Origin of the sequence: Clostridium sp. AM42-4 (genome assembly GCF_003480105.1) — a bacterium.
In the GTDB taxonomy this organism is placed as follows: domain Bacteria; phylum Bacillota; class Clostridia; order Lachnospirales; family Lachnospiraceae; genus Brotaphodocola.
This window is the reverse complement of the sequence record NZ_QUIK01000005.1, coordinates 1-57,671: the sequence shown is the minus strand read 5'-3', so window position 1 is coordinate 57,671 and position 57,671 is coordinate 1. Positions and strand designations below refer to the sequence as shown.

At 43.0% G+C, this 57,671-nt stretch carries 47 protein-coding genes and 2 pseudogenes (1 of these 49 running past the window's edge); 48 read left to right on the top strand and 1 reads right to left on the bottom strand.

Annotated features, from left to right (window positions below; translation table 11 throughout):
- Positions 1 to 82: the 3' portion of a sporulation integral membrane protein YtvI gene (gene ytvI, locus DW922_RS05325; protein WP_118726030.1), read on the top strand. Its footprint begins 1,031 nt before the window's first position; only the last 82 of its 1,113 coding nucleotides appear in the window; the start codon falls outside the window, past its left edge; its stop codon occupies positions 80 to 82.
- Between the two features lie 83 nt (positions 83 to 165).
- Here ytvI and DW922_RS05320 read toward each other — a convergent pair whose 3' ends face one another.
- Positions 166 to 1,338 carry a DUF4349 domain-containing protein gene (locus DW922_RS05320; protein ID WP_118726029.1) on the bottom strand — a complete coding sequence of 391 codons (1,173 nt, stop codon included), beginning with the start codon at positions 1,336 to 1,338 and terminating at the stop codon, positions 166 to 168.
- 700 nt (positions 1,339 to 2,038) lie between these two features.
- Here DW922_RS05320 and guaA point away from each other — a divergent pair.
- The 47 genes and pseudogenes from guaA (at position 2,039) to DW922_RS05080 (ending at position 57,527) form a co-directional block, all read left to right on the top strand.
- The gene (gene guaA / locus DW922_RS05315; RefSeq protein WP_118543702.1) at positions 2,039 to 3,583 is read left to right on the top strand and encodes a glutamine-hydrolyzing GMP synthase; all 1,545 of its coding nucleotides are present in this window, start codon (positions 2,039 to 2,041) and stop codon (positions 3,581 to 3,583) included.
- A 426-nt stretch (positions 3,584 to 4,009) separates the two neighbouring features.
- The gene (locus DW922_RS05310) at positions 4,010 to 4,237 is read left to right on the top strand and encodes a hypothetical protein (RefSeq protein ID WP_008705329.1); all 228 of its coding nucleotides are present in this window, start codon (positions 4,010 to 4,012) and stop codon (positions 4,235 to 4,237) included.
- Positions 4,230 to 4,448 (top strand): hypothetical protein, encoded by a 219-nt coding sequence (locus DW922_RS05305; protein WP_008393122.1) that lies wholly within the window; start codon positions 4,230 to 4,232, stop codon positions 4,446 to 4,448. Before DW922_RS05310 ends, DW922_RS05305 begins: the two co-directional genes overlap by 8 nt.
- Positions 4,445 to 4,642, top strand: coding sequence for a hypothetical protein (locus tag DW922_RS05300; protein WP_024853999.1), 198 nt, complete (start codon positions 4,445 to 4,447; stop codon positions 4,640 to 4,642). The genes DW922_RS05305 and DW922_RS05300 overlap by 4 nt, the downstream gene beginning before the upstream one ends.
- Positions 4,643 to 4,644: 2 nt before the next feature.
- Positions 4,645 to 5,724 (top strand): site-specific integrase, encoded by a 1,080-nt coding sequence (locus tag DW922_RS05295; RefSeq protein ID WP_024854000.1) that lies wholly within the window; start codon positions 4,645 to 4,647, stop codon positions 5,722 to 5,724.
- Between the two features lie 3 nt (positions 5,725 to 5,727).
- Complete coding sequence (locus tag DW922_RS05290; protein WP_044925303.1) at positions 5,728 to 6,120, top strand: hypothetical protein; 393 nt, start codon at positions 5,728 to 5,730, stop codon at positions 6,118 to 6,120.
- Positions 6,092 to 6,898 (top strand): ParA family protein, encoded by an 807-nt coding sequence (locus tag DW922_RS05285; RefSeq protein WP_026650281.1) that lies wholly within the window; start codon positions 6,092 to 6,094, stop codon positions 6,896 to 6,898. Before DW922_RS05290 ends, DW922_RS05285 begins: the two co-directional genes overlap by 29 nt.
- Positions 6,888 to 7,754 carry a ParB/RepB/Spo0J family partition protein gene (locus tag DW922_RS05280; RefSeq protein WP_026650282.1) on the top strand — a complete coding sequence of 289 codons (867 nt, stop codon included), beginning with the start codon at positions 6,888 to 6,890 and terminating at the stop codon, positions 7,752 to 7,754. Before DW922_RS05285 ends, DW922_RS05280 begins: the two co-directional genes overlap by 11 nt.
- A 24-nt stretch (positions 7,755 to 7,778) precedes the next feature.
- Positions 7,779 to 8,873 (top strand): DUF6017 domain-containing protein, encoded by a 1,095-nt coding sequence (locus DW922_RS05275; RefSeq protein ID WP_028087787.1) that lies wholly within the window; start codon positions 7,779 to 7,781, stop codon positions 8,871 to 8,873.
- A gap of 105 nt (positions 8,874 to 8,978) precedes the next feature.
- Complete coding sequence (locus DW922_RS05270; RefSeq protein ID WP_028087788.1) at positions 8,979 to 9,284, top strand: hypothetical protein; 306 nt, start codon at positions 8,979 to 8,981, stop codon at positions 9,282 to 9,284.
- Positions 9,285 to 9,329: 45 nt separating this feature from the next.
- Complete coding sequence (locus DW922_RS05265; RefSeq protein WP_118726028.1) at positions 9,330 to 9,887, top strand: hypothetical protein; 558 nt, start codon at positions 9,330 to 9,332, stop codon at positions 9,885 to 9,887.
- A gap of 24 nt (positions 9,888 to 9,911) precedes the next feature.
- Positions 9,912 to 10,436 (top strand): flavodoxin family protein, encoded by a 525-nt coding sequence (locus tag DW922_RS05260; protein ID WP_008119059.1) that lies wholly within the window; start codon positions 9,912 to 9,914, stop codon positions 10,434 to 10,436.
- 75 nt (positions 10,437 to 10,511) lie between these two features.
- A complete protein-coding gene (locus tag DW922_RS05255) occupies positions 10,512 to 10,721 on the top strand; it encodes a DUF6219 family protein (protein ID WP_009300563.1) in 210 nt (69 codons plus the stop codon).
- A 619-nt stretch (positions 10,722 to 11,340) separates the two neighbouring features.
- The gene (locus DW922_RS05250; protein WP_049946959.1) at positions 11,341 to 11,751 is read left to right on the top strand and encodes a single-stranded DNA-binding protein; all 411 of its coding nucleotides are present in this window, start codon (positions 11,341 to 11,343) and stop codon (positions 11,749 to 11,751) included.
- A gap of 13 nt (positions 11,752 to 11,764) precedes the next feature.
- On the top strand, positions 11,765 to 12,214 hold the full coding sequence (locus DW922_RS05245) for a hypothetical protein (protein WP_118726027.1): 450 nt from the start codon (positions 11,765 to 11,767) through the stop codon (positions 12,212 to 12,214).
- On the top strand, positions 12,195 to 12,935 hold the full coding sequence (locus tag DW922_RS05240) for a phage antirepressor KilAC domain-containing protein (protein ID WP_118726117.1): 741 nt from the start codon (positions 12,195 to 12,197) through the stop codon (positions 12,933 to 12,935). The genes DW922_RS05245 and DW922_RS05240 overlap by 20 nt, the downstream gene beginning before the upstream one ends.
- A gap of 70 nt (positions 12,936 to 13,005) precedes the next feature.
- Entirely contained in the window at positions 13,006 to 13,497 is a 492-nt protein-coding gene (locus tag DW922_RS05235) for a PcfB family protein (protein ID WP_026650181.1), read from the top strand.
- Between the two features lie 23 nt (positions 13,498 to 13,520).
- Positions 13,521 to 15,380 carry a VirD4-like conjugal transfer protein, CD1115 family gene (locus DW922_RS05230; protein WP_222891062.1) on the top strand — a complete coding sequence of 620 codons (1,860 nt, stop codon included), beginning with the start codon at positions 13,521 to 13,523 and terminating at the stop codon, positions 15,378 to 15,380.
- A gap of 121 nt (positions 15,381 to 15,501) precedes the next feature.
- Positions 15,502 to 15,630 (top strand): annotated as a pseudogene (locus DW922_RS05225) (Maff2 family protein); the annotation flags it as partial.
- Positions 15,631 to 16,225: 595 nt separating this feature from the next.
- Complete coding sequence (locus tag DW922_RS05215; RefSeq protein ID WP_002569239.1) at positions 16,226 to 16,714, top strand: hypothetical protein; 489 nt, start codon at positions 16,226 to 16,228, stop codon at positions 16,712 to 16,714.
- Between the two features lie 627 nt (positions 16,715 to 17,341).
- Positions 17,342 to 17,737 carry a plasmid mobilization relaxosome protein MobC gene (locus DW922_RS05205; protein WP_002594236.1) on the top strand — a complete coding sequence of 132 codons (396 nt, stop codon included), beginning with the start codon at positions 17,342 to 17,344 and terminating at the stop codon, positions 17,735 to 17,737.
- Positions 17,709 to 19,334 carry a relaxase/mobilization nuclease domain-containing protein gene (locus DW922_RS05200; RefSeq protein WP_002594235.1) on the top strand — a complete coding sequence of 542 codons (1,626 nt, stop codon included), beginning with the start codon at positions 17,709 to 17,711 and terminating at the stop codon, positions 19,332 to 19,334. The genes DW922_RS05205 and DW922_RS05200 overlap by 29 nt, the downstream gene beginning before the upstream one ends.
- Entirely contained in the window at positions 19,324 to 19,710 is a 387-nt protein-coding gene (locus DW922_RS05195; RefSeq protein ID WP_002594234.1) for a cysteine-rich VLP domain-containing protein, read from the top strand. Before DW922_RS05200 ends, DW922_RS05195 begins: the two co-directional genes overlap by 11 nt.
- A gap of 130 nt (positions 19,711 to 19,840) precedes the next feature.
- Positions 19,841 to 20,581, top strand: a complete 741-nt coding sequence (locus tag DW922_RS05190) for a replication initiator protein A (RefSeq protein WP_002594233.1) — start codon at positions 19,841 to 19,843, stop codon at positions 20,579 to 20,581.
- Positions 20,578 to 21,432, top strand: a complete 855-nt coding sequence (locus tag DW922_RS05185) for an ATP-binding protein (protein WP_002594232.1) — start codon at positions 20,578 to 20,580, stop codon at positions 21,430 to 21,432. The genes DW922_RS05190 and DW922_RS05185 overlap by 4 nt, the downstream gene beginning before the upstream one ends.
- The gene (locus tag DW922_RS05180; protein WP_002594231.1) at positions 21,429 to 21,623 is read left to right on the top strand and encodes a transposon-encoded TnpW family protein; all 195 of its coding nucleotides are present in this window, start codon (positions 21,429 to 21,431) and stop codon (positions 21,621 to 21,623) included. The genes DW922_RS05185 and DW922_RS05180 overlap by 4 nt, the downstream gene beginning before the upstream one ends.
- Positions 21,624 to 21,750: 127 nt before the next feature.
- Positions 21,751 to 23,376, top strand: coding sequence for a recombinase family protein (locus tag DW922_RS05175; RefSeq protein WP_002594230.1), 1,626 nt, complete (start codon positions 21,751 to 21,753; stop codon positions 23,374 to 23,376).
- A gap of 85 nt (positions 23,377 to 23,461) precedes the next feature.
- A pseudogene (locus DW922_RS18390) lies at positions 23,462 to 23,557 on the top strand (Maff2 family protein); the annotation flags it as partial.
- 12 nt (positions 23,558 to 23,569) lie between these two features.
- Positions 23,570 to 24,439, top strand: coding sequence for a VirB6/TrbL-like conjugal transfer protein, CD1112 family (locus DW922_RS05165; protein WP_005344182.1), 870 nt, complete (start codon positions 23,570 to 23,572; stop codon positions 24,437 to 24,439).
- 22 nt (positions 24,440 to 24,461) lie between these two features.
- Positions 24,462 to 24,926 carry a PrgI family protein gene (locus DW922_RS05160; protein ID WP_044956137.1) on the top strand — a complete coding sequence of 155 codons (465 nt, stop codon included), beginning with the start codon at positions 24,462 to 24,464 and terminating at the stop codon, positions 24,924 to 24,926.
- Positions 24,808 to 27,264 (top strand): VirB4-like conjugal transfer ATPase, CD1110 family, encoded by a 2,457-nt coding sequence (locus DW922_RS05155; protein WP_195715009.1) that lies wholly within the window; start codon positions 24,808 to 24,810, stop codon positions 27,262 to 27,264. The genes DW922_RS05160 and DW922_RS05155 overlap by 119 nt, the downstream gene beginning before the upstream one ends.
- 16 nt (positions 27,265 to 27,280) lie before the next feature.
- Positions 27,281 to 27,391, top strand: a complete 111-nt coding sequence (locus tag DW922_RS05150; RefSeq protein ID WP_008688066.1) for a hypothetical protein — start codon at positions 27,281 to 27,283, stop codon at positions 27,389 to 27,391.
- Positions 27,392 to 27,439: 48 nt separating this feature from the next.
- Positions 27,440 to 30,211, top strand: coding sequence for a peptidoglycan DD-metalloendopeptidase family protein (locus tag DW922_RS05145; RefSeq protein ID WP_347521540.1), 2,772 nt, complete (start codon positions 27,440 to 27,442; stop codon positions 30,209 to 30,211).
- A gap of 40 nt (positions 30,212 to 30,251) precedes the next feature.
- Positions 30,252 to 30,545 carry a DUF4315 family protein gene (locus DW922_RS05140; RefSeq protein ID WP_028086445.1) on the top strand — a complete coding sequence of 98 codons (294 nt, stop codon included), beginning with the start codon at positions 30,252 to 30,254 and terminating at the stop codon, positions 30,543 to 30,545.
- A complete protein-coding gene (locus DW922_RS05135; RefSeq protein WP_028086446.1) occupies positions 30,508 to 31,935 on the top strand; it encodes a CD1107 family mobile element protein in 1,428 nt (475 codons plus the stop codon). Before DW922_RS05140 ends, DW922_RS05135 begins: the two co-directional genes overlap by 38 nt.
- Entirely contained in the window at positions 31,936 to 34,008 is a 2,073-nt protein-coding gene (locus DW922_RS05130; protein ID WP_055195143.1) for a DNA topoisomerase 3, read from the top strand.
- A gap of 68 nt (positions 34,009 to 34,076) precedes the next feature.
- Positions 34,077 to 40,373 carry a SpaA isopeptide-forming pilin-related protein gene (locus DW922_RS05125; RefSeq protein WP_073106996.1) on the top strand — a complete coding sequence of 2,099 codons (6,297 nt, stop codon included), beginning with the start codon at positions 34,077 to 34,079 and terminating at the stop codon, positions 40,371 to 40,373.
- 72 nt (positions 40,374 to 40,445) lie between these two features.
- Entirely contained in the window at positions 40,446 to 40,586 is a 141-nt protein-coding gene (locus tag DW922_RS17570; RefSeq protein ID WP_164651566.1) for a hypothetical protein, read from the top strand.
- A 6-nt stretch (positions 40,587 to 40,592) separates the two neighbouring features.
- The gene (locus DW922_RS05120) at positions 40,593 to 41,693 is read left to right on the top strand and encodes a DUF5688 family protein (RefSeq protein ID WP_026648906.1); all 1,101 of its coding nucleotides are present in this window, start codon (positions 40,593 to 40,595) and stop codon (positions 41,691 to 41,693) included.
- Positions 41,694 to 41,766: 73 nt separating this feature from the next.
- Positions 41,767 to 42,075 carry a hypothetical protein gene (locus DW922_RS05115; protein ID WP_026648905.1) on the top strand — a complete coding sequence of 103 codons (309 nt, stop codon included), beginning with the start codon at positions 41,767 to 41,769 and terminating at the stop codon, positions 42,073 to 42,075.
- A 3-nt stretch (positions 42,076 to 42,078) separates the two neighbouring features.
- The gene (locus tag DW922_RS05110) at positions 42,079 to 49,410 is read left to right on the top strand and encodes a DEAD/DEAH box helicase family protein (protein ID WP_118440695.1); all 7,332 of its coding nucleotides are present in this window, start codon (positions 42,079 to 42,081) and stop codon (positions 49,408 to 49,410) included.
- A gap of 81 nt (positions 49,411 to 49,491) precedes the next feature.
- Complete coding sequence (locus DW922_RS05105) at positions 49,492 to 52,242, top strand: YodL domain-containing protein (protein WP_114002931.1); 2,751 nt, start codon at positions 49,492 to 49,494, stop codon at positions 52,240 to 52,242.
- 300 nt (positions 52,243 to 52,542) lie between these two features.
- Entirely contained in the window at positions 52,543 to 52,758 is a 216-nt protein-coding gene (locus DW922_RS05100) for a helix-turn-helix transcriptional regulator (RefSeq protein WP_028086451.1), read from the top strand.
- Between the two features lie 24 nt (positions 52,759 to 52,782).
- The gene (locus DW922_RS05095; RefSeq protein ID WP_114002932.1) at positions 52,783 to 54,516 is read left to right on the top strand and encodes a class I SAM-dependent DNA methyltransferase; all 1,734 of its coding nucleotides are present in this window, start codon (positions 52,783 to 52,785) and stop codon (positions 54,514 to 54,516) included.
- Positions 54,513 to 55,010: a restriction endonuclease subunit S gene (locus tag DW922_RS05090; RefSeq protein WP_114002933.1), complete on the top strand. Its 498-nt coding sequence runs from the start codon at positions 54,513 to 54,515 to the stop codon at positions 55,008 to 55,010. Before DW922_RS05095 ends, DW922_RS05090 begins: the two co-directional genes overlap by 4 nt.
- A 47-nt stretch (positions 55,011 to 55,057) precedes the next feature.
- Positions 55,058 to 57,172 carry a hypothetical protein gene (locus DW922_RS05085; RefSeq protein WP_243032062.1) on the top strand — a complete coding sequence of 705 codons (2,115 nt, stop codon included), beginning with the start codon at positions 55,058 to 55,060 and terminating at the stop codon, positions 57,170 to 57,172.
- Positions 57,153 to 57,527: a TnpV protein gene (locus tag DW922_RS05080; protein ID WP_001129922.1), complete on the top strand. Its 375-nt coding sequence runs from the start codon at positions 57,153 to 57,155 to the stop codon at positions 57,525 to 57,527. The genes DW922_RS05085 and DW922_RS05080 overlap by 20 nt, the downstream gene beginning before the upstream one ends.
- Positions 57,528 to 57,671 lie beyond the last annotated feature (144 nt).

Here is a 57,671-nt window from a genome sequence, read left to right as displayed (position 1 = left end):
TCTCTATGAATATGGTGCGTTCGACCGGATGATCGAAAGTGCGAAGGAGCTGGCAGAAGAAGTGAGGAAAGTGCGCAAGTAACAATATCGTACAGTAAACACAAATGGGCCGGAAGGTTCCGTCCCCGCCGAATGGCGGGGACGAAACCTTTCGGCCCTCGTTCGTTACTGTGTGATATTGTTATTGGATGGGGATGAGTCTTCTTTGGTACTGATGTCTGATTCGCTGTTGTTTTTTGCTTTATTAGTTGGATTTAGCGTGTTTTTGCGCAGCTTCCGTTTCCTCCATATTTTCCGCAGAATCCATACGATGACCAGAATCAGAACGGCCAGTACGATCAGGATCGGGAGATTGGATACAAACCATACGAGCAGGTCTACGGATGCGGTCTGTAACTGGTTCAGGCTGTGTGCAAATCCTTTCTGGATGCGGACCGGAATGGTGTCCGGGTCGGTGGCGGTGAGTACCTGAACCTCCTGTATGGAGAGGTAAACCGTGCTGTATACAACCTGGTTGTCGAGAGTTCGCAGCTGGGACTCCAGGGATTCAAGCTGATAGCGTACTTCGGACAGGCGGGATTCCAGTGCAATCACGGCATCTACGGAGTCTGCTTTTTCTAAAAGAGCCCAAAGACGGTCCTGTTCTACCTGCAAAGTCTTTTTCCGGCTTGTTATGTCGGTGTATTGCAGGGTGACATCCTGGACATTTTCATTCTTATAGGTGATATTTCCCTGTGTGGATACTTCGGAAAGAAATGCATCGAGCTGGTCTGCCGGAATCCGGATCGTCATGTTAGAAGAACGCCGGGACTGATTGCCGGACCAGGTTAAGCTGTTGCCGGAAACATCCGATTGCTCAATATAGCCGCCGAAAGAAGCAACGGCATCGGATACAGACTGCAGGAGCGTATCAAATTCGCGTGTTTCCAGATCCAGATTGACGTTGCGGATCAGTTTGCGTTCGGTAGGATCCTGGGCTGCTGCTGCATTTTGCGGAAGCTCTGTGCTTTCGGATCCATTTGAAAAAGTGTCTGAATCTGCCACGTATGCCCCTGCGTCGACCGCAGCTTCCTCCACGGAATCACCTGCATCATTGGAACGGAAAGATGCGGCTTCAGATTTGGAAAAGGCTGCAGGCATGCCAGCTCCGCCGGAAAATCCGCTGTTTGCTGCCACGTCGTAGGATGCGGCGGCTGTTTCTGTAAGATATGAGGCATTAGAAGCACTTCGCGATGCAGAACCACAGGCGGTCAGACTGCTGGAAAGCAGGGAAAGGAAAAGGGCAGCAGTAAGAAGTTTATGTTTTGCCTCACCTGTTTTGAATGGATATTTTTTCATGATCACGTCCTCCTCTCTTTGCTTTCATTATCCCATATTCTGGAAATAAAACAAGGCGTTCCAGAGAATCTTAAGTGCTTGGAAAGTGAATTGTAAGGAAAAATTGCTAGTGAATATTGCACAAACAACAATAATGGATTTTTTTCGAATCTACTTGTATAGTACAATGATTTTAGGTATAATAGCGTAAGATATACCATGATAAGGCAAGTATGCGCCTGCCTTATCACAATAAAATTAGGAGAGATTATTAAGTAATAAAACGTGTTTATGAAAGTGAACCGCTGTGTTCAAAGATACTCAAAATCCAGAGTATTCGTTTGTGCTGACGTAAAAGCAGTCGGAAACGTCGAGAAGTAGCCAATGCAGGTTGAAACAGTCTTGCTAATTATAGGATAGAACCTTGATGGTGACGTTTGGACAAAGGTATAAATCTACGAAAACCAAGTAGTAAAACAAAAATATTAAGAAAGGAAAAGCTATTTAGATGAATCTGCACTGAATCATAAGAAAATTTGCAGATATGTACCGATGGCTTAGTCGGGAATTTACGACTGTGGAGTGTACAAGAATTTGTGAGTAGATATGTTATCAAACAGTCAAAAACATACACGTTGAAGCAGTAACTATAAATCGTGAGATTATAGCGAATCATCTAGCATATACGTATTTGTATGTGTTTTTAGTAGCAGGAAGACTCGTGAACAGAGAGAAGATTATTGTAATCGACTTTGGCGGTCAGTACAATCAGCTGGTTGCCCGCCGTGTACGTGAGTGCAATGTTTATTGTGAGATCTATTCTTACAAGACCGATATTGAAAAGATTAAAGAAATGAATCCGAAGGGTATCATCTTAACCGGAGGCCCAAACAGTGTCTATGAAGAGGGCGCAGCAACCTGCAGCAAAGAGCTGTTTGAACTTGGCGTTCCGGTACTGGGATTGTGCTACGGCGCTCAGTTAATGAGCCATGTATTAGGCGGTCATGTCTGCAAGGCTCCTGTCCGTGAGTATGGAAAAATCGAAGTAACCGTGGACAAGTCCAGCAAGCTGTTCGGTAATGTATCCGAGAAGACCATCTGCTGGATGAGCCACAACGACTACATTGAGAAAGAAGCTCCTGGCTTTAAGATCATTGCACATACCCCGGACTGCCCGGTGGCAGCAGCAGAGTGTGCAGAGAAGAATCTCTATGCAATCCAGTTTCATCCGGAAGTACTGCATACCGTAGAGGGAACCAAGATGCTCTCCAACTTCGTGTACGAAGTGTGCGGCTGCGCAGGCGATTGGAAGATGGATGCTTTTGTAGAAAACACCATCAAAGCAGTACGTGAGAAAGTCGGAAACGGTAAAGTGCTCTGTGCGTTATCCGGCGGTGTAGACTCCTCCGTAGCAGCTGTTATGCTGGCAAAGGCAGTTGGTGACCAGCTGACCTGTGTATTTGTAGACCATGGTCTGCTCCGTAAGGACGAGGGAGACGAGGTTGAGGAAGTATTTGGTCCGAACGGCCCGTACAACTTAAACTTCATCCGTGTCAATGCACAGGAGCGTTTCTACGCAAAGCTGAAAGGCGTAGAAGAGCCGGAGCGTAAGCGTAAGATAATCGGCGAAGAATTCATCCGTGTATTTGAGGAAGAAGCAAAGAAAATCGGTGCAGTAGACTTCCTGGTACAGGGAACCATCTACCCGGACGTAGTAGAGAGTGGTCTGGGCGGCGAGTCCGCTGTCATCAAGTCCCACCACAATGTTGGAGGACTCCCGGATTACGTTGATTTCAAAGAAATCATCGAGCCGCTGCGTGACCTGTTCAAAGATGAGGTCCGCAAAGCTGGTCTGGAACTCGGTATCCCGGAGAAGCTGGTATACCGTCAGCCATTCCCGGGGCCGGGACTTGGCATCCGTATCATCGGAGAAGTAACCGCTGAGAAGGTAAAAATGGTACAGGAGGCAGATGCCATCTACCGCGAAGAAATCGCAAACGCAGGTCTCGACCGCAGCATCGGACAGTACTTCGCAGCACTGACCAACATGCGTTCCGTCGGTGTTATGGGCGACGAGAGAACCTATGACTATGCGATCGCATTAAGAGCGGTAAATACCATCGACTTCATGACCGCAGAAGCAGCAGAGATTCCGTGGGAGGTACTTGGAAAGGTAGCCAGCAGAATCGTAAATGAAGTGAAGCATGTGAATAGAGTACTCTATGATTGCACTGGGAAACCGCCGGCAACAATAGAATTTGAGTAGCTTGAAAAATCGCGGAAAAGCCCATAAATAAAGGCTTTGCGGGGTGTCGAAAAGACCAAATGGAGTGCAAATGGAGTTTAAAAATTATTTTTTTCTCTTGTTTATATTCCAGATTCACCTGCAAATTTCGTGAAATCGGTTATTCTCATAAAATAAAATTAGAGTAAATATGAAGAACAGTTTGTTTTGATTGAAGTGATTTTCGTCAAGGCAGACTGTTTTTTTGTTGCCTGCATTTAGAAAACAGATACCACAGAAAGGTTCTTTACTTTCGATGAGCTTAAACTCCATGACACAGTAATCACACTGATGGAGAATTAAAAAACAAGAAAATTTGATAAATTTCGGAAAATGATGTCCGATTTTGCATCTGCCAGTACAGAGTATATGAAGAGATAAATATTCAAAACACAGGAGGTACTGATTATGCAGAATAAATTATTTTTAAAGGCAGCCGATATATGTGAACTTCTGGAAGTAAAACAGACATCGGCTTATGAAATCATCGGAAATCTGAACAAGGAACTGGAAGAACAGGGCTACCTGACGCTTAGAGGAAAAGTTCCGACAAAGTATTTTGTGAAGCGTTTCTACGGAGTAGAAGATACTTGTGAGATTCCACAGGAAGAGGGAAAGGAATGGTTTCATGCGTAAGAGAAAAATGTATTTATCAGTGGAAGACATTGCAGAACTCTTTGGATTATCAGTTTCGTTTGCTTACCGGGTAGTGGAAAGAATGAATGCCGATCTGGCAAGCAAGAACTATTATGTGATTCTCGGTCGGGTGCCAACCCGCTATGTAGAGGACAAGATCTATGGTCTGGAACATGTTGAGCAGTATTTGAAGGAGGATAAAGCGGTATGAGTATGATGCAGGAAAAAATGTATATGGATGTGGATGATGTGTGTGCAATTCTTGGAGTTTCAAAAACTTATGCATATAGTCTGATGCGAGAATACAACAAAGAATTGAAGGCAAAAGGCTATATTGTAGTAGCTGGAAAAATCTCTACGAAATTCCTGGCAGAAAAGATTTATGGCATGAAAGTCGAGGATTAGCAATGGGGGTTTACAAAGAAGGAAAAAACTGGAAAGTACAGGTCTATTACAAAGACTGGCAGGGAAATCGGAAAAGAAAACAGAAAAGAGGATTCAGGACCAAGGGTGAAGCTAAGGAATGGGAAAGAGATTTCCTGCAACAGCAGAGCCAGGGTGTGGATATTGAATTTGGAAATTTTCTGGAGATTTATTACAAAGATATGGATGTCCGTCTCAGAGAAAACACTATGTACACGAAGCGATATATTATTGACCTGAAAATCAAGCCTTATTTTGAAAAGAAGATTCTCAGTGAAATTACGGTGGCAGACGTCCGTGCATGGCAGAATGAGTTGCTGACGTATAAGGATAAGAATGGAAAAGGATATTCTCCTACTTATCTGAAAACAGTGAACTGCCAGCTGACTGCAATCTTCAATTATGCAATGCGGTATTATAACCTGCAGGATAATCCCTGCAGGAAGGCAGGAGCGATTGGCAAGAGTAAAGGAGAACCGAAGGACTTCTGGATGCAGGAAGAGTTCAATGCTTTTCTGGAAACAGTAAGTGATAAGCCGGAGACAAGAATGGCGTTTCTTTTGTTGTACTGGACCGGAATGCGTATCGGTGAATTGCTTGCACTTACTTATAATGACATCAATCTTGAAGAGAAAACCATATCAATCAATAAATCTTATCAGAGACTGAAAGGAAAGGATATGATCACGCAGCCGAAAACTCCAAAGAGTATCCGTGTGATTACGATGCCGGATTTTCTTGCAGAGGAATTTAGGGAGTATTGCAGTCATTTGTATGGAATTATGAAAAAGGAAAGACTTTTTCGGTTTACCAAATCGCATATGGAACATTGTATGGCTACCGGAATCGAGCGGTCTGGTGTAAAGCGGATACGACTTCATGATCTCCGCCATTCCCATGCCAGTATGCTGGTTGATATGGGGGTGGCTCCATTGGAGATTGCAGAACGCCTTGGACATGAAAAGGTGGAAACCACGTTGAACACTTATTCACATCTGTATCCGTCTACACAGAGTAAATTAGCAGGTTTGCTAGATAAGAAACATGAGGAAGAGGAGGAATAAGCGATGGCTGGTGACAGACATGGAAAACACAACACAACGACCATTTCTTTTCGGGTGAATTCTTATGAAAAAGCAACAATTGAAGAACGAGTGAAAGTGAGCGGAATGAAAAAACAGGATTATATCGTCCGATCATGCATTTACAATCATGTATGTGTTGTTGGAAAGAAAGAAACAATTGAGATTATCCGGTCAGAAATGAAGGAAATGAGTTTGGTTTTGGAGGATGTGGCAAAAGATTTGAAGTCTGAAAAACCAGTTATTTCAGAACCGGTTCTTGATAGTATGACAGAACGGTATCTTGCATTTTTGGAAGCAGCATTATGGATGCTGAAAGGTTCAAGTTATTTATGGGAGGATAAAAAGGATGGAAGAGAAAGTAATGAAGGATTGTAAAGTGCTGGCATTGTGTTCACAAAAAGGCGGGGTTGGCAAGACAACAAGTTGCGTGAATCTGGCAGTCGGACTTGCAAAAGCAGGGAAGAAAGTGCTTGTGATTGACAATGATCCGCAGGGAAGTATGACAGCAAGTCTTGGGTATCATAACCCAGATGAATTACCAATCACACTGGCTACTATTCTGACAAAGATTGTAGAAGATGAACTATTTGAAAATACACTGGGAATTTTACATCACCAGGAAGGAATTGATTTGATTCCGGCAAACATCGAACTCTCTGGAATGGAAGTTTCACTTGTAAATATTATGAGCAGGGAACTTGTCTTAAAACAATATATAGAAAGAATGAGAGAAGAATACGACTATATATTGATTGACTGTATGCCATCACTTGGAATGCTGACGATCAATGCACTTGCCAGTGTCGATGCAGTTATTATACCTGTCCAGGCGGCTTATCTTCCTGTAAAGGGTCTAGAACAGCTGATACGGACGATAGGAAAGGTGCGAAGACAGCTTAACAAACAACTGAAAATTGGAGGTATATTGATCACAATGGTGGATAACCGAACGAACTATGCAAGAGATATATCTGATCTGATTTTTGATACATATGGAAACCAGATTAAGATTTTTCCACAGAGTATTCCATTTTCAGTACGAGCAGCTGAAATCAGTGCGGAAGGAATCAGCATATTTGAGCATGATCCAAAAGGAAAAGTAGCGGCTGCATATTGGCAGATGACACAGGAGGTGCTTTTGGATGAAAGGTAGAAGTGCATCGAAGATAAAACTGACATCTTATGATGAATTACTTGGAGGAGGAGAAGAAACGAACGATATCCAGCAGGTTTCACTTGAGCATTTACATTCTTTCGAGAACCATCCATTTCAAGTAAATGATGATGAGGCAATGGCGGAACTGGTGGAAAGTGTGAAAGAAGAGGGAATTCTTACAGCATTACTGGTACGACCGCTGGGTGATGGTGAATATGAAATCATCGCCGGTCACAGAAGGAGACATGCGGCACAACTTGCTGGTCTTAAAGAGGTTCCGGTTATTATCAGAAATATGGATCAAGATACAGCTGTCCGTGCGATGGTAGACAGCAATCTGCAGAGACCTAATATACTCCCAAGTGAAAAGGCATTTGCTTACCGTATGAAGATGGAAGCAATGAATCATCAGGGAACATCAGGCGGTATCAGTGCGAAAGACATTGGAAAGAACGCAAATGACAGTGCAAGGCAGGTGTATCGCTATATCCGGCTTACTTATCTGATGAATGACCTATTAAACGCAGTAGATCGTGATGTAATCGGATTGCAGGTAGGTGTAGAGCTTTCCTACCTTACGGTTCCAGAACAGGAGATGGTGGAGGAAGTGCATGAGAGTACCGGAAAATATCCAAGTCTGGAACAGGCAAAAAAAATAAGGCAACATCGAGAAGAAAAAACGCTGACAAAAGAGATTGTGCGGCTCCTGGTTATAGGAGAGCGTAAAAAGAAAACAACGGTAACATTAAAACAGGATGAAATTAAGAAGTATTTTCCTCCAGAGTATGATGAACAGAAGATACGGACTGTTATATGTCAGCTTTTGGAGGAATGGAGCAATCAGAATCATTGATAAGTACGAAGGGAGGGATGTGTCATGAGTATAAGAGCAACATTCCATTATTTTCAAGGAATGGAATGCGATATGTACAGTTTTTATCGTATTCCCAAACTGCTGTTTACAAGTGAATATTTTAAAAATCTCTCCTGCGAAGCAAAGGTGCTGTACGGACTGATGTTAGACCGGATGTCACTGTCCATCAAGAACCGGTGGTTTGATGAAGAGGACAGGGCATATATTTTCTTTTCGGTGGAAGAGATTATGGAAATGCTTAACTGTGGCAGGAATAAGGCTGTGAATTGTCTAAAAGAGCTGGATCAGGAAAAAGGGATTGGATTGATTGAGAAGAGGCGAATCGGACTTGGAAAAACAAATGTTATTTACGTGAAAAATTTCAGCCTGACAGAATATCCAGATGAGCCAGCAATCTTTGATTCGGAAGAAACACCGGAAAATGTAGCAGAGAGAAAAGAAAATACAGAGACAGAAATAGAAGAATATGCAAAAAAAGAGCCGGAAAAGCCCGTAAATACACAGAAGTTTGAAAAACAAACTTCAGGAAGTTTGAAAAATAAACTTCAAGAAGTTTCAAAAACAAACTTCAAGGAGTTTGAAAAACAAACTTCAAGAAGTTTAGAAAACAAACTTCAAGAAGTTTCAAAAACAAACTGTAATAATACTGAATATAATTATACTGAATTTAGTGAGAATGAATCTTATCAATATCTATCTGAACAAGAGAAAGGGAGAGATAGGATACAGGAGAGAAATGAGTATCGACAGTTAATTCATGATAATATCGAATATGAGATCCTTTGTCAGAGCTATGGAACTGGACGAGTAGAAGAGCTGGTAGAGCTGATGCTGGATGCAATATGTTCGACAAAGACATATCAACAGATCAATGGGGAAGCTGTGCCTACACAAGTGGTCAAGAGCCGTTTGCTCAAAGTCGGGTATGAACACATCCAGTATGTGTTTTTCAGTCTTGACAGGAGTACAAGCAAAGTGAAGAATATCCGGCAGTATATGCTGACGGTATTGTATAACGCTCCTGCAACAATCAATCAGTTTTATGATGCTGAAGTTCGACATGACATGTACTGGGGGAAGGATATTCCAGACAGGTAAGAACTTTGTGCCCACTGGGCACGAAGTTTAAAAAGAGATAGTCATATCTGGCAGATATGCTAAAATAACCTTGTGTCCACTGGGCACAAAGTAGGAGGAAGAATTATGTTGAGATTTATGATAAAACTGCCATTTCGAATTATTGCAGCTCCTGTTTGGCTGGTACTTGCAGCGGTGAATATTGTGCTGGTGTTCCTGGTTGGGTTATCTGCTGGATTCTGCTATCTGATAGCCGGAATCTCTGTTGTGACAGAAGTTTTGAGTATTGGGTTTGGAATCAGTACGGACTGGACAATGAAATCAGCGATTATTACGACAGTAGTGTTTGTTCTACTCCCACATATCGGTATGGGGATAGTTGCAGTAATTGAAGTTGTGAAATGTGGATTACAGGAATTTATTTTTGGATGATTGTGGAAAATATAGTGGCGCTATATGGAAAGGCAGAAATAAACAATGGAAGAATTATATAAAGTGATGGATGATTTGCTTGAGGTGGAATTTCAGATGAAAGCAGGGATGGATATTCTGAAAGAACTGGAAGAGTTTTATATGCTGGAAAAAGAAACCGAAAAATCGGATGCTAGAAAAGTAGCTGTGCTGATGAAAGGATATCTGCAGTCGATGAAGTCAAATATTCGAGAAATCATTCGTTATATTGATGACACGACACTTGAAAAATCAAATGATAAAAAGAAAGATAAACAGGAATCTGCGAGCACCATATCCGAGGAAGTGCAGGAATTTGTGAATCTGACAATTACAGAGCATATGGGGAAAGCATATTCAGAATGGAAGTTAAAGCAGGATAAAGAGCCAGTAAGTGAGATTGATAAGAAATACCAGAAATTACTGGAAACGTTATCCCAAGAACAGGAAGAAGTGATTACGGAATACTGTAATGCAATTTTTAGCAGTGGAGCAGAAACAGAAGAATTTTTCTATCGAATGGGATTAAAAGATGGACTGAATCTGAAAAATACGGTAAAATCTGTATTAGAAATGATATCATGAAATCGGAAGTTGGAGGATACACGCATGAAAATTGTAATCATTAATGGAAGTGCCAGAAAAGGAAACACGCTGACAGCAATCAATGCATTTATAAAAGGAGCATCAGAAAAGAATGAAATTGAAATCATTGAACCTGACAAACTCAACATTGCACCATGCAAGGGATGTGGTGTCTGTCAATGCTCTAAGGGATGCGTCGATAAGGATGATACAAATCCTACAATTGATAAAATTGCTGCCGCAGATATGATTCTTTTTGCTACACCAGTTTATTGGTGGGGAATGTCAGCACAATTGAAACTTATCATTGATAAGTGCTACTGCCGTGGATTGCAGTTAAAAAATAAAAAAGTTGGCACGATTGTTGTAGGCGGTTCTCCCGTAGACAGTATCCAGTATGAGCTGATTGATAAGCAGTTTGACTGTATGGCAAAATATCTTTCATGGGATATGCTTTTCAAAAAATCATATTATGCAACAGCCAGAGATGAACTTGAAAAAAACAAGGATTCCATGAACGAACTTGAGGGGATCGGAAAAAATTTATAAAGCACGTTCCAAATTCCTGTTTGCATATTTCATCAAACGGTACATATTAAAATTAACACAAAGGGAGATGTTAGAATGAAAGCTCATGAATATTGGTCTGTCGGAGCATTGATAACGATGCTAGGAACTTTTTATAGCGGATATAAAGGTTCAAAATCAAGCCATAAATATTTTGCGGCAAGTTCTTTGCTTTGTATGATTATGGCTATTTACACAGGTCATAAGATGATATCTAAAAACAAGAAAACAAAGAAAGAACCAATATCATTAGGAAATGAAGAATAATACAATCAACCTTGTGCCCAGTGGGCACGAAGTTGGCATAGTCACTATGGTGTCAGGAGAAATCCTGGCATCTTTTTTTTATATCTTTTTACACTTCAAAAAATAATTTCAAAAAATTTCTAAAATCATGTCCGATTTTGTCGCTCCCAATACAGAGTATATGGAAGGCAAATTGAAAATCCTCTGATTTCCAAAAATCACAAACGTAAAAGAGGTTCAGACAGTTCTTCCGATTGCACCTTGACAATTGAAGGAGCTGATACATCTTGAGGAACATGCTTACCGGAGATAATCCGGCTCGTGCAGGCGAAGACTCCTACGGGAAGAGCGAAGCAATAATGATACCACCGAAGGGTACAGGACCTCTGCTGAAACAGAGACTGTGACTGTATTTTTACAGCCGGGTTATCTGGAATGATAACGATCAGATGTATATGTACAGACAAAGCCCAAATGTGAATACTTAGATTTTCTTATTTATATTACAGGAGAAATCCTGTAGCAAGTGGGGAATGGTTCGAATCCATTCCTCATTTTTTCGTGCAGAAAATGCACAGATTATTATCCTGTTTGAAATACCAGGGAAGGGTGTTGCAGGAAGAAAGGGAGGACAAAAAGAATGAATACGATTGTTTTAATGGGTAGACTTGCCAGAGATCCAGAAACTAAGCTGACATCTACGCAAAAGGGACAAACCAAAGTATCTAGGTTTCCACTGGTAGTAAAAAGAAATCGCACAAGCAAAGCATTTGTAGTGATGATCACAGCTTATGGAAATAATGCAGAATTTGTGGAGAAATATCTTGAAAAAGGAATTAAGATTGCTCTTTCCGGAGAGTTGGTAATCTCTCAGATCAAAGATGAACAGACTGGAACTGCATCCTATTATACCGAAGTCATTATGGATAATGTAGAGTTTGCAGAAGCCAAAACAAAAAAAGAAGAATCTGACGGATTTCAACCAGCAGAGAAGAGGAAGATTCCATTCGATATACCAGAAGAACTTGAACAAGAAATGCCATTTCGATAGGAGGACAAGATTTATGAGAAAATACTTTTTAGAATTATTTGCAATAGGATTGGTTGATTCAGAAGGAAGAATCAATACAGAACATATGACAAGCGATGCACTTATGACTTCCATGAAAACAATGGAAGAGCTGACAAAAATGAAAATGGATCGTTTAGTTTTGGAAACAACAATGGAGATGATCTTATGTATGTTTGAGTCATGTGACACAGAGGAATTTACAGAAATATTAGGCAAGCTGCTTGGCGGAAAGCAGACTTCTAAAGTGACAGCTCATTTGGAAGCACTGGAGGAATTGTTGACAGAAGAGGAATATAGTAGTTTCCTTGCAGAATATCTTGGTTATTTAACCGTGAATGTAGCAGAGTTTATTAGGAGCACAATCATTGAAAATGGTTTGATGTTACTTGCCGGTTCAGGAGGAGAAGAGGATGGAGAAGAGGATGGAGAAGACGGATTATAAAATCACAGAGTTTCACAATTCGGAGTTTGGTTCCATCCGTATGATTGAAGATGGAGGCAGACTTTTATTTTCTGGAATGGATGTAGCATTTGCTTTGGGATATGCAAAACCAAGAAATGCGATAAATGTTCATTGCAAGGGGGCCCTGAAACGGGGCGTCCTTACATCAGGTGGGGTACAGCCAATGATTTTTATTCCAGAGGGAGATGTATATCGGCTGATTACAAAAAGTCGTTTAAAGTCAGCACAGAATTTTGAGAAGTGGGTATTTGATGAGGTACTTCCGGCTATTAGGAAAACAGGCGGATATTTAGAGACCGATCTTTTAGACAGGGTAAAAGATAACCCGGAACTTCTTTTGGAATTTGCCGAGAGACTTTTGGCAGAAAACAATCGAAATCGAGAATTGCAAAATCGTGTAAAGGATATGCAGCCAAAAGCAGATTATTATGATCATTTCATGATTACAGGAGAATGCACCAATATTCGAACGACGGCAAAAGAGATTGAATTTCCAGAAAGAAAATTTGTGAAACTTCTTTTAAATAGAGGATTTCTATATAGGAGTCCATCCGGCACGCTGTTACCCTATGCGGTGGAGAAGAACAATGATCTGTTTATTGTAAAAGACTATTTTAACAATGGACATCTTGGTTCACAGACATTGGTTACACCAAAAGGAAAAGAATTTTTTAAAGCGTTGTGTGCGGAGGAAGAGTAAAGAATGAAGGAGGTGGTTGCCATGATTACAGATCTGGACAGCAGTTAAATCGCTGAAAGGAGGGAAAATCATGCAGGAAGAGGTAACTCAGAAAACGGTCACGTTCTGCATTCGGACTACCAAAGTAACAGCAGATTTATTGAAAAAGGTTCTTGCTGCTTATCTGCGTCATCAGAAGCAGAAATCGGTAGAGAAGAAAGCGAAGAAGAATCAGCCGAAACAGGGAAAGGTCACGGTAAAAGAGCTGGCAAAACAAAATGCCGGGATGGTCAATATCGAGATCACAAATAAGAATATCAAGTCCTTTGAACGTTATGCCAGAAAATACGGGATCAATTATGCTTTGAAAAAAGATAAGAGTAAAGATCCACCGATGTATCTGGTGTTTTTTAAAGGACGTGATCAGGATGCCCTCAATGCTGCTTTCCGTGAGTTTTCCCAGAAACAGATTCAAAAAGCGAATAAGCCTTCTATTCACAAGCGTCTTGCAACTTACAGAGCAATGATGCCAAAGAAATCGAAGGACAAAGTAAAGAACCGGCATCAGGAGCAGAGCCGATGAAAAAGCAAATCGGTAAAAATCTGATGCAAAAATGGAAGAATAAGATCAGGGTCAGGCTGTCCGCCCTGGATAAAAAGAAACTGGTTCTTACCAATATCCCATATATCTTAACTGCTTTTTATACAAATCGGGCATCATTTCTTTACAGAAACAGTCTGGGAGAAGATATTGGGAACAAGCTATTATATGCGATGGAACATGCAGACAGGATTCTTACTGGATTGCAGCCAAGTTTTAACTGGCGTGATATGCTGACAGGAATTGTAGCAGCTGTCATTCTGAAATTACTGGTATGGCAGAAACAGTCAGATGCAAAGAAACTCCGGAAAGGAATCGAGTATGGTTCAGCCAGATGGGGAAACGCTGAGGATATTAAACCTTATATGTCGGAAGATCCCTGGATGAATATTCCATTAACAGCAACAGAAGCATTGACTATGGAAAGTAGACCTAAACAGCCAAAGTATGCAAGAAATAAAAATATAGTGGTCATTGGCGGCAGTGGTTCCGGAAAAACTCGATTTTTCGTTAAGCCGTCAGTCATGCAGATGAACTGTTCCATGGTCATTACAGATCCGAAAGGCACTCTGATCGAGGAGTGCGGGAAGATGTTAGCAAAGGGACCACCTAAGAAAGATAAGAATGGAAATATTATGAAAGATAAATCAGGAAAAGTGGTACACGAACCATATGTGATTAAGGTTCTGAATACTATCAACTTTTCCAAATCGCTTCATTACAATCCATTTGCTTATATACGGTCTGAAAAAGATATCCTGAAGCTGGTTACAACAATTATTGTTAATACCAAAGGCGAAGGGGAAAAAGCTTCCGAAGATTTTTGGGTGAAAGCAGAGAAGCTGTTGTACACGGCATTGATTGCTTTTATCTGGTATGAAGGAGATGAAGAGGAAAAGAATCTGAATACCCTTCTGGATCTTTTGAATGAAAGCGAAACCCGTGAAGAGGATGAAACTTACCAGAATCCAGTGGATATGATGTTCCAGGAACTGGAAGAAAGAGATCCGCAGCACTTTGCGGTCAGACAGTATAAAAAATACAAAATGGCGGCTGGCAAAACAGCCAAAAGTATTCTTATTTCCTGTGGTGCGAGGCTGGCACCATTTGATATAGCAGAACTTCGTGAGATCATGTCTTATGATGAAATGGAACTGGATAAGATCGGGGACAGGAAGACAGCCTTGTTTTTGATTATGTCCGATACAGATACAACATTTAACTTTGTGATTGCCATGTTACAGTCACAGCTTTTCAATCTGCTTTGTGACAAAGCAGATGATGAATATGGTGGAAGACTGCCAGTTCATGTGCGTGTCATTGCTGATGAGTTTGCCAATATTGGACAAATTCCTCAGTTTGACAAGCTGATTGCAACCATCCGAAGCAGGGAAATCTCTGCTTCTATTATTTTGCAGTCACAGAGTCAGCTAAAGGCAATGTATAAGGATAGTGCAGATACTATTCTGGGTAACTGTGATACCACACTATTTCTTGGAGGAAAAGAGAAAACTACCTTAAAGGAAATGAGCGAGCTTCTGGGTAAGGAAACCATTGACCTGTATAACACTTCGGAAACGAGGAGCAATCAGAAGTCCTTTGGATTGAATTACCAGAAAACAGGCAAACAGCTGATGACAGAAGATGAGATTGCAGTCATGGATGGTGGAAAATGTATCCTGCAGATCCGTGGTGCCAGACCATTTTTCTCGGACAAATATGATATCACGAAACACAAAAACTATCGGCTTCTTGCAGATGAAAACGAGAAGAACCGGTACAAAGTAGAGAAAGAGTTAAATCCGCAGTACACACCGAAATCTGAAGAAGAGGTGGAAGTAATTCATGTAGAACTGTCGGAGTAACCTTGGGAATGAACAGAAAATAATGAGGAAAGGAATAACTGACATTAGGTGCACCGGCTTTTTAGTCGGTGTATTTTCGTTCCCGTAAACACCTGAAAGAAGTCAGTTTTGGTGAATGTATATGGCATTTTTTAGCAGTGCAATTACAACTTTAAAAACTCTTGTAGTCGCAATCGGCGCAGGTCTTGGCGTGTGGGGTGTCGTAAACCTTCTGGAAGGATATGGAAACGACAATCCCGGTGCTAATGCTCATGTGCGGTAAAGTAATAAAAAGATTTAGGTAGCCGCCTTAACTATTCCTAAATAAGATAATATGCACAGTATTTTCTCGTAAATAGAAAATAAATTATTGCATTTTACCAATTATTATGTTAAAATGACAATGTAACAAAGAGCTATGTATTTTTAAGGAAAGGGAGGAACTTATAAATTTAAGAAAATCTATTTTAGCACTTTCAGTAGTAGCTGGAATTGTAGCTGCTCCAATGACTGTATTTGCCGCTCATACTCATAGTTGGGGTTCTCCCCAGTACTATGGATATGAAGATGAAATGCCTGGTATATATGATGACTGGGATAAATGTGCGACACGTCATGTATATAATTACAAACAATGTTTAATTTGTGGAGAAGTAAGCATTTATGAAGTTGAGACGATTGAAATGTCTCACAAATGGGTGAATGGTGCATGTGTATATTGCAACAAAGGTTACGCGAAAGAGATAAATTAACATAGTATCATTACCGGCAAGTTTATAATCAAAAAATAGAAAGCATTGAGAATATTTCATAATTTCTTGAAAGTACTCTCAGTGCTTTCTTTGATAATATGAAAGGAGAAATAAATGCAAAAAAAACAACTTTCTGTATTAGTACTAATTATTTTATGCTTTTTATTAGGATGTAACAGAGAAACACCAAAAGATGAATCTCAACAAAATTATGAAGATGAATCTAATATTTCTAAAACAAATGGAGAAGAACTTGTAAATATAAACAGTGAATTGTTAGGTTCGACTCCTTTTGATATCCAAATCGATAAAACAGCATTGCAGACTAGAAAAGAAACAGAAACAGAAGTTACAATAAAGACAAATTTAACAGACTGGGGTTATACTGTTTCTTCTGAAAAAGGGAAAATATCTGATATAAATAAAAATTCATTCATATATATAGCACCTAAAGATGAGAGGGATGATACTATAAAAATACAATTATCGGACTATGAAAATGGCATATCATATGAATATACAATTCCACTTATTTTTGCGGGAAACAATGAACATTCTTTAGATAAATTCAAGGAAAATCTTTCAAGATTACCTAATAGTTAGTAAAGAGTCGATAGACTAAAGTACCACCATCCTCTTTTATTTCAACTGAATATCCATCCCGCCGCACCGCAGCGGCACATGAAGCAGTAAATCCGAAAAAGATTTGCTGCTTTTTTTGCGTCCATTTTTGGCAAATTTCCAAAAGTTCCGTATTAGACAGTGAAACCAAAAAAGGCTGCCATTTTTTTCAGACAGCGGGCAAAACGCAGCTTCCGAAACGCCTTATTGTCGGGAAAGACCGAGCCGCCGGAAAAGTTCTTGCCGGAAAGTCCGTCCATTCTGCTCTTTTGTGGTTTGTAGGGAGTAAGGGAAAAACGCCAGCCCGCAGCCTTTTATAAAAAAAGCTGGTTATAGATTTTCTGAAAAAGTGGCAGTAGCAAGTGAACGGCAGGCCGGCAGTTTCTTAGAGCAAGATTCTACCGAGGTGCCAAAATTCGCTTATCGCTCATTTTGCCCCTGCGGGAATCTTGTTGGGGAGTGCCTTCCCCAAACCCTGCTTATGCGGCTTGCGCCGCTGAAAAACCCCTCAAAATATTTTTCGGATTTTTCAAAAACAGTTCCGCTTCACACCCTGTTTTTCTCCTATTAGTGAGAGGACACCACGCACAGAAAGGAGGTCAACCACCTATGAAACGATACAACACGCCGCACCGCAGCCGGGTAGTCAAAACACGCATGACCGAGGAAGAATACGCCGAGTTTGCCCAGCGGCTTTCTGCTTACCACATGAGCCAAGCCGAGTTTATCCGGCAAGCCATAACCGGGGCAGCCATACGCCCCATCATAACCGTTTCCCCCATCAATGACGAGCTGCTTGCCGCTGTCGGGAAGCTGACCGCCGAATACGGGAGGATCGGCGGCAACTTAAACCAGATAGCCCGGACGCTGAACGAGTGGCACAGTCCCTATCCGCAGCTTGCCGGGGAGGTACGGGCGGCGGTTTCCGACCTTGCTGCCCTAAAGTTTGAAGTCTTGCAGAAAGTGGGTGACGCTGTTGGCAACATTCAAACATATCAGCTCTAAAAACGCCGACTATGGCGCAGCGGAAGCCTATCTCACATTTGAGCATGACGAGTTTACCATGAAAGCCACCCTTGATGAAAACGGGCGGCTGATACCGAGGGAGGATTACCGCATTTCTTCCCTCAACTGCGGGGGCGAGGATTTCGCTGTTGCCTGTATGCGAGCCAATCTCCGCTATGAGAAAAACCAAAAACGGGAAGATGTGAAAAGCCACCACTATATCATCAGCTTTGACCCACGGGACGGGACAGACAACGGCTTGACCGTAGACCGGGCGCAGGAGCTGGGCGAGCAGTTCTGCAAGGAGCATTTCCCCGGACACCAAGCCCTAATCTGCACCCACCCGGACGGGCATAACCACAGCGGGAATATCCATGTGCATATCGTCATCAACTCCCTGCGGATTTACGAAGTCCCGCTTCTGCCCTACATGGACAGACCAGCCGACACGCTGGAGGGCTGCAAGCACCGCTGCACCAACGCCGCTATGGAATATTTCAAGAGCGAAGTCATGGAAATGTGCCACCGGGAGGGGCTTTACCAAATCGACCTCTTGAACGGCAGCAAGGAACGGATAACCGAACGGGAATACTGGGCGGCAAAGAAAGGGCAGCTTGCCCTTGACAAAGAGAACGCCGCCAGAGAAGCCGCCGGACAGCCGACCAAGCCCACCAAGTTTGAAACGGACAAGGCGAAGCTGCGCCGGACGATACGGCAGGCACTTTCCCAAGCTGGCAGCTTTGACGAGTTTTCTTCCCTTTTGCTGCGGGAGGGTGTGACCGTCAAGGAGAGCCGGGGGCGGCTTTCCTACCTCACGCCGGACAGGACAAAGCCTATCACAGCCCGAAAGCTGGGGGACGATTTTGACAAGGCTGCTGTCCTTGCCCTGCTCACGCAGAACGCCCACAGAGCTGCCGAACAGACCAAAGCCATACCCGAATACCCTGCCGCAGTTAAAAAGCCGTTACAAGGGGAAAAAGCTGCAAAAACCACCCCGGCAGACAACACCTTGCAGCGCATGGTTGACCGGGAAGCCAAGCGAGCCGAGGGCAAGGGCGTGGGCTATGACCGCTGGGCGGCAAAGCACAACCTAAAGCAAATGGCAGCTACCGTTACCGCCTATCAGCAGTACGGCTTTTCCTCCCCGGAGGAACTGGACGAAGCCTGTTCTGCCGCCTATGCCGCCATGCAGGAAAGCCTTGCGTGGTTGAAGCAGGTGGAAAAGACGCTGAACGGGAAAAAGGAGCTGCAACGGCAGGTGCTTGCCTATTCCAAGACCCGCCCTGTCCGGGACGGGCTGAAACAGCAGAAAAACGCCAAAGCAAAAGCAGCCTACCGTCAGAAGCATGAAAGTGACTTTATCATAGCAGACGCAGCCGCCCGCTATTTCAGGGAGAACGGCATTTCCAAGCTGCCGAGCTATAAATCCCTGCAAGCAGAGATTGAAAGCCTTATCAAAGAGAAAAACAGCGGCTACAACGATTACCGGGCAAAACGGGAGGAGTACCGCCGCTTGCAGACTGTCAAGGGCAATATCGACCAGATTTTACGCCGGAGCGAGCCGCAGCGCAGAAAGGAGCAGAGCCATGAACGGTAATATCCCCCGCATGGACTACCGCCAGTACCGGGCAGCCCGCCGCCTTGTGCATGAGTGCTGCAACTATGACAGCGGGAACTGCCTGCTGTTGGAGGACGGCGAGCCTTGCGTGTGTGTACAGAGTATCAGCTATTCGCTGCTCTGCCGCTGGTTTACCGCCGCTGTCCTGCCCCTTGATGAAGCACTGGAAGCCGCCCTCTTGCGCCGGGGAAGCCGGAAACGCTGCGCTGTCTGCGGGGCGTTCTTCTTCCCAAAATCCAACCGGGGGAAATACTGCCCGGACTGCGCCGGACGCATGAAGCGGATAAACGCCGCCAAACGGAAGCGGAAACAAAGGGAGAAATGTCACGCTTTAGGGCATTTCAAACCCGCATAAATCAAGGCTTTTTTGGAGGGTGTCAAAGGGTGCGTGATACATTTATCCTTTTCCCTTAAAAACGCCCCCTAAAAGCGTAACAGAACCCACAGACAGACACCACAAGGAGGTGAACCCTATCGCTGATTATATGACCGCAGGAACGGAGCTGCCCGCTTACCTGCCTTACCCCCGTTTCCTGCTGGAAACAGACCTATCCCACACCGCAAGAGAGTTATATGCGCTGCTGTTAGACCGTTCCACCCTTTCGCAGAAGAACGGCTGGCAGGACAGCGAGGGACGGACATACATTGTCTACCCCATAGCAGAGATAGCGGAAATGCTGGATAAAGGCTGCACCACCATAAAGGGCGCACTGAACGAACTGGACGCTGCCGGGCTGCTGGAACGCAGACGGACGGGCTTTTCTGCCGCCAACCGTCTGTATGTGAAAGTGCCGCCTATCCCAGTGGTACAGTTTTCCGACCAACTGACGGACGGAAAACCGCCCCTCATAAGGGCGGGAAACCGACCAACTGACAGCCGGAAAACTGACCTTATGACGGTCGGAAAACCGTCCCCTAACCAAACTAATATAAACAACCTAATAGAGAGCCAAACAAAAGGAGCGAGTGAGGGGCAGCCCCCCGCCGCTTATGGCAGATATAAAAATGTATTTCTTTCTGACACAGAACTTTTGGAGCTGGAACAGGACTTCCCCGGCAAGTGGGAGTATTACCTTGACCGCCTTTCCTGCCACATCGCTTCCACCGGGAAGCAGTACCAGAGCCATGCAGCCACCATTTACAAGTGGGCGCAGGAGGACGCTGCCAAAGAGAAGCCAAAGAAAGGCATACCGGACTATTCATTCAAGGAGGGAGAAAGCCTATGACCGATACAATCCACAACACCATACTGCCTATGACCGACACCACAGCCGAGCCGGAGGATTACACCGGGGAGGACGGGCTTTTATACTGCGGCAAATGCCGGAAACCCAAAGAAGCCTATTTCCCGGAGGGCAAGACCTTTTTCGGGCGTGACCGCCACCCGTCAGAGTGCGACTGCCAGCGGGCAGCCCGTAAGGAACGGGAAGCCGCCGAGAAGCGGCGCAGCCACCTTGAAACGGTGGAACGGCTGAAACGGCAGGGCTTTACAGACAAGACCATGCAGGACTGGACATTTGCCAACGATAACGGCAGCTGCCCGCAGATGAAGAACGCCGCCGGATATGTGGCACGCTGGGAACAGATAAAGGACGGGAACTACGGGCTGCTCTTGTGGGGCAGGGTAGGCACTGGGAAAAGCTATTTTGCCGGGTGTATTGCAAACGCCCTCATGGAGCAGGAAGTCCCGGTGTGCATGACAAACTTTGCAGCAATATTAAACGACCTTGCCGCCAGCTTTGCGGGCAGGAACGAATATATTTCCCGCCTTTGCAGCTTCCCCCTGCTCATCATTGACGATTTTGGAATGGAGCGTGGCACAGAATACGGTCTGGAACAGGTCTACAATGTGATTGACAGCCGCTACCGGAGCAGGAAGCCGCTGATTGTGACGACCAACCTCACGCTGGAGGAATTGCAGCACCCGGAGGACACCGCCCACGCCCGGATTTATGACCGCCTGCTTGAAATGTGTTCCCCTCTCTGCTTTACCGGGGAGAATTTGAGGAAAGCCGCCGCACAGGGAAAAATGGAACAGCTGAAACGGCTGCTTGCCGGAAAGGAGATTTGCCTATGACCGACACCCAGAGAAACAAACGCCCTGCCCGCCGCCCGGACTGCGTGACCGAAACGAGGATAGGCAACACAATCCTTGTGGTGTCTGGCTTTTTCAAGGAGGGGGCGACCGACACCGCCGCTGACAAGATGATGAAAGTGCTGGAAGCAGAAGCCGCCGCCGGATATTTGACCTGTGATAAGCCTGATTGAAAAACCGTCATTTTTACCGACCGTAAAGAAGCAGATTTGACGCTTTTGCCGCTATACAGACAGCCGCCCCATGTGGTACAATCAAGGTACGGAATAGTGGGGCTGGCTGTCGGAAACGGAGGAATTTATGTTAAGACAGACCACCCAGCAACTCATTACCGCCCTTTACCCAAGACTGTCCCATGAGGACGAGCTGCAAGGCGAGAGCAATTCCATTTCCAACCAAAAGAGGATTTTGGAAACCTATGCCAAACAGAATGGATTTTCTAATCTGCGCTGGTACACCGACGACGGTTATTCCGGTGCGAACTTTCAAAGACCCGGATTTCAAGCCATGCTTGCAGACATTGAAGCAGGGAAAGTCGGGACAGTTATCGTCAAGGATATGTCGAGGTTAGGGCGAAACTACTTACAGGTGGGAATGTACACAGAAATGATTTTCCCACAGAAAGGTGTCCGCTTCATCGCTATCAATGACGGAGTGGACAGCGCACAGGGGGAAAATGATTTTGCCCCGCTGCGGAACATTTTTAACGAATGGCTGGTGAGAGATACGAGCAAGAAAATCAAGGCAGTAAAACGCTCTAAGGGCATGAGCGGAAAGCCCATCACAAGCAAGCCCGTCTATGGCTACCTCATGGACGAGGACGAAAACTTTATCATTGACGAGGAAGCCGCCCCGGTGGTACGGCAGATTTACAGCCTTTGCCTTGCCGGGAACGGTCCGACCAAGATAGCCCGTATGCTGACCGAGCAGCAAATCCCCACGCCGGGGACGCTGGAATACCGCAGGACGGGCAGCACCCGCCGCTACCACCCCGGCTATGAGTGCAAGTGGGCGACCAATACCGTGGTTCATCTGCTGGAAAACCGGGAATATACGGGCTGTCTGGTAAACTTTAAGACCGAGAAGCCGTCCTACAAGCTGAAACACAGCATAGAAAATCCCCCGGAAAAGCAGGCGGTTTTTGAGAACCACCATGAGCCTATCATTGACCGGGAAACGTGGGAACGGGTGCAGGAGTTACGCAAGCAGCGCAAACGCCCCAACCGTTATGACGAAGTGGGCTTGTTCTCCGGCATACTCTTTTGTGCCGACTGCGGCAGCGTCATGTACCAGCAGCGATACCAGACGGACAAGCGCAAGCAGGACTGTTATATCTGCGGAAGCTACAAGAAACGCACCGCCGACTGCACAGCGCACTTTATCCGCACTGACCTCTTGACCGCTGGCGTACTCTCCAATCTGCGGAAAGTTACCAGCTATGCGGCAAAGCATGAAGCCCGGTTTATGAAGCTTTTAATCGAGCAGAATGAGGACGGGGACAGACGCAGGAACGCCGCCAAGAAAAAGGAGCTGGAAGCCGCCGAGAAACGCATAGCCGAGTTATCTGCTATCTTCAAGCGGCTGTATGAGGACAGCGTAACCGGGCGCATATCGGACGAGCGTTTCACAGAGCTGTCGGCAGACTATGAAGCCGAGCAGAAAGAACTGAAAGAACGTGCCGCCAGACTGCGGGAAGAACTTTCCAAAGCGCAGGAAGCCACCGCAAACGCTGAAAAGTTTATGAATGTGGTACGCAGGCACACTACCATTGAAGAACTTACCCCTACTCTGCTGCGGGAGTTTGTGGAGAAAATCGTTGTCCATGAAAGCGTTGCCCTTGACGGGAAACGCCGGGGCAAGTTACGCAGACAGGAAATCGAAATCTATTATTCTTTTGTCGGCAAGGTAGAACTGCCCGACACCTAACCGCCCGACCTATCCGACATACCTCATGTGCCGGATAGGAACGGCAAAATTTTTTACACTTCTATTACTTCTTTATCACACATAAGCAAAGAGCCAGGGCATCAAACAGCTGATGGCTGGTGCCGGAATCATGCTGCTGGGAACTACCCTGATTCCACAGCTGGCAACATTGTTCTCTTAAGAGGAGTGGTAGATGAACACCATCATTGAGAGAATTACGGAAGCGATAAAGGATATCCTGATCGGGCTTATCAAGTCCTGTTTGGATAACATGTTCACGTCTGTCAATGAGCAGGTGGGAACCATAGCCGGGCAGGTGGGACAGACACCGCAGGGATGGAATGCCGGAATCTTCAATCTGATCCAGAACATTTCCCAAACGGTGATTGTCCCCATTGCGGGACTGATCATCACATTTGTCCTGTGCTATGAACTGATTACGATGGTAACGCAGAAAAACAATTTCCATGAATTTGAGACTTACAACATTTTCCTCTGGATCTTTAAGGCGTATGTAGCCATTTATCTGGTGACGAATACGTTCAATATCACGATGGCGGTCTTTGACGTTGGCCAGCATGTGGTCAACAATGCCGCCGGAGTAATTTCCGGAAACACAGCAGTGGACGCATCGGAAGCAATCACAAGGATTGTGGATGCACTGGAAGATATGGAACTGGGGGATTTGTTCTTGTTATCCATGGAAACGCTGCTGATCAGTATTACCATGCGGATTCTGTCGATCATTATAACCGTTATTTTATACGGAAGAATGATAGAGATTTACCTTTATACTTCCATAGCACCAATTCCGTTTGCCACCATGACCAATAAGGAATGGGGCAATATCGGAAACAACTATTTAAAAGGCTTGTTCGCACTGGCATTTCAGGGATTCTTCATGATGGTCTGTGTGGGAATTTATGCAGTTTTAGTAAATGCAATGACCATATCCAGTGACCTTCATGCAGCAATGTTTTCAGTAGCGGCTTATACCGTGATTCTTGCATTTTCATTATTCAAGACCGGAAGCCTTAGCAAATCAATATTCAATGCCCACTAACGGGCAGGAAAGGAGCACATACATGGCGTATGTACCAGTACCCAAAGACCTTACAAAGGTCAAAACAAAAGTAGCGTTAAATCTGACAAAGCGGCAGCTGATTTTCTTTTCACTTGCCGCAGTTGCGGGAATTCCGTTTTATCTGTTCATGAGAAAACCAATCGGTTCCAGTATCGCAGCCATCCTGATGGTAACGATCATGCTTCCGTTTTTCTTCATGGCAATGTATGAAAAAGACGGTCTTCCCTTTGAAAAAGTGGTGGCAAATATCATTCGACAGAAGTTTATCTGTCCGGCAGTAAGACCATATAAGACAGAAAATTTTTATCAGGAGATTTCCACCCTTGTAAAAAAGGAGGGTGTGCCGGATGGCAAAAAAGACAAAGCAGGAGGCTCAGCAGGAGCGTCTGTCCCTGGTGGAAAAAAGAAACCGTCAGGAAAGAAGAAACAAAAAAAGCAGAAAAGAAAGAGAACAGGAAAAGCGTAGGAAGAAGCAGGAACGGGACCGCAGGAAACAGAAAAATATTCCTACAACTGCGCAGCAGAGTATTCCGTATATTCGGATGCTGCAGGATGGTATTTGCCAGGTGACAAAGAACTTTTTCTCCAAGACGATTCAGTTTTATGACATCAACTATCAGCTTGCTTTAAATGAGGATAAGACCACGATATTTGAGAATTACTGTGATTTCTTAAATTACTTTGATTCTTCCATCAGTGTGCAGCTGTCCTTTATCAATCAGCAGGTGGATGTGGCAGAATTTGAGAAAAGCATTGACATTCCTGATCAGAACGATGACTTCAATGCCATTCGTGATGAGTACCGTACTATGTTGAAAAATCAGCTTTCAAAAGGAAATAATGGTCTGGTGAAGACAAAGTATATCACTTTTGGAATCGAAGCAGAAAGCCTGAAGGTGGCAAGACCAAGGCTTGAAAGAATCGAAACAGATATCTTAAACAACTTTAAGGTCCTGGGAGCACAGGCACATTCACTAAATGGTCTGGAAAGGCTGGAGATTCTATATCATGTGTTCAACCAGGATCGGATTGAACCATTTAAGTTCCAGTATAAGATGCTGCCGGAAACCGGATTAAAGACCAAAGATTTTATTGCACCGACTTCCTTTAACTTTTCCAAGAATCAGACATTTATGATGGGAAGAACGATGGGGAGTGTGAGTTACCTGCAGATTCTTGCACCGGAGCTGACAGACCGGATGCTTGCAGACTTCCTGGATGTGGATGACAGCATCAATGTCAACATTCATATCCAGTCCATTGATCAGAGTTCAGCAATCAAAATGATCAAGAGCAAGATTTCAGATCTGGATAAGATGAAGATTGAAGAGCAGAAACGGGCGGTACGTTCCGGTTATGATATGGACGTGCTTCCATCAGACCTTGTAACCTATGGAGAAGAGGCGAAGAACCTGTTGGAAGATCTGCAGTCCAGAAATGAGAGAATGTTCCTTGTGACATTTCTGGTAATGAATACCGCAAAGAAGCGTCAGAAGCTGGATAATAATATTTTCCAGGTGCAGGGAATTGCACAGAAATATAACTGTTCTTTAAAACAACTGAATTATCAGCAGGAAGCAGCACTCATGTCCTGTATTCCACTGGGAGTCAATCGAATTGAAATTCAGAGAGGGCTTACCACATCTTCAACAGCGATCTTCGTGCCATTTACGACACAGGAACTGTTTCAGGAAGGGGAAGCTCTTTATTATGGATTAAATGCATTATCCAACAACATGATCATGGTTGATCGGAAACGTCTGAAGAACCCGAATGGACTGATTCTTGGTACACCTGGTTCCGGTAAGTCCTTCTCAGCAAAGAGGGAAATTACAAACTGCTTCCTGATTACGGAAGACGATATCATTGTCTGTGATCCAGAAGCCGAATATTCGGCACTTGTGCAGGCACTGCATGGGCAGGTAGTTCGGGTTTCGCCAGTATCTGACCAGTATATCAATCCAATGGATCTGAACCTGAACTATTCCGAGGAAGATAATCCACTGTCACTGAAAGCAGATTTTATTCTGTCTTTGTGTGAGCTGATTGTTGGAGGAAAGAATGGACTGGAGCCGGTAGAAAAGACCATCATTGACCGCTGTGTACGGTTAGTATATCAGGAATATCTTGCCGATCCAGTGCCGGAGAAGATGCCAATCCTGGAGGATTTATATAACCTTCTGAGAAAACAGGAAGAGCCGGAAGCACAGCGACTGGCCACTTCGTTGGAAATCTATGTTACAGGTTCTCTGAATGTATTTAATCATCAGACAAACGTGGATATCAATAACCGCATTGTCTGTTTTGATATCAAGGAGCTTGGTAAGCAGTTGAAAAAGATCGGGATGCTTGTAATCCAGGATCAGGTCTGGAACAGGGTAACGATGAACCGTTCTGCCCATAAGTCCACCAGATACTATGTGGATGAGTTCCATCTTCTCTTAAAAGAGGAACAGACTGCAGCTTATAGTGTGGAGATCTGGAAGCGATTCCGTAAATGGGGTGGTATTCCAACTGGCATCACTCAGAATATTAAGGATTTGCTGTCTTCCAGGGAAATCGAGAATATATTTGAAAATTCAGATTTTATTTATATGCTGAACCAGGCTTCCGGAGACAGGCAGATTCTGGCAAAACAGCTGAATATCTCACCAACCCAGCTGTCCTATGTAACCAACAGTAATGAGGGTGAAGGACTTCTGTTTTATGGAAATGTCATTATCCCATTTGTAGACAGATTCCCGAAGAATTCCCTCTATAAAATCATGACAACCCGCTTGGAGGAGACTTCTGAAGCAGGTTAAAACAAAGGAGAAAACAATGTTACGAGCAATTTCATATGTATTAACTTTTAGTGGCGGTGCTGTTTTTGGCATCGCTTTTCTCTGTTTATTACAGGCAGGGAAAGGGTATCCGAAGAAGGAGGAGTAATCAGTGGCAGAACAGAGAATGAAAGTCAGGGACAAGAAAGTCCAGAAGATGACCAAGGATGGTCTGGTGGAAGAAAACCTGACAGATAAATCTTCTGTTCGTGTCAGTAACCGTGTCGGTGATGTGCAGATGGGAAGAAAACAGGGGGAAAAAGAAGAAAACCTTGTGGATAAGTCTCCCCGCCAGTCTGAACGGAGTGGGAAAAATATTCGACCCTCTGTGCAAAAATCCAGAGATGCACCGGAACTGATACGGACAGAGAAGCAAAGTGAGGATTTTGGACAGAGTAGTAAACAGCAAAATAGAAAAAGAATCCGTGCTGAAGTCGGAAAAGAATCCAGACTTGCAGAAGAATCCGAAGCCGGACAGTCAGGGAGACTGAAAGAAAAACGTGCTGATCTATCAGAAAACAGAGGAGACAGCCGGAGAAATCAGACAGGTGGCAGCAAAAAGCCAAAACAAAAACAACGTTTGAAGTTTGCTTATGAGGAAACTGGTGCTTCTGTGAAAAATGACAAAGATATGGAGAAATTGAACCAGATGGATACGGATGGAGTCAATTTCCGCCATCAGAAACAGAAAGAAAAAGCCAAAAAGTTTTCTTATGAAGAAGCAAGAAAGAAAAAGGAAGCAAAGCAGCATTCCAAGAAAGCACAGGTCTATCAGGCAAATGAAGGAGAAACTCCTGGAAAGAAAAAATCCCGTTTGAAGTTTGGTGAAGGGGAATCTGTGAAAACAGAAAAAACTTCTGTTGTCAAGAAAGCAGGAAGTGCAACTTCCGTAGCATTGCACCGTGAGATCAGCAAAAATGAAGACGATAATGCGGCGGTAGAAGGTGCCCATAAGTTAGAAGAAAGCGGCGAAGGTGTTTACCGGCTGGAACAGAGAAGTGCCAGACGCAGGAAACAGTGGGCATCCAGAAAAAGAAGCAGACTTGAAAGACAGGAAGAGAAACAGGCACAGGCTGCATCCCATCAGGAGCAGAAGAAGCTGAAAAAACAGATTCAGAAGCAACAGATCAAATGGGATTATGCCAAAGCGAAGCGAAGTGAACAGACAGTAGGAACAGCTACAAAAGGTACGATTGATTATATTAAGAAGATTGGCGGTAAGGTCACCAACTTCTTTAAAGAAAATCGGAAGGTGTATATCAGTGTAGCAGTTCTGATCGGATTGATGTTTCTGATCATAACGAATGTCACGTCATGTTCTGCAGTGTTTTTACAAAATGTAATCACTTACACAGGGACCAGTTATCTGTCATCGGATCAGGCAATCCGGGAAGCGGAATTGTATTATACACAGCTGGAAGCTAATCTGCAGGAGCGGATCAACAACATGGAATCTGAAGAACCGGGACATGAGGAATACCGATATAACATCGGACCTATTGAGCATGATCCGTTTATCCTGATCAGTTATCTGTCAGCAAAGTATGAAGAATTTACCTTTGAACAGGTAAAGCCAGAACTGGATGCTCTTTTTGCATTGCAGTATCGGTTAGAAACAGAAGCAGTCAATGAGACTGTGACAGAGACAGCAACTGTAAGAGTTGGAGAATCTTTGGGACAGGTTGTGACCAGTGGGTATTGTAACTGCCCAATTTGTTGTGGTATTTGGAGCGGAGGACCGACTGCCAGTGGAGCATATCCAACTGCCAATCATACCTTAGCGGTAGATGCTTCCAATCCGTTTGTACCAATGGGAACAAAGGTAGTTATGAATGGTGTCGAATATACTGTAGAAGATACCGGAGCTTTCGCAAGATACGGTGTACAGTTTGATGTCTATTATGACAGTCATGCGGCAGCATCTGCACATGGACATCAAACATGGGAATGTTATCTGGCAGATGATAATGGAAGCAATGAAGTGGAAGTGACCAGGACAAGAGATGTAGATGTGCTGAATGTCACCTTAAATAGTGGAAACCTGATGTCAATCTGTCAGGACAGGTTGGGATTTTTCCAGAAAGAACTGTTCAGTGCCTACAACGATACAAAAGGCAACTTGCAGATGTTTGCAACACCGGTTGATTTTAACTGGTATTCCAGTGTGACCAGCTATTATGGATACAGGATTCATCCAATATCAGGAGCAAATCAGCTTCATAATGGTATGGATATCGGAGCACCGGAAGGGACAAAAGTAATGGCAGGGCTGACCGGAACGGTTACAACTTCTGCTTATAACGACAGCTATGGCAATTATGTTGTGATCAAGGACAGTAAAGGCTATGAACTGCGGTATGCACATTTAAGCAGCCGGAGTGTATCTGCAGGAGCATCCGTCACGAAAGGTGATGAGATAGGGCTTGTAGGAAATACTGGAAATTCTACAGGAAGCCATCTTCACATTGAACTTCTGAAAAATGGAGAGCGGTTAAACCCGATCTTTTATCTGGAAACAGGAGAAGGGGCAGGATTTGGCGGCAATGAATATACCAGTGAAGCAGCACAGCGTTTGTTAAATGAAGCAGCGAGATATCTTGGGACACCGTATGTGTGGGGTGGATATTCGCCAAGTGGATTTGACTGTTCTGGATTCGTAAGTTACTGCCTGACACATTCAGGTGTAAGGAATACAGGAAGATTAACGGCACAGGGATTGTATGACATTTGTACGCCGGTATCTCAGTCAGAAGCACAGCCAGGAGATCTGATCTTCTTTACAGGTACTTACGATGCAGGAGTTCCGGTAACGCATATCGGAATCTATGTGGGCAATGGTCAGATGATCCATTGTGGGCATCCGGTGCAGTATACGTCCATCAACTCTCCATACTGGCAGAGTCATTTCTATGGATTCGGACGATGGTAAGGAAAAGGGCGGTGTAACAGCCGTCCGGAAAGGAGAAGCGATGAAAAGTCTTGAAAAAGCAACGGCAGATTATGAGAAAGCCAAGGAAAAAATGGAAGCATCCAAAGCCAGATATGAAGCAGATTTAAAGCGTTTCAAGGCTGCGGAGATAGCAAAAACAGAAGCGGAAAATCTGGAAATTGTAAAAATTATCCGTGCAATGGATATGAGCATTCCAGAGCTGGAAGCTTTCAAAAAGAGAATGAAAAATGAACTGCCCGGCAGGGTAGAAATACAGAAGGAGGAAACAAGGTCTGATGATGAATTTAGAGAAGATGAAACAGAAGAAATCTAAAAATAGCGTGAAAAAAGGATTGCTTGCGGCAACAACGATTCTTTGCTTGACATCGCCTATGTTGCAGACACAGAGTGTGTTAGCGGCAGAGAATACAGCACCCGCAATTACGATTGAAAAGCCAGATGGCTGGAGACAGGGGGAAACGGCAGTCGCAATTACTGTGGATGCCAGTCATATGCCAGAAGGATTTTCTATCACAAAAATTGAAGCGAAAGCTGGGAAAGACGGAAGCTGGCAGGATGTGACAGGGAATGGAAGTATTTCCATTACTGGTAATCAGACGGTCTATGTGCGTGTGACAGATGGTGAGGGGAAGGTCTATGAGCAGAATCGCTCTATTAAGTGTTATGACACAGAAAAGCCTACGCTTTCTGCATCTCTGACAGATGGTGTACTGACGATTCAGGGAAATGATACCGTTTCCGGCATTACTTCTGTGACAGTTAATGGCACCACTTATACAGATCTGAAGGATGGAATGCTGAGAGTGCAACTGACACAGAAAGATTTTACAACAAAACAGATTGAAATCACGGTAACGGATGGTGCCGGAAATACTTCTGAAAAGTATGTGTTGCAGAATCCTTATTATGAATGGGCAAAGAAGCAGGCAGAGAAACAGAAAACTTCAGGTGACAGCAATGGTGCGATGGCAACCACGACCAGTGCAGATGCAACTGGGACTGAGAAAACAACGACTTCACCACTTCCGCAGGATGCACAGGCTTCTGAGCCAACAGATGCAAAAGGAACTGTGGATGATCGGACAGTGACAGGTATTGAGGAACAGCTTAATAAAGAAGGCGAGACAGCAGATTCTGTTACCAAAACAGCTACGGAAGGCACAAAAGAGTTTTATACCATTTCAACTAAGAGTGGTAAGATTTTTTATCTGATCATCGACAATTCAAAATCTCAGGATAATGTGTATTTCCTTACCGAAGTCAGTGAGAAAGACCTGATGAACTTCACACTTTCTGATTCTGTGACACTTCCGGAAGTAGATATTGTTTATGCAGAACCAGAGAAACAGGCTGAAGAAGAAAAGCCGGAAACGACAGAGACAGATGAGAAAGATAAGGTAGAGGATGAAATTCAGATGCCAGAAGACAAAAGTTTGGCAGGGACTTATCTACTGATCGGATTGGTTGCTGTTGGAGCTGCGGCAGGTGGTTATTACTTGAAAGTCTACAAACCGAAACATGAATATGATGATGAAGATGAGATGGAAGAGGATGAAAATGAATCCGAAGATTCAGAGTCAGAAAAACGGGAAGTAGACGATGCAGATGAGCAGGAAGAACAGGAAAATGCAGGGACAGAAGTTTTGAAAGATGAAGATTTCAATGATGAGGTACTAGAAGATGAAGAAGAGGAGCAGGAGTAAATGAAATTAGTGATTGCAGAAAAGCCATCGGTTGCGATGGCACTGGCTTCCGTGCTTGGAGCCAGAACAAGAAAAGATGGCTACGTGGAGGGAAACGGTTATATCGTTTCCTGGTGCGTAGGACATCTAGTTGGATTATGTGATGCATCGGAATACGATGAAAAATATAAAAAATGGAGATATGATGATCTGCCGATTGTGCCAGAATGTTGGAAACATAAGGTATTGGAAGGTACGAAAAAGCAGTTTGGAATCTTAAAGAAACTTATGAGAGATTCCAAAGTAGATGAAGTGATCTGTGCCACTGATGCAGGACGTGAAGGTGAGCTGATCTTCCGTCTGGTGTATGAGCAGGCAGGATGTAAAAAGCCGATGAAGCGACTCTGGATCTCTTCCATGGAAGAACAGGCAATTAAAGATGGATTTGCGTCATTAAAAGACGGTTCGTGTTATGACAGTCTCTATCAGTCAGCTCTTTGCAGGGCAAAGGCTGACTGGCTGGTGGGAATCAATGCGAGCCGTCTTTTTTCTGTTCTGTATAACCAGAATCTGAAAGTTGGAAGAGTACAGACACCAACACTTGCCATGATCGTGGATCGAAATCAGAAGATCAAGGAATTTACCAAAGAGAAATATTATATGGCTCATATCAAATTTGACGATATGGATGCGGTCACAGAGAATTTTCAGAAAAAAGAAGATGCAGATAAAGTGGCTGCAGAGTGTCAGGAGCGCATGTGCGAAGTGGAGAAGGATGATGTGAAAGAGAAAACGGTCCGCCCTCCGAAGCTTTATGATCTGACCACCCTGCAGAGGGAAGCTAACAGAATGTTTGGCTATACCGCACAGCAGACATTGGATGCTGTGCAGGAGATGTATGAGCAGAAGCTTGTCACTTATCCGAGAACAGACAGCCAGTATCTGACAGATGAGATGGGAGAAAGTACAGAAACTCTGATTCAGATGTTATTTGGGAAAATGCCTTATGCTGAAGGTCTGGAATATCAACCGGACGTGAGTAAGGTATTAAATTCAAAGAAAGTATCCGATCACCATGCGATTATCCCAACCATGGAAGTAGCCAAAGCAGATATTGGTGAACTGAAAGAACGAAGCCGCAAGATTTTGTATTTGATCAGTGCCAGGGTTCTGACAGCAACTGCAGATCCTTATATTTATGAGAGTCATAAATGTCAGATTACCTGCAATTATCATACGTTTTATCTCAATGCAAAGAAAACAAAACAGGAAGGGTTCAAGACAATTGAGAAAAAACTGAAACAGTTCTTTGGAATCATTGCAGAAAAAGAAGAGCCGGAGTTGGATATCTGGGCAGGCAAGCATTATGGTCCCTGTGATTCTTTTGTATCGGAGCATTTTACACAGCCACCGAAACAGTACACAGAAGATACCCTGCTTTCTGCGATGGAACGTGCAGGGAATGAAGAGCTGACCGAAGATACAGAAAAGAAAGGACTTGGTACTCCTGCAACAAGGGCAGCAATCATTGAAAAACTGATTCAGTCTGGCTTTGTGAAAAGGGAAAAGAAAAATCTGGTGCCGACAGATGATGGAAATGTGCTGATTACGGTTCTACCGGATGAGATTAAATCTCCGAAGATGACCGCAGAGTGGGAAATGGCATTGAATCATATTGCCCAGAATACAGAGACAGCAGATGAATTCCTAAATGGGATTACAGAGCTGATGCAGGAACTGGTTGCCAGGTATCAGGGGATTTCAGAAGAGAAGAAAAATCAGTTTCAGGGAAAGGCAAAAGGAGAAGTCATTGGCAAATGTCCCCGCTGTGGAGCAGATGTCAGGGAAGGAAAAGTAAATTTTTACTGTTCTGACCGGAAATGTGCTTTTACCTTATGGAAAAATGATAAATTTCTTGCAAGCCAGGGAAAAAAGATGGATAAGGTGGCAGCAAAGAAGTTCCTGTCTAAAGGAAAAATCCATTATAAGGATCTGGTATCAAGAAAAACAGGGAGACAGTATGAAGCAACTGTGGAGATGGTCGATCCCGGAGAGGGAAATGTACAGTTCAATCTTATTTTTCCACAACGATAAGTAGTGTATTGCAGGCAGTCTAAGGACTGTCTGTTTTAATACAAATATATGAAAGAGAGGACCTTAGCATGAAGAAAAAAGGTAATTTTAGAAAAGTAGTATCTGGCTTGCTGGCAGGCATGACAATGCTTAGTACAGTGCTGTCTCCGATGACGGCATATGCAGCGGAGATCCAGCCAGAGGAAAAACCTCCACTTTATGAGGAAGTGAAAGACCTTCTGGATGAAGATGAGGTGGTGACTGCCAAAGATTATGAAATTGAAACAGGCAGTGTATTTGATGTGAAATCAGATTACACGGGACTGGAAATCAAGGATGATAACAAGGTCAAAGTCACATTTGAGGAAGCAAAGAATGACAAGGATGAGGATTTTACGACAGATCATGCGGACACTTACAAAGCGGTCTATTATGTGGAACCGGTAAATCAAGAGCATCCGAAGTACCAGATCAGCCGAAAACTGATTGTGCGTGAGAAAGCAACAGAAGCTCAGACTGAAACTGCAGGGAGTGAAGCAGTGACCGAATCAGAAACCGCTGGCAGTGAACAGCAGACAGAGGAAGCGGAGGATTCAGAAGCAGACTCGGAGATTACCGATATTGACGCTGATGAATTTGATGATTTAGTAGAGCAGGCACAGAATCAGGATACCTATGATGAAGAATCAGGGTTAGAGCTTCATGATGTTTTGGAACAGGCAGGAGACGAAGGTGTGGATCTTGATGCTATGGAAGAGGGAGAGATTGCAACATTTGAAGCAGTTTCAGCTTATTCAGCAAGAAGTACACAGCAGGTAACAATTGAAAAAGGACCACTGTATAGATATGCAGATTATAATCTTGGAACCTATCTGACAGAGCCGTACTATATCAGCTACGGAAACGTCAGAGCAATTGCGTATTGTGTACAGCCAGCTAAGCCAGGACCTGGATCTGGAAATTATACAATTACAAAGATTGGAGACAATCAGGCGTTAGCAAAAGTGTGTTATTACGGCACAGATGCCGCAGGGAGCGAAAGCTTTTTTGCGAATAAACACACGGATTTTTCAGAAGGAAAAAGATTCATCATCATTCACATGGCTGCATCATATGCCAACGGAAGCAGTGATGCATTTTACGGAACCAATGCTACAGGAGAGGCTTTGGCAAAAGAACTCTATAATTATTGTGTGAATAAGCCGGAAATACCAGATGTAGCGATGTCATTTTCAAAGCCGGATGTAAAAGCTTATGTAGATAGAAATGTTCAGAGAACGGAGAACATTAAGTTCAACGCATCTTCCCAGCAGAAAATCACAATGGACTTACCAAAAGGAGTAAAGCTCCATAATGTATCTACTGGAACCGTAAGTGCGGCAGGTGCAAGCGTAACAATTGGAGGAGGAACCACGTTTTATCTCTCAGCTCCTCTGACACAGACAAGAGATGTAAGTGATACTTTTTCTGCAAAAATGAAGGGAAGTATTACAAAAGATTATTCAGCATATAAATTGACTACGAATGCAAGTGTTCAGGATCTGGCATTTGTATTTGGAGAAGGTGTTGCTGATGAAAAATATGTAAGCTTAAAGGTGTCATGGATTGAACAGGCTACGATCGAAATCGTAAAGAAAGACGATACAGCGAATGTCAATCTTGCAGGTGCAGTATTTGGCGTTTACAGCGATGAGGCTTGTACAAAGCTGATCACTCAGATGCCTGCAACAGATAAGAATGGAAAATCCTCTGTTACGATTATCAAGACACAGGATACCGTTTATCTGAAAGAAATCACAGCACCACAGGGATATGTAGTAAATGCAACGGCAACAAATGTAAAACTGGTAGCAAGTAAGACCTCAGCTGTAACCGTGGAAAATAAGGAGCAGCTTGCAGAGCTTACTGTTTATAAAGAAGGTCAGGTGCTTACCGGAGCAGAAGTCAGTGAGAGTGGAACCGTATTCCATTATGAGAACCGCAGACAAAAAAATGCTGTTTACAACGTGTATGCCGGAGCAGATATTGTGACTGCGTATGGTACAAAAGTGTACAGCAAAGGTGATCTGGTGAAAGAAAATCTGACAACAGGTGAGAATGGCTCTGTTACCCTGAAGAATCTCCATCTAGGAACTTATGTGGTAAAAGAAGCAAAAGCACCGGACAACTTCTATAATGGCGGCGAAGAAAAGACAGTGACGCTGACTTATGCCGGACAGAATAAAGAAGTTGTATTTGCGGATGTCACCTTCAACAATGAGCGTCAGAAAGCAGAAGTCACTGTAGTAAAACAGGATAAAGATACAAAGAAACCGCTGGAAGGTGGTATTTTCGCCCTGTATGCGGCAGACGATATCAAAAATGCAGATGGTGTAGTTGTTGTAAAGAAAGGCACCCTGATTGAGAAAGCCACTACCGGTGAGGATGGAAAGGCAAAATTCACAGCAGATCTGCCTATCAATCATTCCTATTCCGTAAAAGAAGACCAGGCACCAGAAGGCTATGTAAGAAATACAGAAGACGTGTATACGTTCAAGTTCTCTTACACCAATGATAAAGAAGCAACCGTATCTTTCGCCCATACCTTCAGCAATGACCGTGTGACAGCAAAAATCAATTTATTCAAAGTTGATAAAGAAACAGGAAAAGCCGTTCCGCAGGGCGATGCAACACTGAAAGGTGCAGTCTACGGATTATATGCCCGTGAAGATATCGTGCATCCGGATGGAGCAACCGGTGTGATTTATAAAGCAGGGGAACAGGTGGCTTCTCTTACAACGGATGAAAAAGGACAGGCTTCTGTAGATGGCTTATATCTTGGCAAATATTACGTCAAGGAGATCACACCACCGACCGGATACCTGGCAGATACAGAAGAACATGATCTTGAATGTAGTTATGAAGGTGATATGACTGCAGAAGTAAAAAGAGAATGCATTTCCAGTGAACAGGTGATCAAGCAGCCGTTCCAGATTATCAAAGCAGCCAACAATGGAAAGACCGATGCAGATCTGTTATCCGGAGCCGGATTTACAGTTTATCTGAAATCTTCCCTTACAAAGAAAGCAGATGGAAGCTATGATTTTGATTCTGCTAAACCAGTAGTGAGTGGAGAAAACGGAGCTACTGAGATTTTTACAGATGAAAAAGGTTATGCCTGCAGTATTCCATTACCATTTGGAAGCTATATTGTCCGTGAAACAACAACACCACACAATTACAAGCCAGTCGATGATTTTGAAGTGAATATCACAGAGAACCATCCGAATGAGCCACAGATCTGGCGTGTGCTTCTGGACAAAGAGTTCAAGGCAAAATTGAAAATTGTGAAAAAAGACGATGAAACAAAGAAATCCGTCCTGATTGCAGGAACAGAATTTAAGGTATATGACCTGGATAACAAAAAATACGTGGAGCAGGTAACTACTTATCCTGTGACAACCACACACAAGTCCTATTTTACAGACAGTCAGGGTTATCTGATCATGCCAAAGAACCTGAAAATCGGACATTACCGGATTGAGGAAGTCAACGCACCGGAAGGGTACACAATCAACAAGAATTATATGGAGATTGCTGTTGATGCAAACACTGCTTATCAGATGGATTCAGAAAGCGGCGATGCCATTATCACAGTTGATTACGAGAATCATCCGGTAAAAGGAAAGCTGACGATCTATAAAAAAGGTGAGATGCTGAGTGGATTCAAAAAGGATTTTGTTTATGAAGAAAAATATCTGAAAGGTGCAGAGTTTAACGTCTATGCAGCGGAAAATATCTACACACCGGATTATCAGAAAGATGAAAATGGAAACAGACAGCTGATTTATGCAAAAGATGCTCTGGTAACAACGGTAACGACCGGGGAAGACGGAAAAGCAGTTGCAGATAACCTGCCGCTTGGTTCTTACTATGTGGTAGAAAAAACAGCACCGGAAGGATTTGTTCTGAACCATGACAGATCGGATGTAGCATTTGTCTATGCAGATCAGGATACACCTGTGATCGAACAGGAAGTGACTGTTGGTGATGACAGACAGAAAGTTGCAATCCAGGTAGAAAAACAGGATGCAGAAAACGGAGCAACGGTAGAAGGTGCAGTCTTTGGCATTTATAACAAAGATGATATCAAAGCAGAAGGCAAAGTCATTGTCAACGCTGATACCCTGTTACAGGAAATGACTTCTGATAAAGATGGAATTGCTTCCTGTACGCTGGATCTGCCACTCGGACAGTATTATGTAAAAGAGTTAAAGGCACCGGCAGGATTCGTTTCTTCCGATGAAGTTCTGAATCTGGATGCTTCTTATCAGGGACAGGACGTGAAGACAGTAAAACTGAAAACAGTGAAGAAGAATCAGCCGACAACGGTTGAAATTACAAAATCAGATGTGACAACAGGTGTGGAACTGGATGGAGCAAAACTCACCGTTCTTGATAGAGAGGGGAATGTCGTAGATCAGTGGACTTCTGTAAAAGACCAGCCACATGTGATTAAACGACTGACCGTTGGGGAGGAATATACCCTTCGTGAAGAAATCGCACCGTATGGATATCTGAAAGCAACGGATGTGAAGTTCACACTGGAAGATACCGCAGAGATTCAGAAGGTAGAGATGAAAGATGAAGTGCCGACAGGACTTTTAATCATCAACAAAAATGGAGAATTTTTGGATAAAGTGACACTTCTGGACAATGTAAAAGGCACTGTGGAGCATCTCTTCGAATATGTAACCGGAAGCCTTACAGATGTGACTTTCGATGTATTTGCTGCGGAAGATATCAAAGCGGCAGATGGTGTCAGCAAAGATTATTACAAAGCAGATGAAAAAGTAGGAACTATTACTACAGATTCCAATGGTATTGCACAGATGGATAATCTCCCGGCAGGCAAATACTATGTGAAAGAAGTTAAAACTGCCCATGGCTATGTATTGGATGGAGAACCGAGATATGTTGATCTTTCCTACCGTGATCAGGACACACCGGTAATCACTTATGATGAAAAATGGCAGAATACCCGTCAGAAAGTAAAGGTTACTGTTCTGAAGAAAGAAAAAGATACAGACCGTGTTCTTGCAGGCGGCGTCTTCGGCCTTTATACCAGTGAAGATATCAAAAATGTAAACGGAGATGTGTTGCTTGAGAAAGATTCCCTCATCGAGCAGAAAGCAACCGATGAGAAAGGACAGATCACTTTTGCGGCAGATCTTCCAGTAGATGGAAAATATTATGTAAAAGAGAACAGTGCACCGGACGGATTTGTGACAACGGAAGAAGTGCAGGAGTTTACCTTTGAATATGCCGGAGAAGATCAGGCAGAAGTAAGCTATGATTTTACGTTTGAAAATCAGCCGACCACAGTGGAACTGACAAAAACAGACCTGACCACAGGCAAAGAACTTCCAGGTGCACACCTGAAAGTGACGGATGCAGATGGAAATGTTGTGGATGAATGGACTTCTACAGAAGGATCTCATGTGATCAAAGAACTTGTTGTAGGTAATGAGTATACCATGACGGAAACAAAACCGGCAGACGGATATGTTACTGCAGAGAGCATTACCTTTACGGTTGAGAATACAGCTGAGATTCAGAAGCATGAGATGAAAGATGATGTGACCAAGGTTCAGATCAGCAAGACAGATATCACAGGAGATACAGAGATTCCTGGTGCAAAACTAACGATTCTTGATAAGGACGATCAGGTAGTAGAGAGCTGGACTTCCACAGAGGAGGCACACTATATTGAAAAACTGCCAATTGGTAGATACACCTTACGAGAGGAACAGGCACCAAAAGGATATCTTCTGACATCGGATGTGACATTTGAGGTGAAGGATACTGGAGAAATCCAGAAAGTGGTTATGAAAGATGATACTGCCAAGGGAAAAGTCATTCTCAATAAGACAGATAAATCATCTGGGGAACCGCTGAAAGGAGTAGAATTTGAATTCCGTGACAGCAAAGGAAAGGTCCTGGAAACCTTAAAAACAGATGCTGCCGGTCATGCCGAGAGTAAGCTGTATGAGATTGCCGCATTCAAGAACGGCAAATATGATACAGCAATCAAGTATTATCTGGTGGAGACAAAAACACTGGATGGATACACACTGGATCAGACCAAGCATGAAGTGACATTTGCCTACGCAGACGACAGTACGCCGGTTGTAGAAGTTACTTTCAATCTGACAAATGAGAAACCGGAAGTTCCGGAAACACCAAGCACACCAGATGTGCCGCAGTCCCATGAAGAGACGAAGGTATCAGATGCACCGAAGACAGGAGATAACACAAATATCTGGCTGCCGATTCTGCTTCTGCTTATCTCTACCGGAGGCATGGCAGGACTTTATATCAGCAGAAAGAAAATCAGAAAACAGTAATCCTCAGTAAAGGGGGCCCTGAATCAGGGCTCCCTTTAAAATACAAAAATTCACAGAAAGGGACAGAAAAATATGATGAAAACAATGGAAAAGAGACAGGAAGCAAGAAAGAACCAGGAGAGAACTTTAAAAAGAATGATGGCTTATCAGAAAAAAGCCGAGCAGATGGTCAGCAGGAAAAGAATGAACCATCACATGATCAGAAAGGGGTAAAAGCGTATGATGAACAGAAAAGAATTTTATGAATATGTCAAAGATAATGTAAAAGACTATTTGCCGGATTCATATCAGAATGGAGAAATCCGTATTGAAGAAGTTGCAAAAAATAATGGATTAAGGTTGACTGGCATTTCAATTCCACAGGGTGATCAAAGAGCTGTGCCGATGGTATATCTGGATTCTCTTTATATGGAATATGTCAATGGAAAAAATCTGGATTCCTGTGTGGGTGATGTGGCAGATATGCGTATTGAAGTGCAGGACAAAGCGGCATTTATCAATATGGGTCTTCCGGATATTTTGGATTATGAAAAAATGAAGGACAAATTACAGGTGAGAATCTGTGACCGGGAATGGAATGAAGAACGCCTGGCTGATAAAGTTGTTACCGAACATGGAGATTTTGCAGCATATTACGCAGTGAATGTGGAAGAAAACGAGGGAGGAATTGGTAGTATTCCGGTTACTGTCAATCTTATGAATGAATGGGGTGTGACAGCAGAACAAATCCAGGCAGATGCAGTGGCGGCAGACAGAAATCGTGGTGTTGTTTTGATGGACATGAATGAAATGATAAAATCCATGATTTTTGGTGAAGAAGCAGAAAATCTTTTGAATGAAAAACTGAATGTTGAAGCAATGGAAAATCCAATGTTCTGTCTTTCAAATGCACAAAAAATGAATGGTGCATCACTGTTACTGCAGGAAGATATTCGTAAGCAGATCGGTGAATGCCTGGGAAGTGATTATTTTGTTCTTCCCTCTTCAATTCATGAGGTGCTGATTCTTCCTGATAACGGAATGTTTGAAGTACCGGAATTAAATGCCATGGTACAGGAAGTCAATGAGACGCAGGTAGAGAGGCAGGAACAGCTTTCGGATAAGGTTCAGTTCTGTGATGGAAAGACAGCAGTTATGGAAAATGCCGAACGCAGGGAAGCACGTCTGGAGAAAGAAAAAGCAGCAGAAAAAGCAACTGGGAGGACAGAAGCAAAAGGTGGAATCCATGGAAAACTGGAGAAAGCCAAGGCGGAGATCAAAGCAAAAGGGACAGATACAATCCCAAAGAATAGGGCGAAAGACCTTGCCTCAGTATTATAACGAGAAATAACGATGATTTTGAGGGGACTGTGTGAGCAGTCCCTAATTTTATGAAGATGGAGGAGAAAAGAATATGGACTGGTGTTTATATGGTGATGATAAAAGAAAGGAAATGGATAGAGATTTAAAACCGGAATATCTTTTGGATGACTTACGGAGATATCAGGATGTATTTGGTGAAGAATTTGGTGTAAAAGAGCTTCTTATGCTGGAGGATATCCGGGTAAAGGCTATGATTGCCGGAGCACTTGCAGATATGCCGGAATTTCTTATTGATCAGATTGGAAAAGCAAGTAACAGTAGTAATTTTCCTTCTATGACAAGGGCAATGGAACGGATTGCCGATGTTGTAGAAGAAAAGTGGGAAGAAGAAAGGGAGTAACAGATGGCAAATAAATTATATGCAATGGAACTTCTGACGGAGGAAGTGGCAAAGGATGTTGCTGCCAATCCGCAGGAATGGATGCGGTTTCTAAATACTGCATCCAGGCTGTACCGGTACACTTTTCCGGAACAGCTCTTGATCTATGCACAGCGTCCGGGAGCAACAGCCGTGGCATCCATGGAAATCTGGAACCAGAAGATGTACCGATGGATTAAAAAGGGTTCTAAAGGAATTGCCCTGATAGATAACACATCCGGACCAAAAACGAAACTCCGATATGTTTTTGATGTGCAGGATACTTATAAGGTAAAAAATCTGGGCAGAGATCCGCAGTTATGGAATCTTAATCCAGAAGGAGAACAACTGGTGGCAGATTATCTGCAGGAGCGGCTGGCACTGGAAGCAACAGAGGGAGGATTAGCAGAGGTTCTTCACCAGGCGGCAGAAGAAAGTGTGCAGGCCTGGTTGCCGGATGCTTTCGACGAACTGCAAATGGATGTAGCCGGCACTTTTCTGGAAGATCTGGATGAACAGAATCAGAAAGTGGAGTTCCGGGAACTGATGACAAACAGTGTCTGGTATGTGTTACTGAACCGATGCGGACTGGATGTGCAGGAATATCTTGATGCAGAGGATTTTCGTCATATTACAGATTTTAACCAGTTAAAGGTTATTGGACACCTTGGAAGTTCTGTGAATGAGATCAGCAGACCGGTATTGATGCAGATTGGACGATATGTGTTGAATGACTTGGAAAAAGATCTGAAAACGGTTGCAAAAGAAAAAGAAGTAGCTTATAATGAATTTAACACGTTAATTCGTGAAAGCAAAACAAGGAACACAGAAGATAGAGGAGAAAATAAGGAGGAAACAGAGCATGAGAGAGATCACTTACAGCCAGAATGGAGAGTACCAGATTCCGGATATCAGTCTGGAGGAGACGAGAGGAACGATCGGGAAGTACGGATTGATGAGGAAAGAGTATCTGAGAAACCACAAAGTAGCCAGATTCAACATTCTGACCTTACAGAACCGTCTGGACAGTCATCTGATGGAAATCGACAGCCAGGCAAGGCAGAGAGTAGACAACCTGATGTCAGAACTTCTGGAGAAAAACCCGGCACCGGACAAAATGGCAGACGGGATGGCATGGACCAGACACATGAACCAGATCAAAGCACAGGCAGAGGAACTGGTAATTCAGGAGATTATTTACAATTAAGTCTGTTCCCGACAGAAGAGGAACAGTTAGGAGAAATAAGGAAAGCGGCAGCTGCATTAGAACAGCCAGCCGCTTTTCTTATTTCTGATGAAGTAGTAGATGATATTCTCCGCACGGGAAGTGGACAGAAAAATACACTGTTTCATATTACGGCAAGACTGATTGAAGGTCTGGATAATGAAGAAATGCAGAACTTCCTGAAGGAGGAATATGAAACAGGTGGAAAAGGATTTACCATAGATGGACAGAAAATCAGTATCTGGTATGACAATGATGGTATCCGTATCCGACGGGGAGATTCCGCCAGAAGAAACTTTGATCGCATGGTTACGTGGGAAGAAGCGGCGGACAGAATCCGGGATATGTATGAGGATAGAAGTTACGTGGATAATCTGATTTCCAATAACGCCATTGAACAGGAGCAGGAAGAAATGACCAATCTTCTTGCACTCCATTTTCGGGATACCAGCAGAAACCGGGAGGAGCAGCAATCATATTCGGATTGGCAGGATGTCGTGCGGGAAGCTTGGACAGATTCAGCGGAAGCAGATGCAATTGCCCATCGCTTTGAATGGCTGCAGAAAGATATGGATGAGAATCCAGAAGATTATCGCAGGTGGGAGATTCAGCATAATCCGGAATATTTCCAGCGTTTTCAGGATCTCCAGAGGGAGCGTTCCTGGGTAGACCAGAAATTTACGGTCGAACGTCCGGCCCTTTCCTTTATCACACAGGATGAGATAGATGCAGTCCTTAGAAGAGGCGGGATCACTGCCGGAGGACGGAATCGGATCTATGAGTATTTCATGGAACATCACGATATAAAGGATGCAGCTGAGTTTCTGAAAAATGAGTATGGTACAGGTGGAGCAGCACCTGGGATACCGGGAGCGTATGAATCCGATGCTTCCCATGATGCGAAAGGATTAAAACTTGCGAAAGGGAAGATTGGCAGTCCAGATGTAGAAGTTCTATTAAAGTGGAATAAGGTTGCAGAACGTGTCCGTCAGCTGATTCGCACCGATGATTTCTTATCACCGGAAGAACTGGAAAAGTATGAAGAACGGCAGGAAGCACAGAGACAGGCGGATCTGGAAGGAGCTCAGCAGGCTTTGGAAGTGGAGCAGGAAGGCTCTGATCAGCAGGAAATACGAGAGGAAAATCAGGAACCGTCGGAAGTTGAGACACAACCGGAAGCAGTAGAAGATGCAGAAAAAAAGGAAGATATAACACCAGAACAGTCTGATATTCCAGCAACAAACTTCCATATCACAGATGATGAACTGGGACAGGGAACACCAAAGGAAAAGTTCCGTGCTAATATCATGGCAATCCAGCTTTTAAAGAAATGCGAGGAAGAAAACCGCAATGCCACACCAGACGAACAGGAGATTTTATCCCGATATGTAGGCTGGGGAGGTCTTGCTGATGCTTTCGATGAAACAAAATCCGCATGGGAGACGGAATATCTGGAATTAAAGACAGTCCTTACACCGGAAGAATATGCAGCAGCCAGAGCTTCTACCTTAAATGCCCATTACACACAGCCAATCGTGATTGAAAGTATGTATCAGGCGTTGGAAAATCTGGGATTTACAAAAGGAAATATCCTGGAGCCATCCATGGGTGTTGGTAACTTCTTTGGAATGCTTCCTGAGAAGCTGAACCAGTCAAAACTCTATGGTGTGGAACTGGACAGTATCAGCGGTAGAATTGCAAAACTGCTTTACCCAGATGCCAATATCCAGATTAAAGGTTTTGAGAAGACAGATTATCCGAATGATTTCTTCGATGTGGCAATCGGAAATGTGCCATTTGGAGCTTATAAAGTGAATGACAGGCAATATGACCGCTATAATTTTATGATTCACGATTATTTTCTGGCAAAGACAATCGACCAGTTGCGTCCGGGTGGTGTGGCAGCTTTGATCACAACAAAAGGAACCATGGATAAAGCATCACCGGAAGTCCGAAAGTATCTGGCAGAACGTGCCGATCTCCTTGGAGCCATCCGCCTGCCGAACACAGCATTCAAAGCAAATGCAGGAACGGAAGTCAGTGCAGATATTTTATTCTTCCAGAAGCGTGACAGCATGACAAAAGAGATGCCGGAGTGGGTGAATCTTGGAAGTGATGCCAATGGAATTACGGTCAATCAGTATTTTGCAGACCATCCGGAAATGATTCTGGGTGAGATGAAAGAGGTATCCGGTCCGTATGGTATGGAAACAACCTGTATGCCGATAGAAGGTGCTGATCTTGAAGTCCAGCTTGCAGAAGCTGTCAGGAATATTCATGGAAATATGGCACCTGCAGTTGATGTGGATGCAGAACTGGATGATGTACCAGAGAGTATCCCGGCAGATCCGAATGTTCGTAATTACAGTTATGCGGTTGTAGATGATCAGGTATATTACCGTGTTAACTCTCTGATGAATCAGGTAAAGATGCCTGCCGCTACTGCAGAACGTGTAAAAGGTATGGTGGAGATCCGAGACACGGTGCGTGAACTGATTGCCATGCAGATGGAAGAATCCGTAACAGATGAAGAAATTCACAAACAGCAGGAGAAATTGAATCAAGTATATGATGCTTACACAGCAAAGTATGGAGTCATCGGAAGTAATGCAAACAAGCGGGCGTTTTCTGATGACGCTTCTTATTGTCTGTTGTGTTCTCTGGAAGACCTGAACGAAGATGGAACATTGAAGCGAAAAGCAGACATGTTTACGAAACGAACCATCAAAAAGGCAGTGGCGGTAACCAGTGTGGAAACTGCGACAGAAGCCTTAGCATTATCATTGAATGAAAGAGCAAAGGTGGATCTGTCCTATATGGCACAGCTGACAGGAAAGACAGAAGAAAAAATCACGGAGGAACTGGTTGGAGTTATATTTAAGAACCCACTGACAGACCAGTGGGAGAGTGGAGATGAGTATTTATCTGGAAATGTCAGGGAGAAGTTAAACACAGCAAGAACCTTTGCAGAGAATCACCCGGAATTCACACCGAATGTCCGTGCATTGGAAGCAGTTCAGCCAAGAGAACTGGAAGCATCTGAAATCGAAGTAAGGATTGGAGCAACCTGGATTGAACCATCGGATTATCAGGACTTTATGAGGGAACTGCTTCATACTCCGTGGTATCTTGCACAGAAGGAGATACAGGTAAAATATTCTGAGGTGAATGGTGAGTGGCGGATTACCGGGAAAAATGCAGACAGTCCAAGAAATGCGTTTGCCTATGCAACGTATGGAACCGAGAGGGCAAATGCTTACCGGATTCTGGAAGATACACTGAATCTGAAAGATGTTCGTATCTATGATAAGAGTGTCAATGAAAATGGGGATGAGATTCGTGTCCTCAATAAAAAAGAAACTATGCTGGCATCACAGAAACAGGATGCCATGAAAGCAGCATTTAAGGATTGGATTTTCAAAGATCAACAGAGACGTGAAAGACTGGTAAGAGTTTATAATGAACGGTTTAACAGTATCCGTCCCCGTGAATACGATGGCAGTCATCTGACTTTCCCAGGAATGAACCCGGAAATTGAACTTCGCCCACATCAGAAAAATGCTGTCGCACATCAGCTTTACGGGGATAATGTGCTTCTGGCTCATGTAGTAGGAGCTGGGAAGACCTACGAGATGGTAGCGGCTGCAATGGAGAGCAAACGTCTGGGATTATCACAAAAGAATCTATTTGTCGTGCCGAACCATCTGACAGAGCAGTGGGGAGCCGAGTTCCTGCAGTTATATCCGGGAGCCAATATCCTGGTGGCAACCAAGAAAGATTTTGAACCGGCGAACCGGAAAAAGTTCTGTGCCAGAATCGCTATGGGAAACTATGATGCGATTATCATCGGTCATTCCCAGTTTGAGCGTATCCCAATCTCTGATGAGAGGCAGGAAGCCATGCTGCGGAAGCAGATTGACGATCTGGAAATCGCAATCCAGAGTGCAAGATATGAGCAGGATGGCGGCCGCTATACGGTAAAGCAGATTGAAAAGACCAGAAAAACGCTGATGACAAGACTGGAGAAGCTGAATCAGAAAGAGAAAAAGGATAATGTAGTTACCTTTGAAGAACTGGGAGTGGATCATCTGTATGTAGACGAGGCACACAGTTATAAAAATGCGTTCCTTTATACAAAAATGAGAAATGTAGCCGGAATTGCCCAGAACGAAGCACAGAAATCAGCAGATATGTTTAATAAATGTCAGTATCTGGATGAGATTACCGGTGGAAAAGGCATTACCTTTGCAACGGGCACACCGATCAGCAACAGCATGACGGAACTTTATGTCATGCAGAGATATCTGCAGAACAGCAAATTACAGAATATGGGCTTGGGATTATTTGATTCCTGGGCATCCACGTTTGGAGAGGTTGTGACCAGCATTGAACTTGCACCGGAAGGAACCGGATACCGAGCAAAATCCAGATTCGCCAGATTCTATAATATCCCGGAACTGATGAATATGTTCAAGGAGATTGCAGATATCAAGACTTCGGATCAGTTGAATCTTCCAGTACCGGAAGCGGAATACGAAACTGTAGTATTGAAACCAACAGAACAGCAGAAAGAAATCGTAGCAAGCCTAGGAGAGCGTGCGGAAGTGGTAAGAAACGGTGGCGTAGATGCTAGTGTAGACAATATGCTGAAAATTACCAATGACGGAAGAAAACTGGCACTGGATCAGCGATTGGTCAATGAACTATTGCCAGACGATCCGGGCAGTAAAGTGTCGGTCTGTGCAGAAAAAAGCTATGAAATCTGGAAAGATACAGTTGTACAGAAATCGGCGCAGATCATTTTTTGTGACTTGAGCACACCGAAAGGCGATGGCAGTTTCAATGTTTACGATGACTTGAAACAGAAGCTGATGGCGAAAGGTGTACCGGAAAAAGAAATTGCATTCATTCATGATGCAAATACCGAAGCAAAGAAGACGGAGCTGTTTGGAAAAGTAAAATCTGGGCAGGTTCGTTTTTTGATTGGTTCAACAGCAAAGATGGGTGCCGGTACCAACGTGCAGGATCGTCTGATTGCTCTGCATCATCTGGATATTGGCTGGAAACCGTCTGATCTGGAGCAGAGGGAAGGACGTATCATCCGGCAGGGAAATCACAATAAAAAGGTTCATATCTTTCGGTATGTGACAGAATCCACCTTCGACAGCTACATGTGGCAGTTGATCGAAAATAAACAGAAGTTCATCTCCCAGATTATGACGAGCAAAGCACCGGTCAGAAGCTGCGAAGATGTGGACGAAGCGGCACTGTCCTATGCAGAGGTTAAGGCACTGGCAACTGGAAATCCGGCAGTAAAAGAAAAGATGGCACTGGACGTGGATGTGGCAAAACTGAAACTTTTAAAAGCCAATCACATGAATAACCAGTACCGTCTGGAAGATGATATTGCAAGAAATTTTCCACAGCAGATTGCAAAATTGACCGAGACTATTGATAGCTACAAAGCGGATATTGCCCATTATCAGGAGCATAAAATCACAGATCCAGAACAGTTTTCCATGGAGATCAGCGGCAAAGTATTTACAGAAAAGAAAGAAGCAGGAGCGGCACTACTGGCAGTCTGCAAGGACATGAAAGCAGTCGATGCAGCAATGGATATCGGAAACTATCAGGGATTCAACATGAGAATCCAGTTCGACAGCTGGAGTAAGGAGTTTATCCTGTCTGTGAAGCATGAATCGGTATCGAAAGTTCATCTGGGAGCAGATGCCCTGGGAAATATCACCCGTATCAATAATCTTTTGGAAAGCTATCCGGAGAAACTGGCAGAAGCGGAGCAACGATTGGAAACGGTACAGGAGCAGCTTACAAATGCCAAAGAGGAAGTTGGAAAGCCATTCACAAAAGAAGAGGAACTGAACCAGAAACTGGAGCGACTGTCAGAACTAAATGCCCTTCTTAATATGGATGAACGGGAAGACACAGAAGCAGAGCAGTCAGAATCGAAAGAGAAAGAAGAACGACCGGCACGTGGTTCTATCCATGAGAAATTGCAGATTTATAAAGAAAAAAGCCAGCGGGAAAGCGAGAATGGCAGGGAAGATAGAAAAAGGGACTTCGGTCTGGAATAAGAAAACAGGAAAGATGGCATAATTTGGTAGAAAGAATGTTCTGCCGGTTATGCCACTTTTGGGAATACAGGAGGAACTTATATGGCGAGAAACATGATAACAGGAATAGAAACGCAGAAAATGCAGGAATATACACAGGAACAAATAGACCGTGCAGAACACATGGGAATAGCAATTCCAGCGGACGTAAAAGAACAGATTTTTGAATATGCAAATCTGGTTGGCGAAGAAGAGAAAGTAAGGACGCTGGTAAGAAATCTGGCAGATGCAGTCAATCGGTCAGATGAAGATAGAGTAGAGGAACTTCTGGATGATGCCCAAATGGATATTCAGGACTTACCAGATCCAACCATAGGCAAGCTGGAACTTCGGGATTATGGATATACAGCAGAGGATATGGTGCCGCTTAGAAAAGCAGCAGCCCTGGATTATCACAGAATGGGTTCTAAAATCTATTGCCTGGGTAGTGATGGCAGCAAGGGAGAGTATGCAAGTAAAGAAATGATACAGGCACATGAAGGGCTGTTTGGCATGGAATCACAGATGTGGGAACGGATAAGGGATCAGGATCTGGATTATGCAGATGAAGATTTTGGAGCATTTCAGGAGCCGATGAATGTGATTGGACAGGAAGAAGCTCTGAAATTATATGATGCCGGAGCAGATATCTATCTGATTACCAATTTTTCATCACCAATCTATGTTACAGAGCGAATGGAGATTGAACGAGGTCCGGAGCATTATCAGATGTCTACAGAAGAACTGGAACGATTCCGCAATTTGGAATGGGAGATGCAGAAATATCCGCAGATTCAGTCTTTGAAAGAGGCAAATCTGCTATTAGGGACAAGACGAACATTCGGTATTTATCAAATAAGAGATGGTTTGCCAGGTGAAAACTATGCGTTTATGAATATGAGCTTCATTGAAAGTCACGGGATGCAGATTAAAAAAGAAGACTATGAACTGGTCTATGTGGGAGAATTATTTGGAAATATGTCGCTAGATGATATATTTGAACGATTCAACATCGACAGACCAGAAGACTTTCGAGGACATTCCCTGTCTGTCAGTGATATCGTAGTTCTGAATGAGGGGGGAAAGGTAACCGCTCATTTTGTAGACAGTATCAGTTTTGAACAGCTAGATTCTTTCCTGAATCTGGAAGAACAGGTTCTTAGTGAACTGGCATATGAGGTAGGAGAACGTTACTTTGCTATTCAGAGAACAGAAGGAGGATATGATTATTCCTTTTACGATGAAGATTTCCGCCTGATGGATGGTGGCGTCTATGAAAATGGTGAAATTTCTATTGAAGAAGCGGCAGAGGAACTTTTGGAAGACGAAGGATGGACTGGAGAACGCATCCGTGGGGATTATGATCAGTTGATGAAAAAGGTAGAAGAAATGGATGAGGTTGTAATGGCAGAGATTCAGAAAAGCCAGGGCGAATATAAGCCATTGGCAAAGGTAGAAGAACTGGAAGAGGCAAATTATAACATGATTGATAATGTCCTCAATAATATGCCACCGAAGAAAGAACCGTATCTGGAATACTTTGCCGCAGAATGTGATGAGTTCCATGATATGGGAGCTTATGAAAAAAGTACCGATGTTAATCAGATTGCTGCGGTTTATGAAAAATATAGGGAGAATCCTGAGAATGCCTATCGAGTATGCAGTATGGGGATTATCTATCGTGATCCGGAAGACAGTTACTATGATGATGCTGAATTTGCAATCGTAAAAGGAAATACAGTACTTGGAAATCTGATGGACGATGTTCGATTTTATGGAGAACTTGCACTGATACGGGAAGGGATTGAGAAAATTCATGATGCATTGCCGGACTATAAGTATGTACCAATGCGGGATGTTCGGGAAGCAATGTATCCAGAGAAGATGACCACAGAACAGTTGGCAGAGGCATTGGATGAGATTGCAGAAGCTTTTGATCCGTATGAGTATCGAGATAATGTGGAGACGGGAGAAAATACGGTACAAGAGGTGATGTTGGATTTGCAGAGTGGCAATACACATTCTTATATTTCTTATCTGAAGGATATTGTAGACGAAGAATGTGACCAGTCTGTGCGTGCAGGTGTATTGATTGAAAGACTGAAAGTCTATGAGCCGGAGTTTCCAAAGAATCTGGAACCAATGGTGTATGTAAACTATTGTGAAGAAAGTGCTCTCATGAATCCAAGATGTCAGAAGTTATCCGAGCTGGATGCAAAAACAGCAGAAATGGATAAAGAATGGTATGCAAAACGTGATTCGAAGACAGAGGAACCTACAAAAATCACAAAGATATATGTGACTGTATATTATGCGGAAAAAGGTGAACAGATGCTGCATCATTTCAAGAAGTCAATAGATATTGGAAATGGACATGGCGGTATTGTGAGTCAGTTGAAGTATGATAATGAAATGAAGCTTACAGATGAGTATTGGATCAATTACCAGAAAGGTAAAGGAAGTGAAGAGTTCCAAAAATATATGGAAGATCTGACAGACATGCAGAATCATGTGCTTCCGTATCTGCAGAGCTTTTGCAATCTGGAAGAAAAAGGTGTGAAAGAGAGACGAGAACAGCAGATAACGGAAAGAAATGAAGGAAGAGCAGATGAGCGGGGAACAAGTACCGAAGCGAATGCAGTGGTCAAGGATGCAGGAAAAGCAGATAGGAAACAGGTACAACAGAAGCAGGCGGTAGTTGGAAAAGATAAGAAATTATCCATTCATGAACGGCTTGAGATTAATAAGAGGATTATTCAAGAAAAGCAGGGAAAAGATAAGCCGGAGAGAGGGGCTGATCGGGGTGTGAGATAAGTATAATATTATAATTCTAATGAAGGATGTAGGGAGTCAATCCCTGCATCCTTTTTTAATGCGTAAATATGGATTGAACGTTATAATGAAAGCAGATTGGAGATGTTTTTCTTCTAACCACACCAATTAGGAAAAGAGTATCTGTAGCAGATAAATTCAAAAGGTTTGTGAATAAATTAAAAAAGATATTCAATATTTGAAAAAAGATATGTGATATTTGTAAATGCGAATTGTACAAGGAGTTTTTTGTGTGATAAAATAATTTTGATATTGATTGCACATTAAACGGAGGAAAAGAGGATGGCAATTAGTTATAATGGATTATGGAAACAGTTAATTGACCACGGAATGAAAAAAGGAGATTTGTGTGCCAAGACTGGTCTTAGCTCCAGTACAATAGCAAAGATGACAAACTGCGAGTCGGTGAAACTATCTGTTTTGGAAAAAATCTGCAAAGAGTTGGATTGTAACTTTGGAGATTTGATTGACTATGTACCAGATAACAAAGAAAAGTAAATTACCTTATGGAGGAAAATGTAAATGGCTACGAGAAGTGCAAAAATAGATCAGAAAGCAGACCTAATATGGGCAATAGCAGATAAGCTTACCGGTGTATATAAACCACATGAATATGGAGATGTTATATTACCACTTACAGTAATCAGACGTTTTGACTGTATTCTCTCAGATACGAAGGATGCGGTATTACAGAAATACGATGAAGTAAAGAATCTTCCAATGAAAGATATTTTACTTCGTAAGGCTTCAAAAAAGGATTTTTACAATACAAGTAAATATACATTTGAAAGACTTATGGATGATCCTGACCACATTGAGGAGAATTTTAGAGAGTATCTGAATAAATTTTCAGCAAATGTGCGGGATATTCTGGAAAAATTTAAGTTTGATGGACACATCACAACGATGGCAAATAAGGGGATTCTGTATATTGTTTTAAAGGAATATACAACAGACAGAGGAAATCTTCATCCGAATGAAATCTCTAACCTTGAAATGGGATATATTTTTGAAGAAATTATAAGAAGATTCTCTGAGTCTCATAATGAAGATGCAGGACAGCATTACACTCCAAGAGAAGTTATCCAACTTATGGTTAATATTCTCTTCTATGATGATAATGACATCCTTTCTGGCAATAATGTGGCAAAGACAATTTATGATCCTGCCTGTGGAACCGGAGGTATGCTTTCTGTAGCAGAGGAATATTTACATAGTCTGAATGCATCTACAGAGCTTGTATCGTTCGGTCAGGAAATCAATGACCAGACATTTGCAATCTGTAAGGCTGATATGCTGATTAAGGGTAACAATGCTGATTATATCAAGGACGGAAACACATTATCGGATGACCAGTTTGCAGGCAGTACCTTTGACTATATCCTTTCAAATCCGCCGTTTGGACGTGAATGGAAGAATGAAAAGGCAAAAGTAGAGGAAGAGGCTAAGCTTGGCTTTGGAGGAAGATTTGGAGCAGGACTTCCGGCTGCAAGCGATGGACAGATGCTTTTCCTTATGACAGCAATATCAAAAATGAAAGATATTGATAAGGGTGGAAGTAGAATTGCAATCATTCATAATGGTTCACCACTCTTTACAGGAGATGCAGGAAGCGGACCTTCTGAAATCAGAAGACATATCCTTGAAAATGATTTGCTTGAGGCAATCATTGCTTTACCGAATGATATTTTCTACAACACAGGAATTGCAACCTATATCTGGGTATTGTCAAATAAAAAGGCAGGTACAGTCAGAGAGGGGAAAGTACAGCTTATCAATGCCAATGAGATGTTTGTGAAGAGAAGAAAAGCATTGGGAAATAAGCGAAATGATATATCTGAGGAGGATATCGCTGAGATTACAAAGATATATGGTGATTTTAAAGCGAGTGAAATCAGCCAGATTTACGATAACGAGGATTTTGGTTATACAAAGATAACAGTAGAAAGACCGCTCCGTGATGACGAGGGAAATCTTGTTCTAAAAAAAGGTAAAAAACAGCCCGATAAAAATCTTCGAGATACAGAAAATGTACCTTTGAAAGAGGATATCAAAGAATATTTTGAGAGGGAAGTATTGCCATTTGCACCAGATGCATGGATTGATGAGAAAAAATCAAAGGTGGGATATGAGATTCCGTTTACAAGATATTTCTACAAGTATGAAGCACCAAGACCATCTGCAGAAATCATGACAGAGATTATGGATTTAGAGATAGAATTATCTGGAAGTCTTGAGGAGGTATTTGACCTATGAGAGAGATGAGAGATAGCGGAGTAGAATGGATTGGAGAGATACCAAAAGATTGGAATTGTTGTAAACAGAAATATAGATTTACACTTATAAATGGACGTGCATTTAAGGATAATGAATTCGAAGAAGATGGAACTTATAGAATTTTGAGGGTGGGCAATTTATTTTCAAATCCAGTTTGGTATTCGTCAAGTTTAGAATTGGAGCCTGATAAGTATTGTGAAAAGGGAGATTTGATTTATGCTTGGTCAATGTCATATGGACCATATATTTGGAATGAAGAAAAGGTGATTTATCATTATCACATTTGGAAAACTAAATTGGTTTCGGATATGGACAAGATGTTTTCATATTATTATTTGCAGGCACTTACAGAATCAATAAAATCGCAAACTCATGAGACTACAATGGGATTTGTAACAATGGGAATTATGAATAATTCCTATATTGCATATCCAAGAAATATAAAAGAGCAAAAAAAGATAAGCTTCGTGTGATGTTTGCGAGAATCAGTGTATCTATGCTTGAGCCGGATCTGGTAATCATGGATGAGTTTCAGAGATTTAAGTTTCTTTTGTCATCCGATGACAGTGAGCTTGGTATTCTTGCACACAGTTTCCTTAGTGGACATGATACAAGGGTACTTCTGTTGTCGGCTACACCATATAAATTGTATTCTACCCTTGAAGAGATAGATGAAAATCAGCTTGATGAGCATTATGCAGAGTTTTTTCAGGTTATGAACTTTCTTTTTGATGATGAAGTCAAAGACATTAAATTTAAGGAAGTGTGGAAGAATTATTCCCATGCTCTAAGTGAGTTGAAGGCAGGGGACAGTGCAATTATCCGTATGAAGGAGCTGGCAGAAAATGCCATGTATCAGGGAGTCAGCAGGACAGAGCGTATATCTGTCATGGATTCCGGTGATTATACGGATGACAGCAGCGTGAAGCATCATTTGCAAATAGATGAAAATGACATAAACTCCTATATACAGATGTCACGATTGTTGTCAAAAACGGATTCAAATCATTCTTTACCGGTAGATTATGCAAAGAGCTGTCCGTATCTTATGTCCTTTATGAAGAAATATAAGATTAAAGAGCAGATTGAAAAATATTATATAAAACATCCAGATGAATTTGGAAGTGAAAGAGAACAATGTCTCTTGTGGCTGAATCGCAATAAAATCAATAAATATGATGAACTGCCGAAAACCAATGCAAGGCTTGAGGCACTGAAAGAAAAAGCATTTACCGGCGGTGCAGAAAAATATCTGTGGATTCCTCCATCACTGCCATATTATGAGATGCAGGGAGCATATAAAAACAGCAAAGGCTTTTCAAAAATACTTGTATTTTCTGCATGGGAGATGGTTCCACGAATGATAGGTGCGCTTGTTTCCTATGAGGCGGAAAGACTTACAGTTGGAAAACTGGTACATCAGATAAAGAATCAGGATAAGAAGAATACGGGGTATTTTGCGGAAGGTTCGAGACGATACCCGGTGGCAAGGCTCAGGTTTAATGTTTCAAATGGAGAAGTAAGAGGCATGAGTCTGTTTGCACTGCTTTATCCTTCAAAGACACTTTCTGATATGTATTTACCGATTGAGTCATTGAATAATCATGAATCATTAGAAGTAATAGAGAAATCTGTACGGCTGAAACTGAAAGAGAAGCTTGCGATAATCGAAGAAAAGTATGGTGATTCGGGTAACAATAAGGAAGATGCCAGGTGGTATTATCTTGCACCGATGCTCATGGATGGAGTCATCTATGCAAAGCATTGGATAGAGGATATTGTGTGGGAAATGAATACAGACGAAGAGGATACAACATCTGAGGTCAGAAGCAGTTCAAAGGATAAGAGAAATAAGGGCTTTATTGCTCATATTGATAAGCTAAGAAGTTATTTGGATGCCCCGGAGGAGATTCATCTTGGAAGAAAGCCGGAGGATCTTCTGGAAACATTGGTAAATATGGTACTGGGTTCGCCAGCAATATGCATTTATCGTTCTAATGGAAGAAGCACAGCCAGAGCAACATCGCTTGCAAAGGTATTTGTCAATAATTTCAATTTGCCGGAGTCAACAGCTATCATTGATCTTGCTTATGGCAGATGCAGGGATGATAATTCCCATTGGCAGAATGTACTTAAATACTGTAAAGATGGCTGTTTTCAGGCAATGATTGATGAATATATCCATATGCTGAAAGAAACAGCAGGTTTTCAGTCGGATGGAAATCAGTATCAGATTGTGCATGACATGATGATGGATTCATTGAAGATACATACAGCCACCTATATCGCTGATACTTATCCTGATTTCAAAAAACGTATTAACGGAGCTGACAGGAAGAGTGATGGATGTCGAATAAGGTCGAGTTATGCAGTTGGATTTACAAAGGATGCAGGAGATAATTCCAAGGTAGTCATGCGTAAAGAAAATATCAGAAATGCCTTTAACTCACCAATGCGTCCATTTGTGCTCGCCACAACATCAATCGGACAGGAAGGATTGGATTTTCATAATTATTGTCGTGTGATTATGCACTGGAATCTTCCAAGTAATCCCATAGATGTAGGACGGATTTTGCGGACATTCAAAATAAAAAAGAATGTGGAGGTAACAGACAATGGCAAAATCATTATTTGAGGAACTGGGCGGCAAATACGAAAGGCAAGGGGATTATTTGATACCGTGCTTAACTGTACCCGCCGAAGAAGAACAGGCAATAGGCATCTGGGGGCAACGGCATTTAGATTATCTAAAACAGTACCGTAAAGTTACATACACCAATCTTCTTACAAGCGGCAGGCTAAACGCCTACCTTGCCGACATCAACAGACAGGCACAGGAACGCTTTGAAAGGCTCATAGAGGGTATGAAACAGGCACAGGGCATAACGGAACAGCTAAAGGCAGAAAACGCCTTAGAATGGACAGGATGCCTCAATAACATAAGGGCTTGTGCGAGGGAGATTGTGGAAAAGGAAATTATTTTTGCATAAACAGATGATTAGTGGCAGGGGGAAATCCTGCCGCTTTTTCTGCTTTAGTTTGTCAGCTTGACAAATAAAGGGTTAAGGAATATAATTAGATTCAGTATTATACAAGGAGTTAATAAATATGCGGCAAGGTATTCTTAAATAAAC

What these genes read in the sequence shown, in the direction of transcription:
- DW922_RS05320 (WP_118726029.1), bottom strand. Translation starts at nt 1,338, where the DNA reads ATGAAAAAATATCCATTCAAAACAGGTGAGGCAAAACATAAACTTCTT.
- DW922_RS05310 (WP_008705329.1), top strand. Translation starts at nt 4,010, where the DNA reads ATGCAGAATAAATTATTTTTAAAGGCAGCCGATATATGTGAACTTCTG.
- DW922_RS05305 (WP_008393122.1), top strand. Translation starts at nt 4,230, where the DNA reads ATGCGTAAGAGAAAAATGTATTTATCAGTGGAAGACATTGCAGAACTC.
- DW922_RS05300 (WP_024853999.1), top strand. Translation starts at nt 4,445, where the DNA reads ATGAGTATGATGCAGGAAAAAATGTATATGGATGTGGATGATGTGTGT.
- DW922_RS05295 (WP_024854000.1), top strand. Translation starts at nt 4,645, where the DNA reads ATGGGGGTTTACAAAGAAGGAAAAAACTGGAAAGTACAGGTCTATTAC.
- DW922_RS05290 (WP_044925303.1), top strand. Translation starts at nt 5,728, where the DNA reads ATGGCTGGTGACAGACATGGAAAACACAACACAACGACCATTTCTTTT.
- DW922_RS05285 (WP_026650281.1), top strand. Translation starts at nt 6,092, where the DNA reads ATGGAAGAGAAAGTAATGAAGGATTGTAAAGTGCTGGCATTGTGTTCA.
- DW922_RS05280 (WP_026650282.1), top strand. Translation starts at nt 6,888, where the DNA reads ATGAAAGGTAGAAGTGCATCGAAGATAAAACTGACATCTTATGATGAA.
- DW922_RS05275 (WP_028087787.1), top strand. Translation starts at nt 7,779, where the DNA reads ATGAGTATAAGAGCAACATTCCATTATTTTCAAGGAATGGAATGCGAT.
- DW922_RS05270 (WP_028087788.1), top strand. Translation starts at nt 8,979, where the DNA reads ATGTTGAGATTTATGATAAAACTGCCATTTCGAATTATTGCAGCTCCT.
- DW922_RS05265 (WP_118726028.1), top strand. Translation starts at nt 9,330, where the DNA reads ATGGAAGAATTATATAAAGTGATGGATGATTTGCTTGAGGTGGAATTT.
- DW922_RS05260 (WP_008119059.1), top strand. Translation starts at nt 9,912, where the DNA reads ATGAAAATTGTAATCATTAATGGAAGTGCCAGAAAAGGAAACACGCTG.
- DW922_RS05255 (WP_009300563.1), top strand. Translation starts at nt 10,512, where the DNA reads ATGAAAGCTCATGAATATTGGTCTGTCGGAGCATTGATAACGATGCTA.
- DW922_RS05250 (WP_049946959.1), top strand. Translation starts at nt 11,341, where the DNA reads ATGAATACGATTGTTTTAATGGGTAGACTTGCCAGAGATCCAGAAACT.
- DW922_RS05245 (WP_118726027.1), top strand. Translation starts at nt 11,765, where the DNA reads ATGAGAAAATACTTTTTAGAATTATTTGCAATAGGATTGGTTGATTCA.
- DW922_RS05240 (WP_118726117.1), top strand. Translation starts at nt 12,195, where the DNA reads ATGGAGAAGACGGATTATAAAATCACAGAGTTTCACAATTCGGAGTTT.
- DW922_RS05235 (WP_026650181.1), top strand. Translation starts at nt 13,006, where the DNA reads ATGCAGGAAGAGGTAACTCAGAAAACGGTCACGTTCTGCATTCGGACT.
- DW922_RS05230 (WP_222891062.1), top strand. Translation starts at nt 13,521, where the DNA reads ATGCAAAAATGGAAGAATAAGATCAGGGTCAGGCTGTCCGCCCTGGAT.
- DW922_RS05215 (WP_002569239.1), top strand. Translation starts at nt 16,226, where the DNA reads ATGCAAAAAAAACAACTTTCTGTATTAGTACTAATTATTTTATGCTTT.
- DW922_RS05205 (WP_002594236.1), top strand. Translation starts at nt 17,342, where the DNA reads ATGAAACGATACAACACGCCGCACCGCAGCCGGGTAGTCAAAACACGC.
- DW922_RS05195 (WP_002594234.1), top strand. Translation starts at nt 19,324, where the DNA reads ATGAACGGTAATATCCCCCGCATGGACTACCGCCAGTACCGGGCAGCC.
- DW922_RS05190 (WP_002594233.1), top strand. Translation starts at nt 19,841, where the DNA reads ATGACCGCAGGAACGGAGCTGCCCGCTTACCTGCCTTACCCCCGTTTC.
- DW922_RS05185 (WP_002594232.1), top strand. Translation starts at nt 20,578, where the DNA reads ATGACCGATACAATCCACAACACCATACTGCCTATGACCGACACCACA.
- DW922_RS05180 (WP_002594231.1), top strand. Translation starts at nt 21,429, where the DNA reads ATGACCGACACCCAGAGAAACAAACGCCCTGCCCGCCGCCCGGACTGC.
- DW922_RS05175 (WP_002594230.1), top strand. Translation starts at nt 21,751, where the DNA reads ATGTTAAGACAGACCACCCAGCAACTCATTACCGCCCTTTACCCAAGA.
- DW922_RS05165 (WP_005344182.1), top strand. Translation starts at nt 23,570, where the DNA reads ATGAACACCATCATTGAGAGAATTACGGAAGCGATAAAGGATATCCTG.
- DW922_RS05160 (WP_044956137.1), top strand. Translation starts at nt 24,462, where the DNA reads ATGGCGTATGTACCAGTACCCAAAGACCTTACAAAGGTCAAAACAAAA.
- DW922_RS05155 (WP_195715009.1), top strand. Translation starts at nt 24,808, where the DNA reads ATGGCAAAAAAGACAAAGCAGGAGGCTCAGCAGGAGCGTCTGTCCCTG.
- DW922_RS05150 (WP_008688066.1), top strand. Translation starts at nt 27,281, where the DNA reads ATGTTACGAGCAATTTCATATGTATTAACTTTTAGTGGCGGTGCTGTT.
- DW922_RS05145 (WP_347521540.1), top strand. Translation starts at nt 27,440, where the DNA reads ATGACCAAGGATGGTCTGGTGGAAGAAAACCTGACAGATAAATCTTCT.
- DW922_RS05140 (WP_028086445.1), top strand. Translation starts at nt 30,252, where the DNA reads ATGAAAAGTCTTGAAAAAGCAACGGCAGATTATGAGAAAGCCAAGGAA.
- DW922_RS05135 (WP_028086446.1), top strand. Translation starts at nt 30,508, where the DNA reads ATGATGAATTTAGAGAAGATGAAACAGAAGAAATCTAAAAATAGCGTG.
- DW922_RS05130 (WP_055195143.1), top strand. Translation starts at nt 31,936, where the DNA reads ATGAAATTAGTGATTGCAGAAAAGCCATCGGTTGCGATGGCACTGGCT.
- DW922_RS05125 (WP_073106996.1), top strand. Translation starts at nt 34,077, where the DNA reads ATGAAGAAAAAAGGTAATTTTAGAAAAGTAGTATCTGGCTTGCTGGCA.
- DW922_RS17570 (WP_164651566.1), top strand. Translation starts at nt 40,446, where the DNA reads ATGATGAAAACAATGGAAAAGAGACAGGAAGCAAGAAAGAACCAGGAG.
- DW922_RS05120 (WP_026648906.1), top strand. Translation starts at nt 40,593, where the DNA reads ATGATGAACAGAAAAGAATTTTATGAATATGTCAAAGATAATGTAAAA.
- DW922_RS05115 (WP_026648905.1), top strand. Translation starts at nt 41,767, where the DNA reads ATGGACTGGTGTTTATATGGTGATGATAAAAGAAAGGAAATGGATAGA.
- DW922_RS05110 (WP_118440695.1), top strand. Translation starts at nt 42,079, where the DNA reads ATGGCAAATAAATTATATGCAATGGAACTTCTGACGGAGGAAGTGGCA.
- DW922_RS05105 (WP_114002931.1), top strand. Translation starts at nt 49,492, where the DNA reads ATGGCGAGAAACATGATAACAGGAATAGAAACGCAGAAAATGCAGGAA.
- DW922_RS05100 (WP_028086451.1), top strand. Translation starts at nt 52,543, where the DNA reads ATGGCAATTAGTTATAATGGATTATGGAAACAGTTAATTGACCACGGA.
- DW922_RS05095 (WP_114002932.1), top strand. Translation starts at nt 52,783, where the DNA reads ATGGCTACGAGAAGTGCAAAAATAGATCAGAAAGCAGACCTAATATGG.
- DW922_RS05090 (WP_114002933.1), top strand. Translation starts at nt 54,513, where the DNA reads ATGAGAGAGATGAGAGATAGCGGAGTAGAATGGATTGGAGAGATACCA.
- DW922_RS05085 (WP_243032062.1), top strand. Translation starts at nt 55,058, where the DNA reads ATGGATGAGTTTCAGAGATTTAAGTTTCTTTTGTCATCCGATGACAGT.
- DW922_RS05080 (WP_001129922.1), top strand. Translation starts at nt 57,153, where the DNA reads ATGGCAAAATCATTATTTGAGGAACTGGGCGGCAAATACGAAAGGCAA.